Source organism: Arthrobacter sp. E70 (assembly GCF_058266945.1).
Genome location: NZ_JBYQFR010000002.1, coordinates 1 through 56,533, shown reverse-complemented (window position 1 = coordinate 56,533; position 56,533 = coordinate 1). Strand labels below are relative to the sequence as shown.

The following is a 56,533-nucleotide window of genomic DNA, read 5'->3' as shown; positions in this document are numbered from 1 at the left end:
CGCGGCAGCCTGTTCCACGTCCAAGTACAGGCTGCCCCGCCCCCCTGGCGCGTCTTCGTATACTTCGCGGAGGGCAGCAGTGCGGGATCCAAGGGATCCGTCGATGGTCAGGTCTCCGGCGAGGCCCCGGATTCCGAAGCCGAACTGGTCGACGAGGCCGCGGGCCTGTTCCTCGGAGGCCACCAGTTCCCCCCAATACGGCAAGACTTCGGGATACGGCTGTGACCCGGCACCGTCCGTATTCCAGCCGGCCGCCAGCCGCAGGTCGTCTGCGCCGCCGATGTGGGGCGCACCCATCTCGGCCAGGGCAACGTATCCGTTGGCGGACGCCTCGGCCAGGGCACGGGCCTGGTGACGCCGCAGCGTCTCCTGCGGCAACCGCCGCGTGGCCAGCCGCGCAGCCGTGTGGGCTGCCCGCGTCACCTGCCCGCCGCCGTCGTACCCGTCCTTGCCGCGCAGGTCAGCCGCCTGCGCCAGTGACGCCGAAACCAACGCCGAATGCACATCCGCCCGTGACAGATAGACCTGCCTGCCTCCCGAGGCCCGTTCCAGTTCCTCGGCGGTGGGCAGCGTGGCGTCATCCCACGTTGTTTCATCCCAGCCGTGGCCCAGGACGGGACCGTCGCCGGGTGCTGATGCCACGGCGTCGAGCAGCCCCCGTGCCGACCCCACCTCCCCCAGCTGCAGTGACTCCAGGGCGATCCCGGTTTCGGTCAGGTGCGTGTGGGAGTCCACAAAGCCCGGTGTGACCAAAGCGCCCCGCAAGTCGATGACCTCCATGGAGCCGTCCGCAATGGAGGACGCGGCCTGCTCGGATCCGACCCAGGCCACGGTGTCACCGTCGATGAGGACGGCGGTGGCGAAGGGGTCAGCGGCGGTATAAACGGACCCGTTGCGGTACAGCACGGGCTTGGGGCGGGACATGGGCAGGCCATCGGGAAGGGTCATGCTGGGCAGGCTCCTGGGGTGGAACGGGCCGGCCGGGGCCGGCATTGACGAATCAGAGGACGGAGGAATAGGCCACGACGCCGCGGCGGATCAAGGAGATGGCCTCGGCGCACAGCCGGGCCAGGCGCGGATCCAGTCCTGGGATCTTGGCCAACTGGTCAAGCAGGTCCACTACCTGCTTGACCCAGCGGACGAAGTCCCCGGCTGCGAGGTCTGTTCCGCTGAGGACATCCTGGAGGTGGCGCCCCCGCGCCCATTTGTAGATTGGCCAGACGAGGCCCAGCTCCGGTTCGCCCGTGAGCGGGAGCTTGTTCTCCTCCTCCACGTCCTCCAGGACGGACCACTCCCTGACCACGATGTCCACAGCGGTTTCGAGGGAGACACTGGGCATGCGTGGCCGGAGCCCCCGGTCTTCGCGTTTGGCCTGGTAGACCAGCGCGCTGGCCAGGGCAGCAACCTCGGCGGCGTCGAGGTCGTCGAAGGCACCCAGCCGCAAGGCCTGGGAGATCAACAGGTCCTTCTCACCGTAGATCCGGCGCAGCCGCTGCCCGTCGCGGCTGATGCGCAGACCGCCGTCGTCCGCGTCCTCGAGGTAGCCGTACGCGGACAGGACGTCGCACACCCGGTCAAAGGTCTTGGCGATGGTGTTGGTCCGTCCTTGGATCTGGCGGACCAGGCCATCGGTTTCCCGCCGCAGCTTCCACCACCGCTCGGACCAGCGCGCGTGGTCTTCGCGTTCGCTGCAGCCGTGGCAGGGATGGGAGCGCAGGGCCCGGCGAAGGTCCGCGATGCGCTTTTCCTGGTTGGGGAGCGCCGCGCCACGGCCGAAATCCTGGTTTCGGTTCTGGCCCGGTGCCGGCGGCCGGTTCTCACGCAAGGCATTACGCACCGAGGAGGCGAGGTCCCGCCGTGACTTGGGCACCTTGGCGTTGAAGGACTTGGGGATCCGGATCCGCGTCACGGGGGCGATGGGGCCCTCAAGATCGTCAATGCCGATCCTGCGGAGCTGGCTGTCGAGCGTGAGGACGGCGGGCCGCGGTTCACGGCTGCCATGGTCCGAACTTAGGACGACGGCGGGCCCCGGGGCGCGTCCGGCAGGGACATTCACCACGTCGCCGGGCAGCAGGCGCGCCAGGGAGTCATCGGAGAGGGACTTCTGCATGCGGGACTTGGTGCGCGATGTTGCGTTCTCGGCGTCGGAAAGCTCCCGGCGCAGTCGGGCGTACTCGGTGAAGTCGCCCAGGTGGCAGGTCATGGATTTTGCGTAACCGGCCAGCGACTCTTCCCTGCTCCGGACCTGCCGTGCCAGGCCTACCACGGAACGGTCGGCCTGAAATTGCGCGAAGGAGGATTCCAGGATCTCCCGTGCCCTGGCCCGGCCGAACTGGGCGAGCAGGTTAATGCTCATGTTGTAGGTGGGACGGAAGCTCGAGTTCAAGGGATAGGTACGCCGGGACGCCAGGCCGGCGACCGCCGTCGGGTCCGTGCCGGGCTGCCACAACACCACGGCATGGCCCTCGATATCGATGCCGCGCCGGCCGGCACGGCCGGTGAGCTGCGTGTACTCCCCCGCGGTGATGTCCACGTGGGCTTCGCCGTTGAACTTGTCCAGTTTCTCCAGCACCACTGAACGGGCGGGCATGTTGACGCCCAGTGCCAGCGTCTCCGTCGCGAAGACAGCCTTGACCAGGCCGTCGGCGAACAACTTTTCCACCACTTCCTTGAAGGTGGGCAGCATTCCGGCGTGGTGGGCGGCGAAGCCGCGCAAGAGACCGTCCCGCCAGGTCCAGAAACCCAGGACGTCGAGATCGTCCGGCGGAATGTCCTGTCCCGCTTCATCAACCCGTTGGGCGATGATGCGCTGCTCTTTCTCAGTGGTGAGCCACAGCCCGGATGACACGCACTGGGCCACGGCCGCCTCGCACCCGGCGCGGGAAAAAATAAAGGTGATGGCGGGCAGCAGGTCCATGCGGTCCAGGCTGGCGATCACCTGCGGACGGCTTGCCCGGCGGACACCCGTGGGTTCTGCCCCGCGGCCCGGACGGTCGTTTCCGCGCCGCCCCCGCTGGCCCCGGCCGGCCGGGCTGCTGCGATAACCTTGCTGGCTTTCGCTGCGAGCTACCGCGAGCAGGTCCGGGTTGACGTCGAAACCGCGGCCCTTGGAGGTTCCCCGCTGCGTGGTGGTGCGCTCGGAGTCGGAGTCACCGGGTTCCACCGGCGGGGCGATCTCGTCGAACGTGGTTTCGCCGGCGAAGAGATCCATGATCTGGCGGCCCACCATGACGTGCTGCCACAGCGGCACGGGCCGGTGCTCGGACACGATGATGTCCGTATCCCCGCGAACGGTGTCCAGCCAGGCGCCGAATTCCTCAGCGTTCGAAACAGTGGCGCTCAGCGAGGCCACCTGCACTTCGCTGGGCAGGTGGATGATGACCTCTTCCCAGACGGCGCCGCGGAAACGGTCGGCGAGGTAGTGCACCTCGTCCATGACCACGTAGCCCAGGTCATCCAGGGTGGCCGAGTCTGCGTAGAGCATGTTCCGCAGGACCTCGGTGGTCATGACCACCACCTGCGCGTCCCCGTTGATGCTGGTGTCCCCGGTCAGCAGGCCGACGTTGTCTGCCCCGTACTTGGCGGTGAGTTCAGTGAACTTCTGGTTGCTCAGTGCCTTGATGGGGGTGGTGTAGAAAGCCTTCAGGCCCCGCTGCAGGGCCAGGTAGATGGCGAACTCCCCCACGATGGTCTTGCCTGCGCCGGTGGGGGCAGCGACCAGGACTCCCCTGCCGTCCTGCAGCGAGCGGCATGCCTGCCGCTGGAAGTCGTCAAGTTCGAAATCGAGGGTCCGGGTGAACGACCCAAGATAGGTGGCTGCCTCGGCCCTGCGCTCGGCGCTGGCCCGGTACCGTTCAGCAGGTGACAGCTCTTCGGGATCGGTGGGCCCGGAGGAGGCCGGCCCGGAGGTGGAGGACATAGTCCTAGCCTAACGGCAGCCTAGAGGTTCTTTAGCTCACTGCTCGGGGTGGCGATATCGGCCGTGGCCTCGGTCTCCTCGGCCTGCCGGGACTGGCGGCGCGCGCGGCGTTTGTCGTTCATGATGCAGATGCCAATCGCAGCAAAGAACAGCACGAGGAGCGGACCGGCCAGCATGAACATGGAAATGGCGTCCGCGCCCGGCGCGGCGATGGCCGCCAGGACGAACACAAGGAAAACAGTGATGCGCCAGGCCTTGAGGATGGTGCGGCCGGAGACCAGTCCTGCCATGTTGACGCCCACCAGCACCACCGGGACCAGGAACGCGATGCCGAGGACGAGCACCATCCGGGTCACGAATTCAATGTACGTGCGCGCGTCGATGACGCTGGAGGAGCCCTCCGGCGTGAACTGGGTCAGTGCGTGAACTACCTGCGGTACCACTTGCCAGCCCACCCAGATTCCGGCCAGGAACAGCGGGATGGCCGCCGCCATGTAGCCCAGGGTGTAGCGCCGTTCCTTGGACGTCAGCCCCGGGGTGATAAACGCCCAGAGCTGGTAGATCCAGATGGGGCTGGAGATGACTGCCCCGATGAGCAGCGACATCTGGAGCTTGAAGTCGAACGGCGATGCGATGGTGCCGAAGTTGATGGCCGCGAGGCCTCCGGTCTCATCCGAGATCCGGTTGACCGGTTCGGCCAGTGCCTTCAGCAGCGGGTCGTAAAGAATCCAGCCCCCAATGCCGCCAATGACGACGCCGATTGCCGACTTGATAAGCCGGTTCTTCAGCTCCTTGAGGTGCTCCCAAAGGGACATCCGCCCCTCGGGATTGGCTTTACGGGACCGCGACAGTGCCACTGGAGGTCAGGCGCGGTTCGACGGCGGAACGTCGGTGCCGTCTGTCGGCTCACCTGGCTTCGCCTTGGGGTGGTTCACGATGGTGCCTTCCACCGGGCCGCTGGCATCGGTGGATTCGGTCTTGCCGTCGTTCTTCATTTCCTTGACCTCGGACTTGATGATCCGCATGGACTGTCCGAGGCTGCGGGCCATGGCCGGGAGCTTGGGCGCTGCAAAGAGAAGCAAAGCAACAACGATAATAATGACGATGGGCCAAGGGCCATCAAAGAGTCTTCCCACGGGAAATCCTTTCCTCTAAATACATCCTACTTCTATGTGAAGTCGAGATCTCCGAGTGCCTGTGGCTGGCCCCGGTCCTTTTTGCGCTGAACCCGCCGGCGGCGGCGTTCTTCGCGCCTCTTGGATCTGGATGCCTCGTAATCATGTCGCATGAGTGCGGGTGAGGCAAAAACAGCGGAGCCGGGCACGGCCTGTTTTCCGTCGTCGGGCTCCGGCTGCTGGTCCACGGGACCGAGCCTGCCGAGTTTGCTGCCGGCCTCGCCCAGGTCCTTGACGGTGGCCATGAACTGGCGGAACAGGCGGATGCCCAACAAGACATAGAACAGCAGCGACAGCGCAACAAGCGCCACCCATATCAGGATCCAGGACCACCAAGGCATGCTCGAAAGTCTATCCGCCGTACAGCGCCAGCGAGGCCGCGAGCCAGTCCTGCGCGGCCTGTGCCAGGTCGGCGGGTGCCAGGATCCTTGCCGCGCCGCCGTGCTGGGCCACGAACATTGGCAGCCAGGCGGTGTTGCCGAACCGAATGTCGGCTACCAGGCCGCCGTCGGGAAGTTCCGCGGTGCGCTCGGCGTAATAGTCGTCCGCAAGCCCGCGCCCCTGGCGGGTGAGCTGAAGCGTGACGGTCGTGTCGTCGTCGTTCGCGGTGAAAAGCTTGGCAGGCACGCCCCCGGCAGGCGGGTACACCGACGTGCTGGGCGCGCCGTTAGGGTGCACGTCCTGTATCCGGTCCAGGCGGAAGTTCCGCAGCCCGTCCACCCGGTGGCACCATGCTTCGAAATACCAGGTGTTGTCCAGCGAATAGAGCCGCAAGGGATCCACGTCGCGCTCGGTGACTGCGTCACGCTGGGGCGAGAGGTACGTGAGATGGAGCTGCGAACGTGATTCGATGGCCCGGCGTACGGTGGCATGGGTGGCGGCGTCGGCGGGTGCCACCTGGGGCCCTGCAAGGGAAGCGGCGCGGAGGCCCTCTTCGCCTGCCGCTGCCAGCAGTTTCAGCGTGACGGATTGCAAGGCGCCGCCGCCGGGAAGGTCCGGGAGGCCGTTGAGGGTTTCGAGTCCGGTCAGGAGGGCGCAGGCTTCCTCGACGGTGAACCGGACAGGCTTCTTTAGGTCCAGGTCCTGGGTGATGAAGACATGGTCGTCCTCCCACTGGATGTCCAGCAGGTCATCGGGATAGCCCTCAGGCAAGCCGGTGCAGATCAGGATGCGAAGGTCCGCTTCCAGCTGGTCCCTGCTGACACCGAAGTGCGTGGCCACCTCCTGGATGTGAAGGCCCTGGTTGTGCACCAGGAAGGGGACCAGTTGGAGCATGCGCCTGAGCTGGTCCTCGGAGGTGCCCTTGGCGGCCGTCCGCGGGCGGGTACCGGTAAACGCATAGTCGGGTACGGGTGACGCGCTGAAGTCGGCCGCAGAGCGCAGCCGGCGCCGGACCGCGCCGGTGAGTTCGGCAGGGGCGACGGCCACGGCGTCGGGCCCGTAGGACGCCAGTTCCTCCGCCAGCACCTCAGGATCGCGGTACTCCAGGCTGAGCCGGTCATAGCCCTCGGCGGGACCGCCAAGCGCCGCACCCGGCAGGGCATCCACTGCCCGGCCGCGAAGTGCCAGCAGGCGCCCTGCCTTGACGTCCACGACGGCGGTGCGGAGCGGCAATTCGGGAAGCCGGTCCAGTTCCTCGCGGATATTGAAGCCCGCTGGCGGCGAGTAGCGTTCCCTGGGCAGGGTGGTGACGGCGCTCGTCATCCGGGAAAGCCGGAAATAGCGGACCGCGTTCCGTCCGCGGTCGTGGCCCACCAGGTACCACTGTCCGAAGCGGCTGCCGAGCCCCCAGGGCTCGACGGTGCGCGGTTCTTCCTTCCCGGTACTGCCGGCAAGGTACGTGAAGGTGACCGGATGCCTGGCGTGCATGGCGGCGACGATGTCGTCGAAAGCCTGTCCGGCAGGCTTGATCCGGGGCTGCACACCGGCCGGTAGCTCGACGTCCGCGAGGCGGCTCGACGCCTGAAGTTTCCGCACTGCGCTGCGGGCTGCCGTTCCCAGCGCGGCCCGTTCCCAGAGCTGGGCGGCCAGCAGCAGTACGGTCCATTCCTCGGGTCCGAGCTGGACGTCCGGGAGCCGGTTGGATTCCTTGCCGATCCGGTAGCGGGTGGTGGCGGGATCGTCTTCGCTCCAACCGAGGTCCGTCAACGTTTCAACCTCGAATCCCATGTCCCGCAGGTCGTTCTTGTCCCGTTCGAACATGCGCCCGAAGGCCACATCGTTGCCCGAAGTGTCGTGGTAGACCTTTTCGCGCAGTTCACTGCGGCGGAGCCCGTAACGGGTGTTCAGCAACGCAATCAGCAAGTTCAGGAGTCGTTCAGTGCGGGGTACGGACACGTTGGCTACGTTACTAAACTCCCCGGGTGAACGTAGAAAGCGCGGCAGCACCGGGATGGTTCCCGGTGCTGCCGCGCCTGGTGCTGCTGATGGAAGTGGTCAGCGGATGCCGACGAGGTCCACAACGAAGATCAGGGCCTCGTTGGGGGCGATTGCCCCGCCGGCGCCACGGGAGCCGTAGGCCAGCTCGGAGGGGATCTCGAGGCGGCGGCGGCCGCCCACCTTCATGCCCAGCAGTCCCTGGTCCCAGCCCTGGATGACCTGCCCGACGCCGACGCGGAAGTCCAGCGGTGCACCGCGGCCCCAGGAAGCGTCAAACTCTTCGCCCGTGGACCAAGCGACGCCGACGTAGTGGGTGGAGACGGTGTCCCCCGCCTTGGCTTCGCGGCCTTCGCCCTCAATAAGGTCGGTGATGACCAGTTCCGTGGGGACGTCGCCTTCCGGAAAATCGATTTCGGGCTTCTGGCGGTCGAATTCCCGCTGTCCAAACGACATGCTTTCTCCTCTGTGTCTGTGCTGAAGGGTGCCGCGCGGTAATGCGGCATCTGTTGTAAGTCTTGCTACTTGACCCCGAGGATGTCCACTACGAACACCAGGTCGCCCTTGGCTTCGCCTTGGCCGGCGTCGCCGTAGGCCAGGTCCTTCGGGATGACCAGCAGGACGCGTGAGCCTACCGTCTTGCCGGCCAGGCCCTGCGTCCAGCCCTTGATGACACCGGTGAGGGGGAACGTTGCCGGCTGGCCCCGGTCAAAGCTCGAGTCGAACTTGGTGCCGCCGTCGAGGTTGACACCCACGTAGTTGACTGTCAGGGTATCGGACTCCTTCACCGTTGCACCGGTGCCCTTGATCAGGTCCTGGGATACCAGTGCGGTGGGGGCTGCGGCGCCCTGGACGTTGATTTCCGGGACACCGTCCTTTTCCGTCACGGCGGGAAGTCCCGCCGGCGGGGTGACCGTCTCGCCCTGCGGCTTGTCGAGGACAGGTGTGGCATCCGCGGCGGACAGTACCTTGATAATCAGCAGCTGGGAGGGCTCGGCTGCTGCGCTGGGACTCGGGGTGGCGGCATCGGACGGGGCAGCGCTGGCGGGCGCACTCTGCTGCCCGGGAACGGCCAGTGCCAGGCTGGACCCGACCTTCGCGCCCACGAAGGCGTTGTAGATGACCGCGCTGGAGGTCTTGAGCTCATCGTTCAGCTCAAGCGATTCGGGTTCGTTGGGGAAAGTGTCTTCGAGCTGGGAGCCGTCGGAACCGTTCAGGGCCAGGATCGAAATCTTGGCAACCTGGTTCGCCTTGACGGTGTCGCCGCTGCCTTGGGAAACCACCTTGATGGTCGGTTCGGTGACAGTCAAGGGCTTTTCGAATTCCACGCCCGGGGCCTTTTTGTCCCCATTGTCGGTCAGTTTGAGGGAGTCGAACTTTGCAGTCTCCCCGGCGGACTGGCTGGTGGGCTCCGGCTGGGAGCTCTGGCCTCCACAGGCGGTGAGCAGCAGCAGGCCGGGAAGAAGGATTGCTAGTAGTCGGCGCACGTAAGAAACTTTCGTTGGGGCAGGGTGGATACGACGTCCCGCCTGGCAGCGGACAGCATCGTGGCAGGTCCCCGGAAAAAGGACCTTATCCAGAATAGACCCTCAAGCTGGACGCCAGCCCGGAGCCGCTCAGCCCATGGAGTCGAGGAGCGCGTCGACGCGCTCATCGACACTGCGGAACGGGTCCTTGCAGAGGATGGTCTGGTGGGCCCGGTCGTTGAGCTTCAGGTGCACCCAGTCCACCGTGTAGTCACGCCCCAGTTCCTGGGCACGGCGGACAAAGTCACCGCGGAGCTTCGCCCGCGTTGTCTGCGGCGGGGCGTCCACCGCGCTCTTAATGACGGTGTCATCCACGATCCGGCGCACCGCGCCGCGGGACTGCAGCAGGTAGAAAAGGCCCCGGCTGCGGGAGATGTCGTGGTAGGTCAGATCGAGTTGGGCGACGCGTGGCGCATCAAGGTTCAGGTTGTGGCGCTCCCGGTAGTTGTCCATGAGCTTCTTTTTGATGGCCCAGTCGATCTCGGTATCGATGGCCTTGGTATCGCCGCTTTCGATTGCATGCAGCGTGCGTTCCCAGAGATCGAGGATCAGCGGGACGTGCGGGTTGTGGGCGCCGTGTTCCTTAATGAAGGCGGTGACCTTCGTGAGGTATTCCTGCTGGATTTCCAGCGCGGTCAGCTGGCGTCCGTTCGCCAGGCGGACCAGCGCCCGGCCGCTGAGGTCATGGGAGATTTCACGGATGCTGCGGATCGGGTTCTCCATCCGCATGTCGCGCATGATGACGCCGGCTTCGATCATGCGCAGGACCAGGTCCACGGTTCCGACCTTCATCAGGGCGGTCGCTTCGGACATGTTGGAGTCGCCCACGATGACATGCAGCCGCCGGTAGAACTCTGCGTCGGCGTGCGGCTCATCCCTGGTGTTGATAATGGGGCGGGACCGTGTGGTGGCTGAGGAAACACCCTCCCAGATGTGGTCGGCGCGCTGGGAGAAGGCGTAGGTGGCGCCGTGGGGAGTCTTCAGGATTTTCCCTGCCCCGGCGATGAGCTGGCGGGTCACCAGGAACGGGATGAGGATCTCGGCCAGCCGGGAAAACTCGCCGCGCCGCGGGATCAGGTAGTTCTCGTGGCTGCCGTACGAGTTGCCGGCCGAGTCGGTGTTGTTCTTGAAGAGGTACACGGTCCCGTTGAACCCCTCCGCGGCCAGCCGCGCCTGGGCCTCGTCCACCAGGTCATCGAGGATGAGTTCGCCGGCACGGTCATGGGCGATCAGCTGGGCGAGGTCGTCACATTCAGCGGTGGCGTACTCGGGATGGGACCCAACGTCCAGGTACAGCCGGGAGCCGTTGGTGAGGAAGACATTGGACGAACGTCCCCAGCTGACAACCTTGCGGAAGAGGTACCGGGCCACCTCCTCAGGAGCAAGAGGCCTGGAGTCGGGGCTCGAGTATGAGATCCCGAATTCGGTTTCGATGCCGAAGATTCTCTTGTCCATTGGTCCTCCTAGGCCAGCAGTGCTGTGATGTCCGCAGCGTTGAGCCTGCGGAAGGCCCGCCGGGAGCCGCGCGAGCTTTCGGAAAGCCGGTCCAGGACCGCCACCTCGAGAGCGCTGGGCGGCAACGTCGTGGCTGGCTGGTCTCCCTCCTGGACCGGAGTGAGACCCTTCAGCGCCAGCCGGACAGCGTCGGCGAAGCCGAGCGAGGCCTGCCACCCTGCCTCGATGGCCGATGACACCCTCTCCGCCTGCCCGCCCATCACGACGAAACTGTGTTCGTCGGCAATGGACCCGTCAAACGTCAGCCGGTACAAGTGGTCCTCAGCCTGGGAGGGGCCAACTTCGGCAACTGCAAGTTCCACCTCAAAGGGTTTCTGCTCCGCGGTGAAAACCGCGCCGAGGCTCTGCGCGTAGACGCTTGCCAGTCCCCGTGCAGTGACGTCCTCACGGTCGTAGGAGTATCCGCGGACATCCGCATAGCGCACGCCTGCCTGCCGCAGGCTTTCGAATTCGTTGTACTTACCCACGGCCGCGAAGGCAATCTTGTCGTAGATCTCCCCGATCTTGTGCAGCGACGGTGAGGGGTTCTCCGCCACGAGCGCGATGCCGTCCGCGCAGCTGATGACCACCACCGACCTGCCGCGGGCGATGCCCTTCCGCGCGAAATCCGCGCGGTCCTTCATTAATTGTTCGGGCGAAACATAGAACTGCTGGGTCATCTCAGGCCTCCCGTCCGGCGATGGTTCGGGCTTCGATGACATTTCTTGAAGCAGCTGCCAGTTCAACGTCGGGAACCCGCCGGGCGCCAGTGCTGTCAACAGTAAAGACAACCGGCCACAGCTGCCGCACGGTGTCAGGGCCGCCGGTGGCGGAATCGTCGTCGGCGGCGTCGTACAGGGCTTCCACCGCGACAGACAGTGCCTCCGCGGCACTAAGGTTTGGACGCCAGAGCTTCTTCAGGGCCCCTCTGGCGAAGACGGAGCCGGATCCGACGGTGTGGTGTTCGTGTTCCTCGTACCGGCCGCCGGTGACGTCGTAGGAAAACAGCCGGCCGACACCGGCGCTGGTGTCGAACCCCGCGAAGAGCGGGACCACCGCAAGGCCCTGCAGCGCCATGGGAAGGTTGCCACGGATCATGGCGCCCAGCCGGTTGGCCTTGCCTTCGAGACTGAGCTGGGTTCCTTCGATTTTTTCGTAGTGCTCGAGTTCAACCTGGAACAGCCGGGTCAGGTCGATGGCTATGCCGGCTGTTCCGGCGATGCCCAGCACCGAGAAGCGGTCAGCAGGAAAGACCTTCTCGATGTGCCTGCTGGCGATGACATTCCCCATGGTGGCCCGCCGGTCCCCCGCCATCAGGACACCGCCGTCGTAACCCATGGCGACGATGGTGGTGGCGTGCGGAACCTGCACCGGGGCGGCACCTGACGCGCCGCCCTGGAGGGACCGGGTGAAGGGCAAAAGCTCCGGCCGGTCCCGTTGCAGGTGTTCGGTAAAGGACGAGGTGGCGTTGGCGGCTACCTGGTTGGCGGTTGATTCCTGCACTCATGCACTCCTTGTACGTGGTACTTCAACGTCGGTACAGATTTCGGCCGTCCGCGGCTTCCGCCACCCTGCGGTCCCGGTTACTGGCCGCCCTTTTGAACGAATGCCCGGACGAACTCCTCGGCGTTGGATTCCAGAACGCCGTCGATCTCGTCGAGCAGGTCGTCCACGCCTTCTGTCGAGGCCGAGGCCTGCGCCTCGGGCGGTGCCGGGGGTGCCTCGGGAATGTCGTCGTCGACCTGGCTGTCGCGTGACTGCGGCTGCTGCTGCTCCTGGCCTGCCATTGGTATCCCTCCCTGTTACTTCCAGCGGATCCGGCGGATCCCCTGATATGCCCATCCTGCCACGGGACGGGCCGTCCGGCGCGGTTTACGCCGCAGGCGGAGCGGTGTTGTGTCCCAGCAGCTCACCGAGGAACGGGCCCGCTTCCCGGTAGCGCTCGAACAACGCTCCGGTCAGGGTTTTCGTTCCCCTGAGCGGCTCCCGGGTGGGCACGCGCTGGAGCCGTCCGTACCCCGGGACGTCGAAGATCACGGAGTCCCAGCTTGCGCCCACCACATCCTTGCCGAAGCTGCTGATGCACTTGCCGCGGAAGAACGCCCGGGTATCTGCCGGCGGTTCCGATACTGCCGCGGCGATGGCGGAGTCCGCCACCACCCTCTGCATCCGTTCCCGGGCCAGAAGCCTGTAATACAGGCCTTTCTCGGGCCTGATATCGGCCCATTGGAGGTCCACCAGCCCCAACCGGGCATCGCTCCATTCCAGTCCGTCGCGCTGCCGGTAGCCCTCCAGCAGGGACAGCTTGGCGAGCCACTCGACCGAGGAGGCTGCGGCCGCCCTGTCACTGTCGAGCTGGGTCAGGACGGTGGCCCACCGTTCCAGGACCTCGTGAGTGTGCCCGTCCCCGTCCACTGCGTCCCCCACCCCGGTGTCCTGGGCAAGCTTGGCGGCTGCCTCGTGGTACATCCATTGGAGGTCCAGGGCGGTCGCCCGCCTGCCGTCGACCAGCCGGAGCCTGGCTGTCAGCGAGGTATCGTGGCTCACCGTTTTGAGGGCCGTGACCGGTTCGTGGACTTCGATCCTGGGTGCCAGTCCCGCCTCGATGAGGCTGAGCACCAGGGCTGTGGTCCCGAACTTAAGGTAGTTGGAGACCTGGCTGAGGTTGGCGTCGCCGATGATCACGTGCAGCCGCCGGTATTTGTCCGCGGTGGAGTGGGGCTCGTCCCGGGTGTTGATGATGGGCCTGCGGATGGTGGTTTCCAGGCCCACTTCGGCTTCGAAGAAGTCAGCCCGTTGGCTGATCTGGAAACCCGGAATGCCACTGTCCTGCCCGATCCCCACCCGGCCGGCCCCGCAGATGACCTGGCGGCTGACAAAGAATGGAGTCAACCCGCGCACAATATCCCCGAACGGTACAGAGCGGGGCATGAGGTAGTTTTCGTGCGACCCGTAGGACACGGATTTGTTGTCAGTGTTGTTCTTGTACAGGTTCACGGGAGGCAGGGCAGGATCCGCTGCCAGCCTGCGCACGGCAGCCAACGCCACGAGGTCGCCGGCAGCGTCCCATGCCACAGCGTCCCGGGGATTGGTCACTTCCGGGCTGGAGTATTCAGGATGTGCATGATCGACATAGAGCCGTGCGCCGTTGCCCAGGACCATGTTCATCAGGAGGGTGCCTGATTCGTCCTGCCCGTCGAGTTCGAGTTCTTCGCGCCCGTACGCCAGGGCGACCGCCTCGGCGTCGAGCACCGGTGGCTGGTCGGTCAGCTGGCTGGGGTGGGCGGCACCGCGGTCCACCGTCCAGCCGCGGGCATCATGCAGGGGCTCTTCATCCGTGTAGTCCCACCGTGTTTCCGCGCCGCCGGCGGCTCGCTGCCGGGTGACCTGGGCGTACGCCTGCACTACCCGGGCGCTCATCATGGTGGCATTGGCGGAAGGTGCGGAGGGGGCATGGATCCCGTATTCGGTCTCGGCCCCCATGACCCGCATCGCCCCGCCGACGGGGAGTCTTTCCCCCGCGGCGGGTCCCTGTGCTCCGGTCATAGATATTGTCCCGTAGTGGGCATAGTCTCAATCGACTTGCCGGGCTCCTGCCCGGCCTTGCCCTGGACGATGGTGCGGATGTAGGTGATGCGCTCACCCTTCTTGCCCGAGATGCGTGCCCAGTCGTCGGGATTGGTGGTGTTGGGCATGTCCTCGTGCTCGCGGAACTCGTCAACCACCGCGCGCAGCAGGTGCTCGATTCGCAGCCCCTTTTGGCGGGTGGTCAACAGGTCCTTGATGGCGTACTTCTTGGCCCGGTCCACCACGTTCTGGACCACGGCACCGGAGTTGAAGTCCTTGAAGTAGAGCATCTCGGTGTCACCGTTGGCGTAGGTGACCTCAAGGAACTCGTTGGACTTGTCCGTGGAGTACATGGCCTCCACGGTGCGCTGCACCATGGCATCCACGGTGGCCTGGACGTCCCCGTTGTGTTCGGCCAGGTCCGATTCGTGGAAGGGCAGGTCCGGGGTGATGTATTTGTTGAAGATGTCGGCGGCGGCTTCGGCATCGGGCCGCTGGATCTTGACCTTCACGTCCAGGCGGCCGGGCCGCAGGATCGCGGGGTCGATCATGTCCTCACGGTTGGAGGCGCCGATGACGATGACGTTGTCGAGCCGCTCCACGCCGTCGATCTCACTCAGGAGCTGGGGCACGATCGTGGTTTCGACGTCGGACGAGATGCCCGTGCCGCGGGTGCGGAAGAGCGAATCCATTTCGTCAAAGAACACCACCACCGGGCTGCCATCGGACGCCTTTTCCCGCGCACGGGAGAAGATCAGGCGGATGTGCCGCTCCGTTTCGCCGACGTACTTGTCCAGGAGCTCCGGTCCTTTGATGTTCAGGAAGTAGCTCTTCAGGTCGACGTTTCCGGAGCGCTCGGCGGCCCGCGCGGCCAAGGAATTGGCCACGGCCTTGGCGATGAGCGTTTTGCCGCAGCCCGGAGGGCCGTACAGCAGGATGCCCTTGGGGGCCTTCAATCCGTGCTCCCGGTACAGGTCGGGGTGCAGGAACGGCAGCTCGACGGCGTCGCGGATCTGTTCGATCTGCGGGCCCAGGCCCCCGATGTCCTCGTAGGTGATGTCCGGAACTTCTTCGAGGACCAGGTTTTCCACTTCGGAGCGCGGCACTTTTTCCAGGGCGTAGCCGGTCCGCGAATCCACCGAGAGGGCGTCGCCCACCCGGAGCTTTTCCGCCAGGAGGGCGCCGGACAGCCGGACCACGCGCTCTTCGTCGGCCCGGCCAACCACCAGGGCACGGTCGCGTCCCAGCATCTCCTTCAGGGTGGCCAGCTCGCCGGCGCGTTCATACCCGAGACCGGCGACGATCAGCAGTGCCTCATTGAGGAGGACTTCCTGCCCCACTGCGAGCTGGTTGATGTTGACCAGCGGGCTGACGCCCACACGCATCTTCCGCCCCGCGTTGAAGATGTCCACAGATTCCTCGGTGGCAGCCTGGCCGCTGCTGCCCGGCGAGGGCTGCCGCTTCGGGTTGATCTGGAGGATGGTGCCGAAGCTGTAGGGCGGCTGCCCTTCCTGGTCGAGGGCGTTCTTCAGGCGGAGGATCTCTGCCTTCGCAGTCTCAAGCATGCTGACCAGCTTCGAGTTGTTCTGCGTTGCCGCTGCGAGCTGGCGGTCGATGTGCCTGAGCTTGTCCCGAAGTATGTTGACCTGGCGGTCAGCAACCGAGAGGTCGTTGGCGGCAGACTGCTCTGCCGGTGTACGTCCGGAGTCCTGGTTTGGTGTCTCCATGATGTATCAGCCCCTTCCTGCGCTTCTCTTAAGACATTAGTCCCAAGAAGGCGGGTAGGGATGGAGACTCTCGAAATCTGGACTAGTTCGTGACCTCGGGGGTGTCAACGACGTTCGTCCCCGCGATCGCGTCGCGGGCGGCACGGCGGAGCTTCTTGTCTGACACAGCCCGCTCCCCTACGGCGCCGGGAGTCCAGGCATTCACGTCGTCTTCGTTGAATTCGGTCTTGGAGGGGCGGCGCTTGACCGAAATGCCGGTGACGCCGTCGGCGAGCCGCCGGGTGACCAGCAGGAATCCTGTGTGGGCCACCATCCGGTGGTCGGGGCGGACGGCAAGGCCCTCGAGGTGCCAGCCGCGGACCAGCGATTCCCAGGCATCCGGTTCGGTGAAGCGGCCGTCGGCACGGATGGCTTCCGCGGTGCGGGAAAGCTGGGTCACCGTGGCCACATAGTTGATCCAGACACCGCCCGGTGCCAGGACTGTGGCGACGGCGTCCAGGCACTCCCAGGGTGCCAGCATGTCCAGGACCACACGGTCCACGGAGCCGGGCGCCTCGGCCTTGACCACTTCCTCCTGGAAGTCCCCGAGGGAAACCTGCCATGCCGGGTGCGGTCCGCCGAAGATGGTCTCGACGTTTCCACGGGCGATGTCCGCGAACTCCTCGCGGCGTTCAAACGAATGCAGGTAGCCGTTGTCGCCGACGGCGCGGAGCAGGGAAATGGACAGAGCGCCTGAGCCGACGCCCGCCTCCACTACGCGTGCCCCGGGGAAGATGTCAGCCATGGTGACGATCTGGCCGGCATCCTTGGGATAGACGACGGCGGCCCCGCGCGGCATGGAGAGGACGAAGTCGGAGAGCAGCGGGCGCAGGGTCTGGTACTGCTGGCCCACATTGTTCACGACCACGGAGCCGTCCACCTTGCCGATGATTTCGTCATGGTTCAGGAAGCCGCGGTGGGTGTGGAAGGCGCCGCCGCGTTCGAGGGTGATGGTGTTCATCCGTCCCCGCTCGTCGGTCAACTGGACGCGTTCGCCTTCCCGGAAGGGGCCGCGGCGACGGGCAGCACCCACCGGCTGCGAGCCGCTGGCGGCAGCATGGGTTGGTGCTGCTCCCTGGGCGTCGTTGACGGCGGTTTCGCTGCTCATGATGTCTTCCTCGCTCTTGTAAACCTGTGGTGCCGCGGCCACTGGGTCCTTGGACGTCGTGGTTCCCGGCGGCAATGCATGACCGGCAGGTAACTCTACCGGTTCTGGCCCTGCGGGTACCTATCGTTCGGCGGACGTTTTCCAGTCATGGCCGCAAGGACGGCCTCCTGGGTCAGCAAACCGGTCACCATGCCATTGTGGTCAACGACGGCGTAGTGGCGCCCTTCGAGCTGCGACAGGAACTGGATCAGCTCCTGGCCTTTGGACCATTCCGGCACGTAGGCTCCGGGGGCAAGCGGGAAGGAAACCGCCGTCACCGGGGTCGAGGCCGCGGCTGCTTCCGGGACCGAGGCCAGCGCAGCAGGGTCCACCACGCCCTGCGGCCGGCCGTCCGGCCCGCACACCACGACGGAGGTTCCTGCCGCGGCCCCCAGAGCGAGGGCGTCCTGGACCGTCGCCGTGGCAGGAAGCCCGGCGGCCGGCGTCGACAGCGCCGCGGCACTCACCAGCGGAAGCCGCGCCCGCAGGGTCCCCTGCTGGATGGCCGCTGACGCGCCCATCCACAGGAAACTGCCCACCAGTACCGTGATCATAAGGAGGCTGAGGTCCGGTTCGTCCCCGGCCACGAGCGGCCGGAGAATGAACCAGGCCGCGATGGCCAGGACAATGATGCGGCCACCCCAACCCGCGGCGACCGTGCCCTTCGCCTGGCTTCCGGTGGCTTTCCAGACAATGGACTCGACCAGGCGGCCGCCGTCGAGCGGCAGGCCGGGCAGCACATTGAAGATACCGATGAGGAAGTTGGCCCACATGAAAATGTTGGTCAGGATCTCGGCGATACTTCCCAAGCTGAACGTGGCAAGCACGAGCCAGGCGCCACCGGCAAGCACGAAGTTGGCGGCGGGCCCTGCCAGTGCCACCAGGACGGACCTGCCGGGGGACGCCGTGAAGCTTTCGAACTGGGTGTGTCCGCCCCAAAGGTTGAGGACGATCTTCTGGGTAGGCCAGCCGTAGATCTTTGCGGTCAGCGCGTGCGCCAGCTCGTGGACCAGGACGGAGATCAGGAGCAGCACGGCGTAGGCGAAGGCGACCAGGTAGGCACTGGCACCCAGTGCCGGGTTGTTCCGCGCCAGGACCGGACCGTAGGCAATAACCGTGAAGGCGGCTATAACGAACCAGGAGTAGGCGAGCACCACGGGAACGCCGGCGATGCGTCCCAGCGGGATGCCTTCGCGGCGGCCCGGCCCCGCAGGCTCAGCCACGGGGATAACCCGCAGCGGGGGCAGGTTCCAGCAGGGCCTCAAGCTCGGCAAGCGACCGGCCGGCGAGGGATTCCCAGAGCGCATAGCTGCCGTCGTCAGGCAACGGCACGATGTGCGGAACCGCCACGGTGGCTACGCCGGAAGCAACAGCCGCGGCCACCCCGGGCACGGAGTCTTCCAGTGCCACGCAGTGATGGATCCCGAGCTCCGGGTCCCGTTCCTGCAGCAACTCCACGGCGGTGAGGTACGCTTCCGGGTGCGGCTTGCCGCGGGCAACGGTGTCACCGGTAACCAGGATCTCGAAGTAGGGGCGTGGAAGGCTGTCCACCACCTGCCGTGCCAGTGGCCCCTCCGACATCGTGACGAGGGCGCACCGTACCCCTGCCTGATGCAGCTCCTCCAGGAGTTCCCGGGCACCGGGCCGCCACGGGACCTGCTGCCTGACGCTGCTGATCACCTCGGCAGTGAGCGAGTCGATGATCTCCCGGATTTCAAGCTTGACACCCGCCTGTTGCAGCAGGCCCGCTGAAAACGTCAATGACTGCCCCACCAGCTGCATGGCCTGCTCGTGGGACCAGGTTCCCCCGTGGGCCTCCACCAGAGCATGCTCTGCTGCGATCCAGTAGGGCTCGGTGTCCACAATCGTTCCGTCCATGTCCCAGAGGACGGCTTTGAGCGGGCTTTCGGGGGCTGGCAGTCGCATGCCTTCAGTCTACGGGGGCCGCCTGGGCGGGGGCTGCATGGTACGCCCTTGGCGAAGCCGGCCCCGGCAATGTGGCTCTTGCATCGTCTTCCGGGGATTTGCGGCGCTTCATTCCCTGCACGAGTGCGCTCCTTGGACGTAGGGTGAAGAAATGAATAGCTTCGAGGGAGACACCGCCGAACAGGGTGCCGGACCCGAGCGGGAACGGTTCCTGCAGCCAGTGGCTGACGGACAGCGCGTAACTGTGATGCTTGCCGCTTTTGAAGGGTGGAACGACGCCGGAGAAGCGGCCAGCGATTCGCTGCGTTACCTGAATAAGCTGTGGGGCGGCAAGAAGGTCGCGTCCATTGACGCCGATGAGTACTACGACTTCCAGTTCACGCGTCCCACGGTCCGGCGGAACGCTGCCGGGGAGCGCAAGATCAAATGGCCCTCCACCCGGATCTACAAGGCCAGTGCGCCAAACTCCAATGTGGACGTCATCTTCGTGCAGGGCACGGAGCCGTCCTATAAATGGCGCGCGTACACCGCGGAACTCCTGGTCCATGCCGAGGCGCTGAACGTCGATTACGTGGTGTTGGTGGGGGCCCTCCTTGCGGACGTTCCGCACAGCCGTCCCATTCCGGTAAGCACGTCCTCCGATGATGCCCAGCTGCGGGAGCGGATGAACCTGGAGGCCTCACAGTACGAAGGTCCTGTGGGGATCGTGGGCGTGCTTTCCGAAGTGGCGCTGCTGGCAGGGATTCCCACGGTCTCGCTGTGGGCGGCTGTTCCGCACTACGTTGCGCAGGCCCCCTCCCCCAAGGCCCAGCTGGCCCTCCTGCACCGGATTGAAGAGTTGCTGCAGGTGCCGCTGGATACGCATGAACTGGCAGAGGAAGCGGACGCGTGGGAGCGCGGTGTGGATGAACTGGCCACCGAGGATCCGGAGATCGCCGCGTACGTCCGGCAGCTGGAAGAGGCCAAGGACACCGCCGACCTGCCGGAAGCCAGCGGCGAGTCGATTGCCCGCGAATTCGAGCGGTACCTTAAGCGGCGGGGCCAGGACCGGCCCTGACGCTTAGAGTCGGATCCCCAGCAGGGCGTCCACTGCGTTCCGCACGAGTTCCTGGTCCGGTGGACTGGCCGGACCGCCGTCGGAATTTGCCTCGCGCGCCCAGCGCGAGATGGCGGCCACCGCAGCAGGGGCGTTAAGGTCTGCGGCAAGAGCCTCACGCATCCCGCCCAGCAAGGCGGCGCCGGACCCGGCCGGGGCGTGGCCAAGTGCCTGCCGCCAAGCCGCCAGGTCTGCCTTTGCTGCCGCGAAGCCTTCCTCCGTCCATGACCAGTCCAAGCGGTAGTGGTGGGCGAGGATGGCCAGGCGGATGGCCGCAGGGTCCTCCCCTGCCGCCCGCAGCTTTGAGACCAGCACCAGGTTTCCCTTGGACTTGCTCATCTTCTCGCCGTCCAGCCCCACCATGCCCGCGTGGGCGTAGTGCTTGGCCAGCGGCACCCCGGCCAGGGAGAAGGCATGCCCGGCTCCCATCTCGTGGTGCGGGAAGATGAGGTCGGAGCCGCCGCCCTGCACCGTGAACGGCGAGGGCAGGTACTTCTGGGCGATGACGGTGCATTCGATGTGCCAGCCTGGCCGGCCGGCACCCAGGCTTCCGCCGGGCCAGCTGGGTTCACCTTCGCGGGCAACCCGCCACAGCAGGGGGTCCAGTGCCTGCCGCTTGCCGGCGCGTCCGGGGTCGCCGCCGCGCTCGGCGAACAGCTCCAGCATCTGGGCCTCGGCGAGGTGGGAAATGGAGCCCAGGGTCCAGGCGCCGGGAGCGGTCGACTGCTTCCCGGCCGCCTCGACGTCGTAATAGACGTCTCCGTCGGGCTCGCCGTTGGCACCCGGTACCGTGTACGCCAAGCCCATGCTGACCAGCCGCTCGACCTCGGGAACGATCAGTCCGATTGATTCGACAGCACCCACGTAGTGGTCCGGTGCCAGGACGTTCAGCGCTTCCATGTCCGTCTGGAAAAGCTCCACCTGTTCCGCCGCGAGCTCACGCCAGTCGACGCCCGTGGCCGTGGCGCGCTCCAGGAGGGGATCGTCAACGTCGGTGACGTTCTGGACGTAGGACACCTCGCCGCCGGCGTCCCGCCACGCACGGTTAAGAAGGTCGAACGCCACGTAGCTGGCTGCGTGCCCCATGTGGGTGGCGTCGTAGGGAGTGATGCCGCAGACGTACATGGACGGCCTTGCTTCGGACTCCAGCGCCACCTCGCGGCCTGCGGCGGTATCGAACAGCCGAAGGGCGGGCATGTTTCCGGGCAGGTCAGGTACGGGGCGGGTCGTCCAGGATTTCACAGACCAAGCCTAGTCCTAGGCGCTGATGACGCCGAAACCGAGCAGGAGGTACAAGGCAAGGCCCAGGAAGATGCGGTACCAGACGAAGAGCCGGTAGCTCCTGGTGGACACGAACTTCAGGAACCAGCCGATGATGACGTAGCCCACCACCAGTGCGATCACGGTGGCCAGCGCCGTTTCCGGCAACCCGAACGGGCCGGTGATGCCTTCTTTGGTCACCACTTTGTAGAGCTGGTAGAGCCCGCTGCCGAAAACGGCGGGAATGGCCAGCAGGAAAGAGTACCGGGCGGCGGCCTCGCGTGTGTAGCCCATCAGCAGGCCCGCGGTGATGGTGCCGCCGGAGCGGGAAACGCCCGGAATCAGCGCCATGGCCTGCGCCAGGCCATAGAGGATGCCGTGCTTGTAGGTCAGCCGGCTGAGGTCACGCTCCTGCGAGCCCACCGCGTCTGCCACGGCGAGGACGAGGCCGAAAACGATCAGCATGGTGGCAACGAGCCACATGCTGCGGAGGACTGATTCGATCTGGTCCTGGAAAAGCAGCCCCAGGACGATGATGGGGAGGCTGCCGAGGATGACCAGCCACCCCATGCGGGCGTTGGGATCCTGCCGCGACACTTTCCCCGTCAGCGATCCGGCCCATGCCTTCACGATCCGGACGATGTCCCGCCAAAAGAAGATCAGCACTGCGGTCTCGGTGCCGAGCTGGGTGATGGCCGTGAATGCGGCTCCAGGGTCCTCGGCGTTGGGGAGGAACTCTCCCACGATCCGCAGGTGTGCGCTTGATGAAATAGGTAGAAATTCGGTCAGTCCCTGCACTAGGCCCAGCAGGGCCGCTTCAAACCAGTTCACGCTAAGACCCTACGGCATGGCAGCGGTCGTTCTGCCCGTAAGCTAGCTGCTATGCAGCAGCGCTACGTCGGCAACAGTGGATTGCGAGTCTCGGCCCTCTCCCTGGGCACCCGGTCCTGGGGCGGAGAAACCGACGAACAGGACGCCTCCGAACTGCTGCGTACCTTCCTTGATGCCGGCGGGCGCCACGTGGACACTTCCGCGTCCTATGCGGGCGGCGGTTCTGAGGCTGTCATCGGGTCTCTCCTGGGTGACGTGGTGTCCCGGACGGAGGTTTCCATCTCCACCAAGGCGGGAATGACGACGCCGGACGGCCGGCGGGCGGTGGACGCGTCGCGTAATGCGATGCTCACCGGCCTGGACGCGAGCCTGGCGCGGCTGGGCACGGACTATGTTGATGTGTGGTTCGCGGAGGCCTGGGACGCCAATGTGCCGCTGGAGGAAACGTTGTCCGCACTGGAGTTTGCCGTCCGGACCGGGCGCGCGCGCTACGCCGGCATCTCCAATTTCAGGGGCTGGCAGGCGGCCAAGGCAGCGGCCGTCAGCAGCCTGCCGCTGGTGGCAGCCCAGACGGAATACTCATTCCTTGAACGCCGTGCGGAGGCCGAACTGATTCCGGCCCTTGAGGACGCCGGCCTGGGCCTGATGGCCTGGGGCCCGCTTGGCCGCGGGGTCCTTACCGGGAAATACCGTGGCGGCATTCCCGCCGGCTCCCGCGGCGCTTCCGGAACTGAGGCAGCGTATGTTGAGGAATATCTTGGCGAGAAGCCTTCCCGCATTGTGGACGCCGTCTGCATGGCGGCCAACGGCCTGGGCCGCACCCCGCAGGACGTCGCGCTGGCCTGGCTGCTGTCGCAGCACAATGTCGCTACCGCGATTGTGGGCCCGCGCACGCCCGTGCAGTTGAAGGAACTGCTGGATGCGCAGCTGACGCCGCTGCCGCCCCAGATAGCCCGCGCCCTGGAGGATGTTTCGGCCCCCTGCTAGGCCTTCCGAGGCTGGCGCTTACCGCTATTCTTCGACGATCTCGAGGTCCTCGTCCTCGTCCACGTCGGCTTCCTCGTCCTCTTCGTCTTCGTCGTCAAAGACCTGCAACGGGGTCACTTCGTTGTAGGCCTCGTAGAGTGCGTCTTCGTAGACTTCAAAGGCGTCGGCGACGGCGAAAAAAGCCGACTCGACTGAGGGGTCACCGTCACCGCGGCGGTTCGATGCTGCTATAAGGTGTTCTTCCAAAGCGGTGGTCAGGGACGAAAGCGCGACACGCGGATCGATGCTCATGACTTCACGTTAGCCGGAAAAGGACGAAAATGGAGAGCAAATGAAGGAACAATTTCTCACCAGCTCGGTCCAGCGGGAACGGGACTACGCCAGGCAGTACGAGTACCTCGTACTGACCGTGAGCGCCGATGATTCCCTGCCTGAAGCGCGCCGCCGCCTGGTGGAACACTCCGAATACGGCAAGTGGGAGCTTGAACGCAGCAAGCTTTACGTTGGGGGCGGGCGGCGCTTCTGGCTCCGCCGCCGGGTGCTGCAGGTTCAGCGGACCGTCTAGGCACCAAGCATTTCAGCGGACCGCCTAGTCTTCCAGCGGCCCGAGCCAGGCGTTGGCCACAGTGTTGTGGGCTGATTCGTCGTCGGACGGGTGGAACATCCCGGCGAGCACGTCCCGGTACAGCCGCTCAAGTTCCGACCCCCGAAAGTAGCTCGAACCCCCGCTGACGCGGATGGCCAGGTCCACCACGCGACGAGCCGTCTCCGTCGCGTTCACCTTCAGGCCCACCAACTTCGGGAACCATTGCGCCCCGTGATCCGCCAGGGCGTCGACGTCGGCGGCCACGGTCTTCAGCTGCGGGTACAGGTTATCCATGGCCATGGCGGCCTCTGCCACCTTCCAGCGGATGTCCGGATCCTGCGCGTAGCTTCGTCCGCCGTTCTTGAAGGAGGTGCGGCGTTTTACCGTCTCCACTCCTACGGCCAGTGCGCGTTCGCCCAGGCCTGTGTAGACGGCGGCGAGCAGGGTTTCGAAGCAGGCGAAGATCGCGAAGACCAGCGGGTCCGGATGTGGCCCGACGGCGAGCTTGCGGAAAATCCTGTCAGCCGGCACGTGTACGCCGTCCAGGACGGTGGTGGCGGACTGGCTGGCGCGCATCCCCAGGGTGTCCCAGTCGTCGAGGATGCGGTACCCGGGGGTCTGGCGGGTGATGAAGCCGTGGACCAGTTCCCCGGCGCCGTTCCGCGCGTGCTGGTCCTTGCCGAAGATCCCCAGCCGTGTCCACGCCGGGGAAAGGCTGGTGAAGATCTTCGTCCCGGTGAACGTGTATCCGCCGTCCGCATCACGTTCGGCAAACGTCCGGGAGTCGAAGAGGACCGCGTCATTGCCCGCCTCGGAGTTGCCGAACGCGAACACCTCGCCCTGCGCGGCCTCCTGGAGGACGAAGTCCAGGGAGTCGTCGCCCCGGGCTGCCAGGACGTGCGCGACGCCGGTCCAGACGAGGTGCATGTTGACGGCCAGGGCGGTGGCCGGCGCCGCCGTTGCCAGCCTTCGCTGGCACTGCGCCGCCGCTTCAAGCCCGAAGCCCGGGCCGCCGTCGGACGCTGGAACGAAAAGCTTCAGGTACCCGGCGGCGGCAAGCTCCTGCAGGTCCTCGTGGAAGAACGCGTTGTCGCGGTCATAACCCGCGGCGCGGCTGCGGATCCGCTCCAGGAGGGTGTCGGGCAGGAGCTGCTCTGGGGTCGTCACCAGGGACTCAGTAGTTGGTCAGCAGGGTGTCGAGCACCCTGGCGCCGAACTTGAGGGAGTCGGCGGGGACCCGTTCGTCGACGCCGTGGAACATGCCGGTGAAGTCCAGCTCGTCCGGAAGCATTAGCGGCGCGAAGCCGTAGCCGGTGATTCCGAGGCGGCTCAGCGATTTGTTGTCCGTACCGCCGGAGAGGGTGTAGGGCAGGACCTTCGCACCGGGGTCCTCCTTGTGCAGGGCATCGATCATGGAGTCCACGAGGTTGCCGGCGAAGGGGACCTCAAGGGAGACGTCATTGTGGACGTAGCTGACGTCGACGCCGTTGCCTGCAAGCTCGCGGACGATTTCGAGGACCTGCTGTTCCTGGCCCGGCAGGGTCCGGCAGTCCACCAGCGCCTCCGCCGACTCCGGGATGACGTTGTGCTTGTAGCCGCCCTTGAGGAGTGTCGGATTGGTGGTGTTCTGCAAGGTGGCTCCGACGAAGCGCGCCACCGTCCCAAGCTGGTTGAGGAGGAGGTCCGGGTTGTCGGCGTCGAACTCCACCCCGGTGAGTTCGGTCACGCCATCCAGGAACTGGCGGGTGGTGGGCGTGAGTTCGATGGGCCACTTGTACTCGCCGATGCGTGTCACGGCGCCGGCGAGCCGGGTGACCGCGTTGTCGGTATTGATCTGGGACCCGTGGCCCGCCCGGCCGTGGGCCACGAGGCGGAGCCAGGAGATGCCCTTCTCGGCGGTCTGCAGGAGGTACGTGCGCTGGCCGCCGATGGTGGCGGAGAAGCCGCCCACTTCGGAGATGGCCTCGGTGGCGCCCTCGAACAGTTCGGGTCGGTTGTCCACGGCGTACCGCGCGCCGTAGACGCCGCCGGCTTCCTCGTCGGCGAAGAACGCGAAGATGATGTCGCGTTTAGGCTTCCTGCCTTCCCGTGCGAAGCCCCGCAGGACCGAGAGGATCATGGCATCCATGTCCTTCATGTCGACGGCGCCGCGGCCCCAGATGAGCCCGTCCTTCAGTTCGGCGCCGAACGGGTCGACCGACCACTGGTCGCGAAGGGCCGGAACGACGTCCAAGTGGCCGTGCACTACGAGGGCGCTGGCGGACGGGTCCTCGCCGGCCATGCGGGTAACCACGTTGGCCCGGCCGGGGGCGGACTCGAAGATCTCGGCGTCAAGGCCCACCTCTTCGATCAGCCCGGCGGCGTACTCGGCGGCAGCCCGCTCCCCCGGTCCGGATCCGTCACCGTAGTTGGAGGTGTCGATCCGGATGAGTTCCTGGCAGATCCGGACTACTTCATCCTCGGGCAGGACGTCAGGCATGTGAAGGCTCCTCGCTTGGGACCGGGTGGAAAACGGGCTGAACCGCTGCCCTCAGCCTACCGAGTTGGGCCGATTCGTTGTTCACGAAAAGTCGTGTTAGAGTTTTTCTCGCTGCTTCGGAGAGGCGCGAAACACTGAAAGGTGTGAACGGCTCCCGAATACCACCTGCGCGGGTGGCGGAATGGCAGACGCGCTAGCTTGAGGTGCTAGTCCTCGAAAGGGGGTGGGGGTTCAAGTCCCCCTCCGCGCACAAGAAAAAACCCCGGGAAACCGGGGTTTTTTTGTGTCTCCAACCACGCGTGAACGTTTTCCCACCACGCGAACCCGGACGGCCGGCAAAGAAGGGCGCGCTCAGCGAACGGGCAGCGCCTTTTTTGCGTACTGGTGCTGCGGAGTTGCTCCACCACCTTGCACCAGTATGGTCCTAGGCTTTCGCCATGCATCCCTTTATGGCGATCGGCCTGGTGCTCCTTGCCGGACTGGCCTGGCTGGGCACCATCCTGACTTTGCTGGTTGCCGTGGCCAAAGCCCGGCGCCGGACACCGGATGACATCGGTCGCACCGAGCCCAAAGGTGAAACGTTGGTGCGGTGACCCGGCAGAAGCGCGATGCTCCGTGTCCGGAGCGGGTGGTGATGTACGGCGAGCGGCAGGGCAATACGATGGGCCTCATCATTGGTACGGACCCGGTGGCGGTGAGGTAAGCACATGGGCATGCGCGAATACTCGATATGGATTAAGGCCCGGCCGGCGGTTGTCTGGAGCGTGTACTCGGGCCGATGGCACCCTGCTGCGCCTGTGGGCCGTGACGCACTGGCCCCGTGGGCTGGGCCTGCTTGGCAAGCTGGTCGAGCTCGCCATCCTCAGCAGATCAGAAGCAGGCAAAGAGCTCGCAAACCTGAAGGTCCTGGTCGAACGAGCGACCCGAAGCGGCTAAGACGGTTTGGTGTACTGGTCCGGCCACCTTGGTGGCACGCGGGCCAGGCTACTTTTTGTGCCGTGTGGATCGAGGAAGGGGTCGCCCCACAGCCATCGCGATTGTGTCTGCGGCGTTGCCACGGCCGGGGACAGCGATAGGTTGGTGCGGTACGCCAGGCCGAATCGGGACATTGGAGCAGAAGTGAAAGCGATCGTGTACGCAGAGACAGGTCCTTCGTCGGTACTGCAGTTGCAGGACAAGCCGCTCGCCAGCCCCGGGGACGGCGAAGTCCGGGTCCGGCTGGTGGTGTCCGGGGTGAATCCCACTGACTGGAAATCCCGGGCCGGAAGCGGGAGCAAAAAGCTTGACGCACCCAAGGTCCCCAACCAGGACGGGGCCGGCGTGATCGACGAAGTAGGCCCCGGAGTGAGTGGCTTCAGCGCCGGTGACCGCGTCTGGCTCTGGGATGTTGCGTGGGGCAGCCAGGAAGGCACAGCCCAGGAGTACGTCGTCGTCCCGGCCCATAAAGCCGTGGCACTTCCCGACACTGAGTCCTTCGACACCGGCGCCTCCCTGGGGATACCGGCGCTAACGGCGCACCGCGCACTGACGTCCAACGAGGACGGTCCGTCCAGGCTGTCCCCGGGAGCCCTGACAGGCCGGACGGTGCTGGTCACCGGAGGCGCAGGCGCCGTAGGGCACGCCGCCATCCAGCTCGCCCGCTGGGCCGGCGCAACAGTCATCACGACTGTCAGCGGTGACCGGAAGGGTGAACTCGCCCGCCGCGCCGGCGCGGCAATGGTGATCAACTACAGGACGGACGACGTCGTTGCCTCAGTCCGCGCGGAAGCTACGGAGGGTGTTGACATCATCGTGGACGTCAACGCCCCGGCGAACATCGCCGCCGACCTGCAGGTACTCAAACCCGGCGGGACCATCTCCATCTACGCCGCCAGTCCCGGGGAATCACTGAATGTGCCGATCCGCGAAAGCATGACAAAGAATGTCCGGTACCAGTTCATCCTGACCTACACCGTCACGGACGAGCAGAAACAGCACGCAGTGGCCGCCGTGGCGGACGCCCTGGCGGCGGGCGCGCTCCGCGCCGGGGAGGAACATGGACTGCCGGTGACCCGCTTTCCGCTGGAGTCGACCGCTGCGGCCCATGACGCCGTCGAACAGGGCACGATCGGAAAGGTGCTCATCGACATCGCAACCCCCTAAGGGGCGCCCGCCGACATGAGGGCGCTGTCCGGCGCATACTGGAGCGGTGACTGACTCCGATGATTTCCTGGCTTGGATACGGACTGCGTTGTACGACGCCGAACTGGCTCTCCACAACGGGGACGCCGGACCACGCCGTGCCCTCTGGTCCCGCAACGAACCCGTCAGTGTCCTGGGCGCGTGGCGAAATGCCTTCGGGCAAAGGGAACTGGACGCCTTGTTCACCAGCCTTGCGCAACAATTTTCGGATTGCACGTCATACGAGTTTGAACTGTTGGCTTACGACGTCCAAGGCGACATGGCCTACACCGCCGGTTTGGAACATACATCGGCTTCCGTCGACGGCGTGCCCCGCAATTACGTCCTGCGGGCCACGCAGGTCTATCGCCGGGAAGACGGCCGGTGGAAGGTGGCGCACCGCCACGGCGACACAGTCGGCGAGTGAGCGCGCCCTCCGGCCAGCGCCTTATCGGATTTACCGCGCCAGCCGGTCCCGTGCCGCATGCTCGACCAGGACAGGTACGAACGCTCGAACCCTCCCCGTGTCCAGCAGTCTGTGCTCCTGCTGGACGACGTCCTCGATCTGTTCCCTGGTTAAGCCGGGAAACTTGGCCGACAACCGGTCCACCACTTCCGCCAACGCCCGCAACTCTTCACTCACGCCCATCGAAAAAGTGTCAGCCCACGGGCGGACGCGGTCAAGACTTGACTGTGCAGTCGGGGCAGGTAAGAAGGGGTACGCCGTCAGTGAGGGTGCAGTCTTCGGGTCCGGGAGTGCCGGTTCCGACCCTGCGGGCGGGTCCCAGCGGCCACCGGCCGGTATTCGATCCGCCGCGCGTCCCGGATGTCCCGCCGTTCCTGCCGCCGCGCTTTTCGCTCCGGCCGGTCAATGGCGGACAAAATCGTCAACGTTACTGCCATCCACAGGAACGCCGTCACAAACACCAAGGCAATTGCCATCTCAGTGCCCATACCACATTCTAGGCCTCGGCGGCGCCCTGCAACCCCCGGCAGAACCACATTCAGGATGCGCTGGCCCACATTCCTAAAGGAGCCCCAGCCCGCTGACTGCTGCCATGACGTCCTGCACCTGGACACCCAGCAGGGCCGGATCTGGCTGGGCGGCGAACGTGTCACCACGCCGTAGTTCAGCCCGGGTGAGCACGATGTGGGGTCCCGGCGGCGGACCCCAGATTTCCGGTGGGGCGGGGCCAAAGAGCACCACAGACGGTGTGCCGTAGGCGGATGCCAGGTGAGCGGCGCCGGTATCAGCGGAGATCACCAAGCGGGCGGAGGCAATCGTGGCTGCGAATTCGCCCAGCCCCAGCACTCCGGCCAGTACCGCATCCGACGGCAGTCCAGCGAGGCGGCAGACCTCTTCAGCCCTGGCCTTCTCGGAATGGCCGCCAGTGAAGACCACCTGATGCCCTGCTTCTGCGAGCGCTGCGGCTACTGCGGCGAATCGCTCTGCGGGCCACAGCCTGCTGCCGTAGGCCGCGCCCACGTGGAGGACTGTCGCGCCGGGCACGGGACTTGAAACATGGGGCTTGTCCAAATGGACGTCCAGCGGATCGGCTTCCACCCCATGCCATTCCACGAGCCGGACCCACCGTTCGCGTTCATGCAGTTCCGGCCGCCACGGCGGCCCTTCACGATGCAGGCTTCGGTGTCCAATCACCTGGCGTGCCTTCAGCGCTTCGATACGCCCCTGGCTCTCCGGTCCGCTGCCATGAAGGTTGACGGCAACATCCACCACGCCCGGCTCCATCGCCAACGGTTCATCAAGGCCGTGGGTGGGCAGCAACTCGTAGCCGCCCACCAGCCCGAGTGCTTCGGACAGCCAGCCCTGCGCCGCGTACCGCAGCCGGTGCCCGGGAAAGGCGCGGCGGATACCCTTCAACGCCGGCACGGCAACCAACAGGTCTCCCAGCTTCAAGGCACGAAGCACCAGAAGCTCGGGCTTGCCGTCAGGCAGGAAGCCATCGGCAGCCTCCTGTGCAGTTCCCCCGCCGTTCATGCCTTCCCCGTTGCGGACCCGGTGGCCGTCAGGCTGCGCACGTCCTCATAAACGTCCTGAACCCCGATGGTTCCCACCACTGATTCATCGTGGGAGCAGCGCGGAGCTGTCCACCCGACCTGGGTCACGTCAATGCCGCACGTAGGGCAGGCCGTCACCCAGGAAGCGTGGATGCGGTGCAGACTCCTGCCGAGCGCTCCGGCATTAATGACGTTGCCCACCCAGAAGATTCCGACCGTGGGAACACCCAAGGCCTGTGCCAGGTGCCGGGGACCGCTGTCATTCGCCACGACGGCATCGGCCCTGGCAAGCAGCGCCACGAGGCCTGTCATGTCGAGGGCGCCGGCAACCGAGGACACCGCGGACGAGGACGCAAGTCCGCTGATCCGTTCGGCCAGTTCCTGTTCGCTGCCGTCCCCGACGATCACTACCCGTGAACCGTCCGCAGCGCATGCGCCCGCGAGCTCGGCGAACTTCTCTGCCGGCCACCGGCGCCGTGGGTCGGTGGCCCCTGAGTGAAGCACCACAAGGGGCCGCCCGTCGTCGTCCCCTCTGTCCTGCAAGGCTCCCCGGTACGCGGGGGCCAGCCGCGCTTCCAGGTCAACGGGGAAGGCGCCGGCGAAGCCGGCTACCTCAAGGGCCCTCAAGGGCTCGTGCTGGTAATAGAGGTATGGAATTGTCCGTTCCAGGCTTGCGGCATCGGCAGTCCGGGTGCCCACCGTATGGCGTGCGCCCAGCCGCGACAGGAACGGGTTTGAGTAGCGGCCGCCACCGTGCAGCTGGACCGCGAGGTCAAATTTGCGTCCCCGCATGTCGGCAAAGAACTCCTCGAGCTCCTCCGCGTCCTCCTCCCCCGGACGCACACCCTCGGCGAATGGCAACACCCGCACCTCATCCACCGGACTCGTGACGGCGTCCAGCAACGCCTGGTGGATGGGAGTGCCCAGAAGGGTGAGCTCCGCCCCGGGATAGGCCGCTTTAAGCGCCGCCATGGCCGGAATGGCGAAGATCAGGTCACCCAGCCCACCGCCGCGCAGAACGGCGATCCTGGACACGTCCGGAAATTTCTCCAGAACCGGACCAACGCCCATGCCAACCTGTGCGGCCCCACCGAACTCCGCCGTGAGTTGCTCCATGTACGGACCCCTCCCTAGTCGTTGGGAACGGCCTGCGCCGCCCCTTCGTTGCCCATGCAGCCGGAACGCGGTCTCAAACCTGTTGGCTGCTTGCTGATCCTTTACCCAACAGGCGGCGGATCTACGCCCCCTGTTGGGGAATATGGGGTTGATGCTGTACGTTTCATACCCGAAAGCGAACCAAAGAAAAGAGAAGCACCTAAAGTGGCAACCGATTACGATGAACTGCGCTCCGACGTCAAGGAATCGCAGGACAACTCCCTCGAGCAGCTCCAGTCAGCCAATGCTCCCGACGCACGCAGCGTTGTGTTGGAGCTTGACGAAGCTGACGGACTGGACAGCGCCGGGGTCCCTGGCGGTGAGTTCGTCGCCGAGGAACTCGTGGTCCAGGTCATTCCGCAGGCCGAAGACGAGTTCACCTGCTACTCCTGCTTCCTGGTGCGGCACCGGTCACAGATCGCCCGCCAGAAGGACGGCCACAGCTACTGCACCGAGTGCGAAGGCTAAGCAACACGCTTCCGCAATTCCATCCGTAGGCACGCCCTGGCGTGCCTTTCGGCTTTAAGGCCCCGCCCAGCGCGTACCTGGCGTGGGCAGGAAATTTACGACGACGAGCGGCCGCAGGGAGGCAGCGTTGACCAGCCCCGACAGATTCTGGGACACCTTCACGGGCGCTTTCCTGCAGGCACCCGTGCCGCACATCACGTGGACCGAGATGCTCCTGACACTTGCGGCAGCGATCGCGCTGTCCATCCCCCGGCGTTCATGGCGCTACTTCGGCCTCCTGGCCACGGCCACCCATGAGCTGGGACACGCCTTCGCCGCAGTGTCTACCGGCCAGCGGCTTTCAGGCATCCGGCTTCGGCTGGACCACTCCGGGACCACCACAACCTACAGCCGCAGCCGGCTGGCAACGGCCTGGTCCTGCTTTTGGGGATATCCGGTACCCGCGATCGTTGGCGCGGCCTTCGTTTGGGCGGGCACCAGTGGCTGGGGTCCGGCCGCCCTGGCGGCCAGCACGCTGGCGCTGGCTGCGTCACTGCTGTTCCTGCGTAATGCCGCCGCTTTCCTGATCACAGGTGCCGCCATCGCCGGAATTGCGGCCCTCATCGTCCTGGTGCCTGCCGCTTTCGCGGGCCATGTGGCGGTCTGCCTCGGCCTTGCGCTGCTCGTCGCCGCCGTCCGGGACCTCCTGAAGCTGGCGAACGTACATGTGCGTCGCCGTGAGCACCTGGGACGTTCCGATGCCTACCTGCTGTACCGCGCCACCGCCGTTCCGTCCGCAATGTGGATCGTTGTGTTCGCCGTCCTGGTGGCCGGCGCGTGGCTTGCGGCGTGGCAGCCTGTCTCAACCATCCTGCTCAAAGGCGCATAGTCTGGTGCCATGAGCCAGGAAACAGACAGCACCCAGACCGCAGCCCGGCACAGCACCCGCGGAGCCTACGTGACCGGCGGCGCGGAGTTCACCCGCGACACCAACTACATCGAGGACCGCATCACGAAGGATGGTGCTCCCGGCAGCAACGGCGAACCCGGCTGGCCGGTGGAACCCGGCCGCTACCGGCTGATCGCGGCCAGGGCATGCCCCTGGGCGAACAGGACGGTCATTGTCCGCAGGCTTTTGGGGCTGGAGGATGCCATTTCCCTGGGACAGCCCGGGCCCACCCACGACGCCCGCTCCTGGACCTTCGACCTCGACCCCGGCCGGGTGGATCCGGTCCTGGGGATCGAACGCCTGCAGGAGGCGTACTTCAAGAGGTTCCCCGGCTACCCCCGCGGCATCACGGTCCCGGCCATCGTCGAGATTTCCACGGGCCAGGTTGTGACCAACAACTTTCCCCAGATCACCCTGGACTTCTCGACCGAATGGACCGAATTCCACCGGCCGGGCGCACCGGAGCTCTACCCGGCCCACCTCCGCGGGGAAATCGACCAGGTCAATAAGCGCGTCTTCACCGAGGTCAACAACGGGGTGTACCGCTGTGGCTTCGCCGGGTCCCAGGAGGCGTACGACTCGGCGTACGACAGGCTGTGGACTGCGCTGGACTGGCTTGAGGACCGCCTCTCCCGCCAGCGGTACCTCGTTGGGGACACCATCACCGAGGCCGACGTCCGGCTGTTCACCACCCTGGCCAGGTTCGATCCCGTCTACCACGGACACTTCAAGTGCAACCGGCAGAAGCTGACAGAGATGCCGAATCTTTGGGGCTATGCGCGGGACCTGTTCCAGACGCCAGGTTTCGGGGACACCATCGACTTCGTGCAGATCAAGCAGCACTACTACATCGTGCACGAGGACATCAATCCCACCGGAATTGTTCCCGCCGGCCCGGACCTGGCCGGGTGGCTGGGGGACCATGGCCGGGATTCCCTTGGCGGACGGCCGTTTGGCGAGGGAACACCGCCGGGACCGGTCAAAGCGGGAGAGGAAGTCGCGGCCGGACACGGAGCGGCGCGCTAGACGGAAAACGCTTTCCTTCTAAACTGGGAGGATGCAGACTCCCCACGGCTTCGTTGCGCCCGGCTATGAGAACGTGCTGGCACTCTTCCAGTCCTTCCTGGCTTCCGACGCCCAGTACAGCGCCCAACTGTCCGCTTACCACAACGGCGCCGAGGTGGTCAGCCTGACCGGCGGCGCGGACATGCCGGCCGGTACCATTACCGGCGCATACTCCTGTTCCAAGGGCGTCGGCGCGATGGTCATCGCTTTGCTTGTCCAGGACGGTCTCCTCGACCTGGACAAGCGGGTGGCCTATTACTGGCCGGAATTCGCCGTCCACGGAAAGGACAGGCTGCTGGTCCGTGAGGCCCTGTCGCACCAGGCGGGCCTGATGGGTCCCGACGGCGGCTTCGCCCTTGAGGAGTTCACCACCCCCCGGGCGGCGGCCCGGCTTGCCGCTGCCGCCCCCTCCTGGGAACCTGGCAGGCAGTTCGGATACCACGCACTCACCATCGGCATCCTCATGGAGGAACTTTGCCGCCGCACGGCAGGCGAGGCACTGCAGGACCTCTACGACCAGCGAATCCGCCGGCCCGAGGGCGTGGACTTCTTCCTTGGCCTGCCGGAGGACCAGGAGCCGCGGTTCCTGGAGGTCCTGTACCAGGAAGAGCCGGAACAGCCGTGGGTGGACCCGCTGAGCCTTGAGGGTGTCAACAGCAACGCACCCGTCAGCACCATCATGGAGCTGCCCAATATCCGGGCGATCCGGGCGGCCGGCATGTCAGCTGCCGGCGGCGTGGGTTCGGCAGAGGGACTGGCCCGGCTTTATGCTGCAGCCGTGACAGGCGTTGGCGGGCGGCCGGCGTTCCTGTCGGCCTCGACCATTCAGGCGATGTCGCGCGAGCAGGTATGGGGCCTGGACCGGTCCTCGGGACTGGACAACGCGTTCGCCGTTGTCTTCATGAAACCCCATCCGTCGCGGAACTTCGGCAGCCACCGGGCGTTCGGCCACGAAGGAGCGAACGCCGCCCTCGGATTCGCCGACCCGGCCTACGGGATTGGCTTTGGGTACATACCGCGCAGGGCTGAAGAGGGCCGCACCCCAGGCAGGGCACACAGGCTGGCCGCCGAGGTGCGGCGGGCGGCCGCCGCCTTGTCCTAAGGCACCGCTGCCGCCTACTGTAATCCGGATGGGCGATACTCAAGCACGACCGGATGTACGGTGGGCTCGGGGGACCCAATTTCTCAAACAGGCAGTGGGAGGACTTTCAGCGGCCTTTGCGGCCCAACGGCTGCAGCTGGCAGGAAAAGCGGCCTTGGCTGCCGGGCTCGCGTTCATGATCGCACCGCTCATGCCGGGCGCGGCCTCGCATTATGCCTACTATGCGCCCCTGGGCGCACTCGTGGCGATGTACCACAACGTGGCGGGCTCTGTCCGCCAAGGCCTGCAGACCCTTGCCGGATTGGCGCTGGGCATTGGACTGGCCTTCATTTTGGTCAGCATCGCAGACCCCTCGCCCCTGACGGTGGCCATATTCATGGGTATTGGTGTACTGCTCGGCGGGCTGCCGCGCATAGGCTCAGGCAGTGATTGGATTCCGACGGCGGCCCTGCTGGTGTTGTTGGTTGGCGGCAAGAACCCGGACGACTTTTCCTTCGGGTACCTCGTGCAGATGGGGGCGGGCGTGGCCGTGGGCGTGGCGGTCAACTTCCTCATATTTCCCCCGCTGCATCTGAGCGCGGCGGCATCGAGCCTGGCCGAACTGCGCCTGGCCCTGGGGAAACAACTGACGGACATGGGCGCCGCACTCAAGGAAAACTGGCCCCCGGAGCACGAGGACTGGTCCCGCCGCTCCGATGAGCTGGCAGAGGCCGCCCGTTCCGTGCGGCACCTCGTCAAGGAGGCGGACGCCAGCCGCCGCGCCAATCCCCGCAGAAAGCTCCACCCCCGGGATGTGGACCAGGACTACCGCCACCTGCGGGAGCTGGAGCGGGTGACGTTCCACATCCAGGACATGACCGACGTGCTCTCCGATGTGATCTGGGTGGACGACGTCCCGTACGCCATCCCGCTGCAGGACAGCGAGCCACTGGCCGACGCCATCTCCGCCACCGGAGTACTGCTGTCTTCCTACCACGACACGGATGTGGACGTACCGAGGGACAGCTTCGACGCGGCAAAGGCGGCGGTGGAGGCCTGCATGGCCGCCACCGCCGACCGGGAGGCCGGCCAGGGGACGGTCCCCGCTTCCGAGTCGATACTCCTCAGCCTTCACCGGATCCTGCGGGCCCTGCAGCCGGCAACCTAGCTCACCGGCCGGCTGTGGGCCTCCTGGAGCGCTTCAACCGTCCCCTTGAAGTGGCGCCGCCCCGACCGCGGATTCCACGCAACGAAGGTGGAACGCCTCCAGGCACCCGATCCACCTTGCTCGGTGCTGATGTCCAGCGCAACGCGGCAGGGAAGGAACACGGGCGCTTCGAAATCCACTTCCCAGGCAAAGGAGTCCCCGCGGGCAGGGCCCACGTCTGCGAGCGCCCGGGAGGCCAGGTACATGCCATGAGCTATGGAACGTCGCATCCCCAGTGCCTTGGCGGAGAGCACGCTGAGGTGGATCGGGTTGAAGTCACCCGACACGGCGGCGTAGGCGCGGCCGGTATCCACGCCCAAATGCCACAGGGCGGTGGGATCAGGCGCGGTGAAGTCGGTTTTCGGTTCACCAGCGGCGGCTTTGTCGATTCCCGGCAGGAAAACTCCCTTGGCCAGGTAGGTGGAAACCCCCCGCCAGTGCACATGGCCGGTCCCTGCCGGGCCCACTTCCGCGACGACGTCCACCTGGGTGCCGGCCCGATGCCCGCGGAGGTTCTCCACCCAGGCACTGGCGTCCAGAAGATCCGTGAAGACCAGCGGCGAGCGCTGTTCGATGCTGTTCCGCAGGTGGATCATGCCCAGCAGGGGCAACGGAAAGTCGTCGCGGTTCAGCACGCTCATGGCCAGGGGAAAGGCGAGTGCGTGGATGAACCCGGCAGGCAGGACGTCACTGGCGGTCTCGCCGATCAGGTGCTGGTAGGCCGTGAGGTTTTCGACGTCGACCTTGACTCCCCTGACCTCGTGCCCCTCGGCCGGAAGGGTGGTGGTGTCGTGCGCGCCCAGAAGCCGCCGCCGTGCAGCCTGCGCGGCAGCATTGACATAGAGCTTGGACAAGGAGGGCATCTCGGGGAGGATCACCGTCTGCGGATGTGTCATGCCCCCACCAGGTTCTGCCCGCACACCCGCAGCACCTCTCCGTTGATCCCGCCGGCGGCGTCGCTGGCGAGGAACGCGATCGTTTCCGCAACGTCGGATGGCAGACCCCCCTGCTGCAGCGAGTTCAGGCGGCGGGCTACCTCCCGGACCGCAAAGGGAATGCGCGCTGTCATCTCGGTTTCAATGAAGCCTGGCGCGACTGCGTTGATGGTTCCGCCGCGGGCGGCCAGCAGCGGTGCGGTGGCGTGGACCATTCCCATCACTCCCCCTTTCGAGGCCGCGTAGTTGGTCTGTCCCCGGTTTCCGGCGATACCGCTGGTGGAAGCAACCGAGACGATGCGCGGGGAAGAGCGGAAGTAGTCAGATGCCAGGAGGGCCTCGTTGATCCGGAGCTGGGCCGCAATGTTGATGTTGATGACCGAACTCCATCGGGCCGGGTCCATATTTGCAAGCAGCTTATCCCGCGTAATCCCCGCATTGTGGACGACAATGTCCAGCCGGCCATGACGCTGCACTGCATGGTCGAGAATCCGCTGCCCGGCGTCGTCCGCACTGATGTCCAGCTGCAGGGCGGTGGCCCTCACCCCGTTGGCCACGGCCGCCAGCTGGTCACCCGCCGCGGGAATGTCCACGAGGATCAGAGTGGCGCCGTCACGGTACAGCGTGCGGGCAATCTGGGCGCCGATGCCGCGGGCCGCGCCGGTTACGACTGCCACTTTCCCGGCCAGTGGCTTTTCAGGGTCGGCGGGAAGTTCACCGTCGTCGCTGGAGACCGTGAGGAACTGTCCGTCCACAAATGCAGACCTGCCTGAGAGGAAGAACCTGATGGCACCCAGGGAGCTGGGACTGGTCGAGGGCAGGCCGTCCGCCAGGAGCACACCATTGCCCGTGGCTCCGGCGCGAAGCTCCTTTGCCAGGGACCGCAGGAAGCCGTCGACCCCCTGCCGTGCAGCAGCAGACGCAGGAGATGATGCTTCCGCCGCGGGGCGGGATACCGTGATGACGCGTCCGCCCGGCCGCAGGTCGCGCAGGGAGGCGGCCGCCGCCAGGACAGGCTTTTCGAGGTCTGCCGGGTGCTCCAGTTCGTCAAGCACCAGGATGATGGCTGCCAGCTTCTCGGCCGGGACGGGGTGCCGCCGGACGTCCAGGTTCCAGGACAGCAGTTCGGCCGCGAGCTTGTCCGCACCGGCCGTGTTTCCCTGTACCACGACCGGACCGGTGACCAACGGCTGGCTCGGCTCGTAGCGGCGAAGGGCCACGGGCTGCGGCAGCCCGAGCTTCTTTGCGATGCTCCGGCCGGGGCCGCGGCTGACCAGTTGGGTGTATGTATCCGTCATGGGAGCCCCCTACAGCGCTTCAAGGATTGCGACGACGCCCTGGCCGCCGGCCGCGCACACGGATACCAGCCCGCGGGCAGGCCGGCCGTTGGAGTGCCCCTTGGCGTGGAGCATCTTGGCGAGGGTGGCCACGATGCGTCCGCCGGTGGCCGCGAAGGGATGGCCGGCGGCAAGCGAGGAACCATTGACGTTCAGACGTGAGCGGTCGATGCTGCCGAAGGCGCCATCCAGGCCCAGGCGGGTGCGGCCAAACTCCTCGTCCTCCCAAGCGGCCAAGGTGCTCAGCACCGTCGCGGCGAAGGCTTCGTGGATTTCAAAGTAGTCGATGTCGGCCAGGGTGAGGTTCTGGCGGGCCAGCAGCCTGGGCACGGCAAACACCGGGGCCATGAGCAGCCCGTCCTTGCCGTGGACAAAGTCCACCGCTGCCGCCTCGGCGTCGACCACGGCGGCGAGCTTGGGCAGGTCGCGCGCATCGGCCCATTCCTCGGACGCCAGCAGGACGGTGGAGGCGCCGTCCGTCAACGGCGTGGAATTGCCGGCGGTCATGGTGGCATCGGCACCAAGGTTCCGGCCGAAGACCGGCTTCAATGAGGCCAGCTTCTCCATGGATGTATCCGCGCGCAGGTTGGCGTCCCGGGTCAATCCCCGATAGGGGGTCATCAGGTCGTCAAAGAAGCCGGAGTCGAACGCTGCCCCAAGATTCCGGTGGCTGTTCAGCGCCAGCTCATCCTGGGCCTCCCTGGTGATCTTCCACTGCGCCGTGGTGAGTGCCTGGTGTTCGCCCATGGACAAGCCGGTGCGGGGCTCAGAGGTGCCCGGTGCCAGCGGTGCCAGGTCCTTGGGCCGGAGCCGGCTGAGGATCTGCAGCCGCTGCGGAAGGGTCTTGGCCCGGTTGAGGTCCAGGATGACCTCGCGGAGGCCCTCACTGACCACCACGGGTGCGTCCGACGCCGAGTCGACACCCCCGGCGATGCCTGAGTCGATTTGGCCCAGCTTGATCTTGTTCGACAGGCCCACCACCGTTTCAAGGCCCGTGGCACAGGCCTGCTGAAGGTCGTATACGGGTGTCTCGGCGGACAGCGCGGAACCCAGCACGGCCTCCCGCGTCAGGTTGAAGTCCCTGGAGTGCTTGAGCACCGCACCGGCGGCCACCTGGCCGATCCGCTCATCCTGGAGGCCGAAGCGCGCGATCAGCCCGTCCAGCGCCGCGGTGAGCATGTCCTGATTGGAAGATTTGGCATAAGCCCCGCCGGCGCGGGCGAACGGGATCCGGTTTCCGCCGACAATCACCGCCCTGCGGGTGGCTGGAACGGTGGTTCCCTGGGCTGCTGCCCCGGGGCCGGGCACGGACTGTCCGTCAATGGACATGGATAGCTCCTCTGGTCACAAGCGGTTACCGATACCCAGCGTACCTGATACGCTCAGTATCGTGAACAACCCGGAGACCAGCACTGACCACCAGTCCGGCGCAAGCCCCGATGGCAGGTCCTCGCGCTGGCAGAGCCACCGGGAGGAACGCCGCCGGGAGCTCATCAAACAGGCGCGCAAGGCCGTGCATGCGCTTGGCAGCGATGCCTCAATGGAAGAGATCGCAACGGCGGCGGGAACGTCCAAATCCGTTTTCTACCGCTATTTCGGCGACAAGGCAGGACTGCAACAGGCTGTGGGCGAAGTGGTCCTGAGCCAGATGCAGCACCGCATGCGGGAAGCCGCCCAGGGCGCCCAGACACCGCGGGAAGGGTTGCTGGCGATGGTCTCGGCCTACCTCCAAATGGCCGACACCAGCCCCAGCGTCTATACCTTTGTCACCAGCCACGCGCCGGGCGATCCCGCAGGCACGCCGGCGTCCGCGATGGGCAGCGCCCTGGGCCACTTCTTCGAAGCGGTTGCGGACATGATCGCCACGCCCATGCGCTCCCACCTCGGTGGCGGCCGGGAAAACGTCATCGGCTACTGGCCCAAGGCCGCCATCGGCCTGGTGCGGAATGCCGGCGAACAGTGGCTCAGCACGCCCGACTCCCCCGCCAAGCCCGACCAGGAAACGATGGCACGCCAGATCACCGCGTGGCTGTGCGTAGGTATTGCCCCCGAGCTCACCACGGGCTCACAGACATCAAAGTTATCCGCCAACGAAGGACTGTGACATGACTGAAGTAGTGGCCCGATCCACCCGCAAGGGATTCCGCCCCGCGGCCAGCCCGGCCGCGGCACACAATTCCGCCGCCCCCCGGCCCGCCATCGACGTCGCGGCCCTGGGTGCACAGCTGCTGGGCCGGTGGTCCGCCGTTCGATTGCAGGCCAGGGAACTGGCCGCGCGGCCGGAACTGCACAAGATTGAGGGCCTGACGCACACCGAGCACCGCGCACGGGTGTTCGGCCAGTTGACGTACCTCGTTGACAACGACGCGGTGCACCGCGCCTTTCCCTCTGAGTTGGGCGGGTCCGACGACCACGGCGGCAACATTGCCGGTTTCGAGGAACTGGTGGTGGCGGACCCGTCCCTGCAGATCAAGGCCGGTGTCCAGTGGGGTCTGTTCGGCTCCGCAGTGATGCACCTGGGAACCGCCGGGCACCACGCCAAGTGGCTGCCAGGAATCATGAGCCTGGAAATCCCCGGCTGCTTCGCCATGACAGAGACCGGCCACGGGTCCGACGTCGCCAGCATCGCCACCACTGCCACCTTCGATCCTGCCACCGGGGAGTTCGAGCTCCACACCCCCTTCAGGGCTGCGTGGAAGGACTACATTGGCAACGCTGCCAATGACGGCCTGGCCGCCGTCGTCTTCGCCCAGCTGGTGACCCGGGGCGTGAACCACGGCGTGCACGCGTTCTATGTGGACCTTCGGGACCCGTCCACCAAGGAATTCCTGCCGGGCATCGGCGGCGAGGACGACGGCGTCAAGGGCGGCCTCAACGGCATCGACAACGGCCGGCTGCACTTCAACCATGTACGGATCCCGCGGACCAACCTCCTGAACCGCTACGGCAACGTCGACGCCGACGGAACCTACAGCTCACCCATCGCCAGCCCCGGCCGGCGCTTCTTCACCATGCTCGGAACCCTGGTGCAAGGCCGGGTTTCGCTGGACGGGGCGGCCGTCGCCGCCTCCAAGGTGGCCCTCAAGGCCGCCATCCAGTACGCCACCGAGCGCCGCCAGTTCAACGCTTCGTCCCATACGGACGAAGAAGTGCTGCTGGACTACCAGCGGCACCAGCGGCGGCTCTTCACCCGGCTGGCCACCACCTATGCGGCCAGCTTCGCCCACGAGCAACTGCTTGCAAAATTCGACGACGTCTTCTCCGGTGCCAACGACACCGACGCCGACCGCCAGGACCTGGAGACCCTGGCCGCGGCCCTGAAACCGCTGAGCACCTGGCACGCCCTGGACACCCTCCAGGAGTGCCGGGAAGCCTGCGGAGGAGCCGGATTCCTGATCGAGAACCGCTTCGCCTCGCTCCGGGCCGACCTGGACGTCTACGCCACCTTCGAAGGCGACAACACGGTGCTGCTCCAGCTCGTGGCAAAGCGCCTGCTCGCCGACTACGCAAAGGAATTCCGCAACGTCGACTTCGGTGTCCTGGCCCGTTATGTGGTGGGCCAGGCAGCCGGCGCCGCCGTCCACCGCACCGGCCTGCGGCAGGTGGCACAGTTCATGGCCGACACCGGGTCAGTCCAGAAGGCCGCCATTGCGCTCCGGGACGAGGAAAGCCAGCGCGCCCTGCTCACCGACAGGGTCCAGACCATGGTGGCCGAGGCGGCCACCGCGCTCAAAGGCAGCAGCCGGCTGCCGCAGGACAGGGGCGCGGCACTGTTCAACCGGCACCAGAACGAACTCATCGAGGCAGCCCAGGCCCATGCTGAACTGCTCCAGTGGGAAGCGTTCACCGACGCACTGCACGAAGTGGAGGATCCTGGAACCAAGCTGGTCATGACCTGGCTGCGTGACCTCTTTGGCCTGTCCCTGATCGAAAAGAACCTGTCCTGGTACCTGATGAACGGGCGCCTGTCGATGCAGCGGGCCCGCACCGTGGGCGGGTACATCAACAGGCTGCTGGAGAAAATCCGCCCGCACGCCCTGGACCTGGTGGACGCGTTCGGGTACGGCGACGACCATGTCCGGGCGGCCATCGCAACGGGCGCCGAGAAGGAACGGCAGGACGAGGCCCGCGCGCAGCTGCGCAGCGAGCGTGCCAGCGGGCAGTCGCCCGTGGATGAAAAGGTACTCCTGGCGCGGACGGCTGGCGGCCAGAAGCGCTGACCCTCCGGGGGTCCTGTTCACCAAGGTGCATGAATAACGACGGCGCCGCTCCCCTGCGCGGGGAGCGGCGCCGTCGTCGTACTGCTGAACTAACGGTCAGCCGGCTGCCGGCAGCACCGAGCGGTACACCTCGAGGGTGGTTTCCGTGATGGATTCCCAGGAGAAGTGCTTCTCCGCGCGCTCGCGGCCGGCCTGGCCCATGGCGCGGGCACGGTCAGGGTCCGACACCACTTCCGTGAGGGCGGCGGCGAACTCCGTGACGAACTTTTCCGGATCCAGCGGAGTGCCGGTGCCGTCGGTGACCTGCTCCAGGTCCACGAGCAGCCCCGTCCGGCTGTGCTCCACCACCTCGGGAATGCCGCCGGTCGCGCTGGCCACCACGGCCGCCCCGCAGGCCATGGCTTCGAGGTTGACGATGCCGAGCGGCTCATAGATGGAAGGGCAGGCGAACGCCGTGGCGTGGCTGAGCACCTGGATCAGTTCGTGGCGCGGCAGCATCCGTTCGATGAGCACCACGCCCGTGCGCTGCTTCTGCAGGTCCTCGATCAGGGCAGCCGTCTCGGCGGCAAGTTCAGGGGTGTCCGCCGCACCCAGGCACAGGACCAGCTGCACGTCGGCAGGAAGCTTGGCCGCCGCCCGCAGCAGGTAGGGAACGCCCTTCTGCCGTGTGTTTCTTCCCACAAAGACAACGCTGGGCTTGGCGGGATCAATGCCCAGGGCACGGACGGCGTCGTCGTTTTCGTCACGCTTCCACAGGTCGACGTCGATGCCGTTGTGCACCACGCGGACCTTTTCGGGGTCGACGTTGGGGTAGCTGCGCAGGATGTCCTGCCGCATGCCTTCCGACACGGCGATGATCGCGGCCGCCGCCTCGTAGGCTGTCTTCTCCACCCACGAGGACAGGGCGTAGCCACCGCCAAGCTGTTCGGCCTTCCACGGGCGCAGCGGCTCCAGGCTGTGGGCGCTCAAGACGTGCGGAATGCCGTGCAGCAGGGACGCAAGATGCCCTGCCATGTTGGCGTACCAGGTGTGCGAATGGACCAGGTCCGCGCCTTCGATGTCCGGGACGATCCGCAGGTCCACACCCAGGGTCTGGACCGCCGCGTTGGCCGAGCCGAGGTCCTCGGGGACCTGGTAGGAGCTCACGGTGGCTCCGTGGTAGTCAGTGTTGCGGGGAGCCCCGAACGCACGAACCTGCAGGTCAACGTGCTTACTAAGCACCCTGCTCAATTCGGCCACGTGCACCCCGGCGCCACCATAGATCTCGGGCGGGAACTCTTTAGTCACAATGTCTATTCGCACAAGACCCAAGGTAGTCCTTCGCGCATAACTGTTCTAGTGTGAAGGAGTCCGGGCGTACCGGACTGTCTTGGGGAGTTACGAAGGCGTACAGGAGCGACCACTATGCCGTTGAATAAAAAAGTCCTGGCCATTGTCCTCGCAGGCGGCGAGGGAAACAGACTCATGCCACTGACGGCGGACCGGGCCAAACCAGCCGTGCCCTTTGCGGGCAGCTACCGCCTCATCGACTTCGCGTTGTCCAACCTGGTCAATTCCCGCTACCTGCAGATCGTCGTCCTGACCCAGTACAAGTCGCACAGCCTTGACCGCCACATTTCCGAGACGTGGCGCATGTCCACCCAGCTGGGAAACTACATCGCTTCCGTTCCCGCCCAGCAGCGCGTGGGCAAAAGCTGGTTCCTTGGCAGCGCCAACGCCATCTACCAGTCCCTGAACCTCATCCACGACGCCAACCCCGACATCGTCGTCGTGGTCGGCGCCGACCACGTCTACCGCATGGACTTCGCCCAGATGGTGGCCCAGCACGTGCACAGCGGCGCCAAGGCGACGGTCGCGGCGGTTCGCCAGCCGCTGCACATGGCGGACCAGTTCGGCGTTATCGAAGTGGATCAGAACGACTCCCAGAAGATCGCCGCATTCGTGGAGAAGCCTGCGAGCACTCCCGGTCTCGCAGCGGATCCCTCCCAGTTCCTGGCCTCCATGGGCAACTACGTCTTCGACGCCGACGCCCTGGTGGCGGCGCTCCACGTGGACGCGGAACGGCTGGACACCAAGCACGACATGGGCGGCGACATCATCCCCTACTTCGTCAACCGCGGCGAGGCCGGTGTATATGACTTCACGCTTAACGACATCCCCGGCTCCACCGAGCGGGACCGCACCTACTGGCGCGACGTCGGTACCATCGACTCCTTCTATGACGCCCACATGGACCTCATCTCGCCACTGCCGGTCTTCAACCTGTACAACTCCGAGTGGCCCATCTACACGCGGCAGAGCATCTCCCCGCCCGCGAAGTTCGTCCGGGGCGACAACAACACCGTGGGAACGGCGCTGGACTCCATCGTCGCCAGCGGCGTGGTCATTTCCGGCGGCATCGTCGAGGGTTCGGTCCTGTCCAACGACGTCTATGTGGCCACGAGTGCCCGGGTGACGGACTCGGTGCTGATGGACAAGGTGCAGGTGGGCGAAGGCGCCGTGATCAAGCGGGCCATCCTGGACAAAAACGTCAAGGTCCCGGCCGGGGCGGCCATTGGCCTGGACCCGGACCTGGACCGCGCCCGCGGCTTCAAGGTCACCGAATCCGGCATCACGGTGCTGTCCAAGGGCCAGGAAGTTCCGGAACCGGGTGAAGCGGAAAGGCAGCTTGCCGCCCAGCACCTGGGGCTGGTGCCCAACGCCGTGAGGGCAGCGGCCGAACAGTTCCCCGAGGTCCGCGAGACCGTTGGCAAGGTGGCCGAAACGCATGCCGCAGCAGCGGCGAAAGCCTCACCGGACGGCGCACGGGTCTCCTGACCCGGCCTCACCGCCCGGACCATCCGACCCCGCGGGCCGGAGCACCACGGTGCTCCGGCCCGCGGCGTACGCTGTAAAATTGGGCTAATGAGCTCCCCCGACCTGACCCCTGAGGAAATCCAGGCCTGCCTCAAGGTCCTGAACACGATCCACGCGTACGACGAGGAGCACCCCGACTACATCTCGGTGCGCCGCGCCACCGGAAAGATGTTCAAAGCCGTCAAGCGGCACCGCCGGGTCACCAAGCGCGACCTGATTGCCGAAGCGGACAAGGCCGTCATCGCGCAGACCGCCACCGCCGCCCCGGACCGGATCGACGACGAAACCCGCGGCAACAAGCTGGCCCCCTCAGCTACCGGCAAGGTCGCCGGCCACCTCATCAGGTCCAGGCCCTGCTACATCTGCAAGCAGCACTACACCCAGGTGGACGCCTTCTACCACCAGCTGTGCCCTGAATGCGCGGCCTTCAGCCACAGCAAGCGCGATGCCCGGACCGACCTGACCGGCAGGCGCGCCCTGCTCACCGGCGGTCGCGCCAAGATCGGGATGTACATCGCCCTGCGGCTGCTGCGCGACGGCGCCCACACCACCATCACCACCCGGTTCCCCAAGGACGCCGCCCGCCGGTTCGCGGCGATGGAGGACAGTGGCGAGTGGCTGCACCGGCTCCGGATTGTCGGGATCGACCTCCGCGACCCGGCCCAGGTCATGGCCCTGACCGATTCCCTCAACGAGGCCGGTCCGCTGGACATCATCATCAACAACGCGGCCCAGACGGTCCGCCGGTCCGGCAATGCCTACAAGCCCCTGGTGGATGCCGAGGACGAACCGCTCCCCGCTGCGCTGGAGCGGGCCAACGGCGGCCCCGAACTGCTGACCTTCGGCCACGCCCACGACAAACACCCGCTGGCACTCGCGGGCAGCGTCACGGAACACCCCGTCCTGGCCGGCGACGCCATCACCTCGCTGGCGCTGTCCACAGGATCCGCCTCGCTCGAACGCATAGCGTCCGGGACGGCCATCGACGCCGGCGGACTGGTCCCCGACCTGGCCACCATCAACAGCTGGACGCAGGTGGTGGACGAAGTGGATCCGCTGGAGATGCTGGAGGTCCAGCTCTGCAACGTGACCGCACCGTTCCTGCTGGTGAGCCGCCTGCGGGGCGCCATGCAGCGCTCCACGGCGCGGCGCAAGTACATCGTGAACGTCTCCGCCATGGAAGGCCAGTTCTCGCGGGCCTACAAGGGGCCGGGGCACCCGCACACCAACATGGCCAAGGCCGCCCTGAACATGATGACCCGCACCAGCGCCCAGGAAATGCTGGAGACCGACGGCATCCTGATGACCGCCGTGGACACCGGCTGGATCACCGACGAACGACCGCACTTCACCAAGGTCCGGCTCATGGAGGAAGGCTTCCATGCACCCCTGGACCTGGTGGACGGCGCGGCCCGGGTGTACGACCCCATCGTCATGGGTGAACGCGGCGAGGACCAGTACGGCGTCTTCCTGAAGGATTACAAGCCCAGCCCTTGGTGATGGTTGTATGCTCACGGCATGAGCAACGAGTCATCCTCCCAAGTGCAGAACCTCGAACACCACGAATGCTGGGCCCTGCTGCGGACCGTGTCCGTGGGCAGGCTCGCGGTCCTCGTTGATGGCCGCCCGGATATCTTCCCGGTGAACTTCACGGTGGACGGCGGCACGCTGGTCTTCCGCACCAGCCAAGGCACCAAGTTGTCGGCTGCAACCGGTGACGCCCCGGTGGCTGTGGAGGCGGACGGTGTGGATGCTGACACCGGCCTGGCCTGGAGCGTAGTGATCAAGGGGACCGCCGACCTTGTCAAGAGCACCGAGGAAGTGCTCGAGACCTCCCGCCTGTACCTGTTCCCGTGGCAGGCCGGCCGGAAGGACGCGTTCGTCCGCATTACGCCGGACTCAGTCACCGGCCGCCGCTTCAAGGTGACGGATCCGATGACCTGGTGGACCCAGATCAGCAGTTCCGCGAAAACGTCGTTCGAGTAACAGGCTGCCGGGCCAGCCACGGCGCCGGAACTCCGTGCCCGGGTGGGCGGGCGGCCCTCAGGCCAGCTGGGTGATTTCCACGCTGACGTTGAGGGCCGACCCGCCGCCGCCGGACAGGATGCCTTTCAACGGCGACACGTCCCGGTAGTCCCGGCCCCGCGCAACGGTGACATGGAAGTCGCCGGCCGGCTTGTGGTTGGTGGGGTCCCAGCTCCGCCACTCGCCGTCCCACCACTCCAGCCACGCGTGCGACTGTCCGGCGACGGTCTCGCCGATGCCGGCGCTGGACCGAGGGTGGAGGTAGCCGGAGACGTAGCGGGCGGGGATACCGCAGCTGCGCAGCGCGCCGATGGCAAGGTGCGCCAGGTCCTGGCACACTCCCTTCCGCTGGCCCCAGGCTTCCTCCGCGTTGGTGGTGACCGCGGTGGAGCCGGACATGTAGGTCATCTCGCCGCGCATCCAGGCGAATACCGCCATGGCTGCCTCATGCGGGTTCTTGCCGGCCACGACCTCCGGGATGATGCCCAGGACCTCGTCCCCGGGGCCGCTGAGCCGCGACTGCGGCAGCCAGTCGCTGAAGGTGTTGAGGGTTTCCGGGCTGGCGAGCACGTCCCAGCCCACGATGTCCGCTTCGGAAGGGATTTTTTCTGCCCGGTGCACTTCCACCGTGATGTTGGACACCACTTCCAGGCGTTCGTGCGGCATCTGCATGTCGAAGGCCGTGACCCTCGTGCCCCAGTAATCACGGTAGGTGCTGACCGCCGCCTGCGACGGGGAGACCTTCACCACCGATTCCAGGACCACCTGCTGGGAGTCCGTCAGCGGGGTCATCCTGGCCTCGTTGTAGGACAAGGTGACGCGCTTGTTGTACTTGTAGGCCGTCCGGTGGACGATGCTCAGCCGGGTCATGAAACTTCTCCCACCCAGGCCAGTTCGTCCGCCTGATTGAAGTACTTACGGGAAATGGCGTCCGAGGCCTGGGACACGGCTTTCTGCACGCGCTCCATGTGCTCGGGCAGCTCGGACATGAGGTCGTCCGTGCGGTGGAACTCAAGGAACGTCCGGGCCTGTCCCACGATCCGGCGGGCGTCGTTGATGAACCCCACCCGCTGCGCTGACGGATCCAGCTTGGCCAGGCATTCGTCGGCATCCCGCAGGGCGTACACGATCGAACGCGGGAAGAGGCGGTCCAGGAGCAGGAACTCGGCGGCGTGCTGGTCACCGAAAGCAGCCCGCCGGGTCCGCAGGAAGGATTCGTAGGCGCCGGCGCAGCGGAGCATGTTCACCCACGACATGCCGGCGGAGAGGACATCGCGCGTGGACAGCATGCGCGCGGTCATGTCCGCGCGTTCCAGCGACCGGCCCAGGACCAGGAAGAGCCAGCTCTCGTCGTGGCTCACAGTGGTGTCCGCGAGGCCGCTGACCATGGCCGTGCGTTCCAGCGTCCAGTTGCAGAACCGGTAGGTGCCCACCACGTCCTTGCGGTGCTGGCTCAGCCCGTAGTACGTGGTGTTCAGGCTTTCCCACAGTCCGGAGGAAACAGTCTCCCGGGCGCGGCGGGCGTTCTCGCGGGCAGCGCCGAGGGAGCCGGCGATTGAGGTGGCGCTGGTCTTGTCATAGGCCAGGGCGTGGAGCAGCTCCGGCAGGCCGAAGTCCTCGTTCTGCGGGCGTGCACCCATCACGGCAAGGAGTTCCTGCGCCACGCTCCTGCGTTCCTCCATCGGGAGGTGGTTCAGCCGCTCCAGGTGCACGTCAAGGATGCGGGCGGTGCCGTCGGCGCGCTCCACGTAGCGGCCGATCCAAAACAAGGATTCGGCAATACGGCTAAGCATTCGCGGCTACCTCCTGCGTGCGCGGAATTGCTGGGGAAACTGGGGGCCGGGCGGCCGGGGTCACTGCTGCTGCTCCGACTGGCGGTCGCGCCAGTTGCTCTCCACCGGCCAGACCGAGACCCGTTCACGGACCGTGACCGACTGTCGGGGAACGGTCTCCACGGGCATCTGGGGCGAGTCCGCCAGGACCCAGGTGTCCTTGGACCCGCCGCCCTGGCTGGAGTTGACGATCAGGGACCCTTCTTTCAGCGCCACGCGGGTGAGGCCTCCGGGCAGCACCCAGACGTTCTCGCCGTCGTTCACCGCGAACGGCCGGAGGTCCACGTGCCGGGGGCCGAATTTGTCGCCGCCCAGCGTGGGGACGGTGGAGAGCTGCAGCACGGGCTGGGCGATCCAGCCGCGGGGGTCCGCAATGATCCGCTGGCGGAGGGCATCCAGTTCGTCGTTGGAAGCGTCGGGGCCGATGACCAGGCCCTTGCCGCCGGAGCCGTCAACCGGTTTGACCACGAGTTCGGCGAGGTTGTCCAGGGTGTATTCCCGGGCCTCCTTCTCCTCGAGCCGGTACGTGTCCACGTTCGCGATGATGGGCTCCTCGCCGAGGTAGTACCGGATCAGGTCAGGAACGTAACTGTAGACCAGTTTGTCGTCGGCCACGCCGTTGCCCACCGCGTTGGCAATGGTGACGCCGCCGGCGCGCGCAGCGTTGACCAGGCCCGGGCAGCCGAGCATGGAGTCCGCGCGGAACTGGAGCGGGTCAAGGAAATCGTCGTCGATCCGCTTGTAGATGACGTCCACGCGCTGTTCACCGGCGGTGGTGCGCATGTAGACGCGGTTTCCGCGGCAGATCAGGTCGCGGCCCTCCACCAGTTCCACGCCCATCAGCCCGGCCAGGAGGGTGTGCTCGAAGTAGGCGCTGTTGAACACCCCGGGGGTGAGGACGACGACGGTGGGGTCATCGACGCCGGCGGGCGCGGTTTTGCGCAAGGCCGAGAGCAGACGGCGCGGGTATTCCTCGACGGGACGGATGAGCTGCTGGCCGAAGGCCTCGGGCAGGCCCTTGGCCATGGCGCGCCGGTTTTCCAGGACGTAGCTCACGCCGGAGGGCACGCGGACGTTGTCCTCCAGGACGCGGAAGGTGCCGGCAGCGTCACGCACGACGTCGATGCCGGAGATGTGCACCCGGACCCCGCCGGCGGGTTCGAAGCCGTGGACCTGCCGGTGGAAGTGGGCGCTGGTGGTCACCAGCTGCCGGGGGATCACGCCGTCGGCCACGACTGTCATCTTGTCGTAGACGTCGTTCAGGAAGGCCTCCAGGGCGCGCACGCGCTGGGCCACGCCCCGTTCCAGGACGTCCCACTCGGCCGCCGGAATGACCCGGGGCACGATGTCGAGCGGAAAGGGCCGTTCCTCGCCGGCATAGTCAAAGGTCACACCGCGGTCCAGGAACGTGCGGGCCATCGAGTCCGCGCGGGCGCTGACGTCCGCCAGGGACAGCTTCCGAAGGGCGTCCGCCACCTCCGCGTAGGAGTCCCTCGCCTGCTGCCCGGGGGCGAACATCTCGTCGTAGGCTCCGGTCCGGCCCGCGGCCTCGGAGTAATCCTGGAATAGGTCTGACATGTCCAATAGCCAACCATCTTTTTGTTTCGAATTCATTACTGCCATCCATTCTCGCGTGTTGGCGGGGATGCTCCGGTTCGTGGATTGCGGGCCTCTTCGGGCACAGTAGGTGAGTGCCCCGCAGCAGAAGCCTCCCCACGCCCGCCCCGGGCGGCGACTCCGGCATCGGGCGCCTCCTTCCAGGGCTGGCGACGGCGGCACTTGCCGTGGCGTCGGCGATCCTGCTCCACGGCCTGTTCCCTCCTCTGCCCGCCATGACCCTGGCTGTGGTGCTTGGCGTCCTGGCCGCGAACCTGCCAGGAACGGGCGTGTGGTCCGCCGGCCGCGCCCGGCCCGGCCTGGACTTTGCCGGCAAGCACCTCATGCGGGCAGGGATCGTCCTGCTCGGCCTGAAGGTCAGCATCATGGACGTCCTGGGACTGGGCTGGCTGGCGCTGGTCCTGATCGCCGGCGTGGTGGCGGCCAGCTTTGGCGGGACCTACCTGATCTCGCGCCTGTTCCGCCTGCCGCCGGTGACGTCGCTCCTGGTGGCCACGGGGTTCTCCATCTGCGGCGCCTCCGCCATCGGCGCAGTGGCAGCCGTCCGCAGGATCCGGCACCCGGACACCGTCCTGCCCGTGGCACTGGTGACCCTTTGCGGCACCCTCGCCATCGGCGTCCTCCCCCTGCTCGTCCATCCCCTCGGCCTCACTCCAGCCGTCTTCGGCGCCTGGGCCGGCGCATCCGTGCACGACGTCGGACAGGTGGTGGCCACGGCGCAGACCGCCGGAACCGCGGCGCTGGCGATCGCCGTCGTCGTCAAACTCACCCGCGTGTTGCTGCTGGCACCCGTCGCTGCGCTGGCAGGTGCGCACCACCGCCGGAGCACCCGGCCGGACACAGCGGGTGCGAAACTGCCGCCCGTAGTGCCGCTGTTCGTGCTGGGCTTTGTGGCGATGGTGGGGCTGCGTTCCACGGGATGGCTCGGCGACGGCTGGCTGGAAGCCGGTGCCGTGCTCCAGGACATCGCGCTGGGCGCTGCGCTCTTCGGCCTGGGCTCCGCCGTGCGGATCCGGCACCTGCTGCACGCCGGGGGCCGCGCGGTGCTTGCTGCGCTTGCCTCCTGGCTGCTGATCGCCGTGCTGGGCCTGGCAGCGGCCCGCCTGATCACCGCGTAACTGTGACGGATCGGCGCCGTGATTAGATAGCCGGGTGCCACTTGAGAATCTGATGCGCAGCGAAGCCGCCGACCGTTCAGCCCTGATCAGCACCGCCAGTTACGACGTCTCGCTCGATGTCCGGCAGGCCGCGGACCCGGACGTGGCCGGCTACACCAGCCGCAGCGTCATTACCTTCTCTGCCTCGGAGCCGGGAAGTTCAACCTTCCTGGATTTCATCGGCGCCGGTGTCCACAGCGTCTTCCTCAATGGCAAGGGCCTGTCAGTGGAGGACGTGGTGGACGGTTCGCGGATCCGGCTGGACAACCTCCTGGCGGAGAACCAGGTGACGGTCACCGGAACCGCCCTCTACAGCCGCTCCGGCGAGGGCATGCACCGGTTCGTGGACCCTGCCGACGGCAAGACCTACCTCTACACGCAGTACGAACCTGCCGACGCCCGCCGCGTGTTCGCCAACTTCGAGCAGCCGGACCTCAAGGCCACCTACACCTTCCATGTCATGGCGCCTGCGCAGTGGGAGGTGGCGTCCAACGGCGCGGAAGTGAAGCGGACGCTCCTCACCAGCGATCCGGCCACGGCCTGCTGGGACTTCGCCACCACACTGCCCATGTCCACGTACATCACCACCATCCTGGCCGGCCCCTACTTCAAGGCGGCGGACCGCTGGCAGGCAACGCTCGACGACGGGACGCACCTGGACGTGCCCCTGGCCCTCTACTGCCGTGCGTCCATGGCGGAATCCTTTGACACGCAGCACCTCTTCAGCCTGACCAAAAAGGGCCTGGACTTCTTCAACAGGCTCTTCGACTTCCCATACCCCTGGGGCAAATACGACCAGGCCTTTGTCCCGGAGTACAACCTTGGCGCAATGGAAAACCCCGGGCTGGTCACCTTCACCGAGAGCTACGTGTTCACCTCCCGCGCCACCGACGCCCAGTACCAGGGGCGCGCCAACACCCTGATGCACGAGATGGCGCACATGTGGTTCGGCGACCTGGTGACCATGCAGTGGTGGGACGACCTGTGGCTGAAGGAATCCTTCGCCGACTACATGGGCACCCTGGGCGTGGACCGGGCGACGGACTGGGACACCGCCTGGGTGAACTTCGCCAACAAGCGCAAGGCGTGGGCCTACGTCCAGGACCAGCTGCCCACCACACACCCGATCGTGGCCGACGTCCCGGACCTGGAAGCGGCCAAGCAGAACTTCGACGGCATCACCTACGCCAAGGGCGCGTCAGTCCTGAAGCAACTGGTGGCCTACGTGGGCTTCGACGCGTTCATCGCCGGATCGCGCGCCTACTTCCGGAAGCACGCCTACGGCAACACCTCGCTGGGTGACCTCCTTGAGGCGCTGGGCGAGGCCTCCGGGCGGGACCTGGCAGGCTGGGCGCAGCACTGGCTGCAAACATCCGGCATCTCCACTTTGTCCCTGGACATCGTTCCGGGAGCAACGGACGACGACGGCGTGCCCGGCGAGGTGGCCATGGTCCAGGAAGCAACGGATCCCGTCACGGGACGGGAGGAACTGCGTCCGCACCGCCTGCGCGTCGGTTCCTACGACTTCGACGGGTCCGGTGCCCTGGTGCGGACCGGAAGCATCGAAACCGACGTGGTGGGCGCCCGGACGGAACTCCCCCAGCTCGCGGGACGCCCAAGGCCTGCGCTGCTGCTCGTCAACGACGATGACCTCACGTACGCCAAAGTGCGGCTGGATCCCGTGTCGGAGGCCACCGTCCGCGTTTCACTCGACCGGATCACCGATCCGATGGCTCGGGCACTGTGCTGGACGGCGCTCTGGAACTCCGCGCGCGACGCCGTGAGCCCCGCCGCGCACTATGTCGACGCGGTGGCCGCGTTCGCCCCTTCCGAATCCGGCATCGGCGTCCTGCTGAACATCCTCGACAACGCCGTGACCGCCGTCGAACGCTACACCGGCGTTGCCAGCCGCACGGCCGTGCGCGCGTCCTTCCTGGCCGCGGCCGCTGCCGAGCTGGACCGGGCCCGCCCGGGCTCCGACCAGCAACTGGCCTGGGCCCGCACCCTCGGCACGCTCAGCCGGCACGACGCAACACTGCTGCCGCGCCTGCGGGGACTGCTGGACGGGACGGACGCCGTGGAAGGCCTGGCCGTGGACGCTGAACTCAGGTGGCACTTCTGGCATGCGCTCGCCGCACACGGGCAGGCAACCGCGGCCGAACTGGATGCCGAGCTGAAGCGGGACACCACCGCGTCCGGACGTGCCGGCCACGCCACCGCAATGGCCTCCCGCCCCGACCCGGAGGTCAAGGCGGCGGCCTGGACCGCTGCCGTGGAGGGCAACGAACTCTCCAACCAGCTGCTGACCGCCACGATCAACGGATTTGCCACGGCGCCGGCGGAACTGCTCGACCCGTATATTGAGCCTTACTTCGATTGCCTCCGGAAGACGTGGGACACCCGCAGCATCGAGATCGCCGGGCGGATCGTCCGGGGCCTGTATCCGTCGGCGCAGGACCTGCCGGACGGAACCCGCCCCGGGGAGCAGAAAGTGCTGCGGCTGACGGACCGCTGGCTTGAGGCGAACCAGGATGCGCCGCATGCACTCCTCCGCATCGTGGTGGAACAGCGCAGCCACCTGCTGCGGGCACTGTGCGCGCAGGCCGTCGTCGTGGATTCCCCCACCCTCGCCCGGCCCGCGCACTGACAGCAGGGCTCGATGCGCCGGGACGGTCCGTGCGCAGCCAACCCGGGCCGCACTGCGCCCTGGCGCTCACATCGCAGCGTCAGGGAACCCGGTGCAGCCATTCCTCGGTGCCGAATTTCGCGGCCACCCGCTCCTCGGCCGTGGCCAGTTCCCGGCCCGTCAGCTCGGACGGCGTGGCACCGTAGCGTCCGGCGAAGACGTCCATCATTGCCTCGATAATGGCGGTCCGTGCCAGGCCCGTCTGCCGCCGGAGCGGGTCCACGCGCTTCTTGGCGCTGCGGGTGCCCTTGTCTGAGAGTTTCTCCTTGCCGATCCGCAGGACTTCCACCATTTTGTCCGCGTCGATGTCGTAGCTCATGGTTACGTGGTGCAGCATGCCGCCGTTGGCCAGCCGCTTCTGCGCGGCCCCGCCGATCTTGCCCTGGTCCGTGGCGATGTCATTCAGCGGGACGTAGAAGGCGTTGATGCCCAGTTTCTCCAGCGCGGCCATGACCCAGGCGTCAAGGAAGGGATAGGAGTCCGCGAAGCTGAGCCCGTCCACCAGTGTCTGGGGCAGGTAAAGCGAGTAGGTGATGCAGTTGCCGGCTTCCATGAACATCGCTCCCCCGCCGCTGATGCGCCGCACCACGTTGATGCCGTGCCGGGCAACGCCGTCGGGATCCACCTCGTTCCGCACCGACTGGAAACTGCCGATGACCACGGACGGCTCCTGCCAGTCCCAGAACCTCAGCGTCGGGGTGCGCAGCCCTGCCCCCACCGCCTCGGTGAGGACTTCGTCCAGGGCCACGTTGATTTCCGTGGGCAGGACGGTGGGAGCAATGACGTTCCACTCGTGGTCGGCCCAGGAGGTCGCCTTGGCCAGCGCCCGGCGGACGGTCACCGCGACAGCGTCCGCGGAGAACCCGAAAAGGACCGTACCGGCGGGCAGCGCTGCGGTGACGGCTGCGGCGAGGTCTGCCGCCGGGGTGGTGTCCGGCAGGCCGGTCAGCGCGCGGTTGATGTCCAGCAGCGCCTCATCCGGCTCCAGGAAGAAGTCGCCGCTGATGGATACCCGGGCGAGCGTGCCGTCCACCACGGCCAGGTCCGCCACCACGAGCTTGCCGCCGGGAACTTTGTATTCACCGTGGTAGTCACCGTGCGCGCCGCGGTAGTTGGATGCGGGAAAGGGCTGCGTCATGATTCCCATCCTGCCCCAGAAAGCAGGTGCGCGGTTAACGCGAAAAAGCCCGCACCGTTGCCGGTGCGGGCTTTTCGTTGAAGCTTGGGCGAAGGAATTACTTCTTGCCGCCGAAGCCCTTGAAGCGAGCGTTGAAGCGCTCGACGCGGCCTGCAGAGTCCATGATGCGCTGCTTGCCCGTGTAGAACGGGTGGGACTCGGAAGAGATTTCGACGTCGATGACCGGGTAGGTGTTGCCGTCTTCCCACTCGATGGTCTTCGAGGAAGACACGGTGGAGCGGGTCAGGAACTTGGTGCCGGAGGCCAGGTCGTTGAAGACAACAGCTTCGTACTTCGGGTGGGTATCAGACTTCATAATGGGACCTTTGTTCGCGCAGCTGGATTTTGCCAGTTGCCAGGTATGAATGGGATGGCTGGGATCTGCTGCAGCCGAAGCTGAAAACGCAGGACAACCAGCTATCAATCATAGCGGACGCCGGCGGGCCTGACGAACGCGTGCAGCCGACGCTAGG

The 56,533-nt window shown here is 66.3% G+C and carries 52 protein-coding genes and 1 tRNA gene (1 of these 53 cut by a window edge); 19 read left to right on the top strand and 34 right to left on the bottom strand.

Features of this window, described 5'->3' with window-relative positions:
• From AC3IMC_RS02250 to AC3IMC_RS02170, 17 genes are all read right to left on the bottom strand, one after another.
• Window positions 1-948 carry the 5' portion of an amidohydrolase gene (locus AC3IMC_RS02250; protein ID WP_490916829.1) on the bottom strand. It extends 708 nt beyond the left edge of the window, so 948 of the gene's 1,656 nt are visible here — the first part of the coding sequence; it begins with the start codon at window positions 946-948; its stop codon lies off the left edge, out of view.
• 52 nt (window positions 949-1,000) lie between these two features.
• Window positions 1,001-3,919: a DEAD/DEAH box helicase gene (locus AC3IMC_RS02245; protein ID WP_490916827.1), complete on the bottom strand. Its 2,919-nt coding sequence runs from the start codon at window positions 3,917-3,919 to the stop codon at window positions 1,001-1,003.
• 20 nt (window positions 3,920-3,939) lie between these two features.
• A complete protein-coding gene (gene tatC / locus AC3IMC_RS02240; RefSeq protein ID WP_473697175.1) occupies window positions 3,940-4,734 on the bottom strand; it encodes a twin-arginine translocase subunit TatC in 795 nt (264 codons plus the stop codon).
• A gap of 48 nt (window positions 4,735-4,782) precedes the next feature.
• Complete coding sequence (gene tatA / locus AC3IMC_RS02235; protein ID WP_045731378.1) at window positions 4,783-5,055, bottom strand: Sec-independent protein translocase subunit TatA; 273 nt, start codon at window positions 5,053-5,055, stop codon at window positions 4,783-4,785.
• A 32-nt stretch (window positions 5,056-5,087) separates the two neighbouring features.
• Window positions 5,088-5,435 (bottom strand): hypothetical protein, encoded by a 348-nt coding sequence (locus tag AC3IMC_RS02230; RefSeq protein WP_490916824.1) that lies wholly within the window; start codon window positions 5,433-5,435, stop codon window positions 5,088-5,090.
• A 10-nt stretch (window positions 5,436-5,445) separates the two neighbouring features.
• On the bottom strand, window positions 5,446-7,431 hold the full coding sequence (locus tag AC3IMC_RS02225; RefSeq protein ID WP_490916822.1) for a helix-turn-helix transcriptional regulator: 1,986 nt from the start codon (window positions 7,429-7,431) through the stop codon (window positions 5,446-5,448).
• Between the two features lie 99 nt (window positions 7,432-7,530).
• Window positions 7,531-7,926, bottom strand: coding sequence for an FKBP-type peptidyl-prolyl cis-trans isomerase (locus AC3IMC_RS02220; protein ID WP_454486290.1), 396 nt, complete (start codon window positions 7,924-7,926; stop codon window positions 7,531-7,533).
• A gap of 65 nt (window positions 7,927-7,991) precedes the next feature.
• Window positions 7,992-8,957, bottom strand: coding sequence for an FKBP-type peptidyl-prolyl cis-trans isomerase (locus tag AC3IMC_RS02215; protein ID WP_490916821.1), 966 nt, complete (start codon window positions 8,955-8,957; stop codon window positions 7,992-7,994).
• A 129-nt stretch (window positions 8,958-9,086) separates the two neighbouring features.
• Window positions 9,087-10,451 (bottom strand): Pup--protein ligase, encoded by a 1,365-nt coding sequence (gene pafA, locus AC3IMC_RS02210; protein ID WP_490916819.1) that lies wholly within the window; start codon window positions 10,449-10,451, stop codon window positions 9,087-9,089.
• An 8-nt stretch (window positions 10,452-10,459) separates the two neighbouring features.
• Window positions 10,460-11,170, bottom strand: a complete 711-nt coding sequence (gene prcA / locus AC3IMC_RS02205; RefSeq protein WP_490916818.1) for a proteasome subunit alpha — start codon at window positions 11,168-11,170, stop codon at window positions 10,460-10,462.
• Between the two features lies 1 nt (window position 11,171).
• Window positions 11,172-11,993, bottom strand: a complete 822-nt coding sequence (prcB, locus tag AC3IMC_RS02200; RefSeq protein WP_490916817.1) for a proteasome subunit beta — start codon at window positions 11,991-11,993, stop codon at window positions 11,172-11,174.
• Window positions 11,994-12,073: 80 nt separating this feature from the next.
• The gene (locus AC3IMC_RS02195) at window positions 12,074-12,277 is read right to left on the bottom strand and encodes a ubiquitin-like protein Pup (RefSeq protein WP_221385045.1); all 204 of its coding nucleotides are present in this window, start codon (window positions 12,275-12,277) and stop codon (window positions 12,074-12,076) included.
• 85 nt (window positions 12,278-12,362) lie between these two features.
• Entirely contained in the window at window positions 12,363-14,036 is a 1,674-nt protein-coding gene (dop, locus tag AC3IMC_RS02190) for a depupylase/deamidase Dop (protein WP_490916815.1), read from the bottom strand.
• Entirely contained in the window at window positions 14,033-15,784 is a 1,752-nt protein-coding gene (arc, locus tag AC3IMC_RS02185) for a proteasome ATPase (RefSeq protein ID WP_490916814.1), read from the bottom strand. Before arc ends, dop begins: the two co-directional genes overlap by 4 nt.
• Window positions 15,785-15,866: 82 nt before the next feature.
• Window positions 15,867-16,931, bottom strand: a complete 1,065-nt coding sequence (locus AC3IMC_RS02180; protein ID WP_260323380.1) for a tRNA (adenine-N1)-methyltransferase — start codon at window positions 16,929-16,931, stop codon at window positions 15,867-15,869.
• Between the two features lie 95 nt (window positions 16,932-17,026).
• A complete protein-coding gene (locus AC3IMC_RS02175) occupies window positions 17,027-18,193 on the bottom strand; it encodes a site-2 protease family protein (protein ID WP_490916812.1) in 1,167 nt (388 codons plus the stop codon).
• Complete coding sequence (locus AC3IMC_RS02170) at window positions 18,186-18,896, bottom strand: HAD family hydrolase (RefSeq protein WP_490916811.1); 711 nt, start codon at window positions 18,894-18,896, stop codon at window positions 18,186-18,188. Before AC3IMC_RS02170 ends, AC3IMC_RS02175 begins: the two co-directional genes overlap by 8 nt.
• A gap of 151 nt (window positions 18,897-19,047) precedes the next feature.
• Here AC3IMC_RS02170 and AC3IMC_RS02165 point away from each other — a divergent pair, with 151 nt between their 5' ends.
• Complete coding sequence (locus AC3IMC_RS02165) at window positions 19,048-19,953, top strand: PAC2 family protein (RefSeq protein ID WP_221385049.1); 906 nt, start codon at window positions 19,048-19,050, stop codon at window positions 19,951-19,953.
• 3 nt (window positions 19,954-19,956) lie between these two features.
• Here AC3IMC_RS02165 and mshC read toward each other — a convergent pair whose 3' ends face one another.
• Window positions 19,957-21,234, bottom strand: a complete 1,278-nt coding sequence (gene mshC / locus AC3IMC_RS02160; protein ID WP_490916810.1) for a cysteine--1-D-myo-inosityl 2-amino-2-deoxy-alpha-D-glucopyranoside ligase — start codon at window positions 21,232-21,234, stop codon at window positions 19,957-19,959.
• A gap of 15 nt (window positions 21,235-21,249) precedes the next feature.
• A complete protein-coding gene (locus tag AC3IMC_RS02155; protein WP_490916809.1) occupies window positions 21,250-22,083 on the bottom strand; it encodes an undecaprenyl-diphosphate phosphatase in 834 nt (277 codons plus the stop codon).
• 51 nt (window positions 22,084-22,134) lie between these two features.
• Here AC3IMC_RS02155 and AC3IMC_RS02150 point away from each other — a divergent pair, with 51 nt between their 5' ends.
• Entirely contained in the window at window positions 22,135-23,070 is a 936-nt protein-coding gene (locus AC3IMC_RS02150; protein WP_490916808.1) for an aldo/keto reductase, read from the top strand.
• A gap of 24 nt (window positions 23,071-23,094) precedes the next feature.
• On the opposite strand, the gene AC3IMC_RS02145 is transcribed toward AC3IMC_RS02150, so the two are convergent.
• On the bottom strand, window positions 23,095-23,361 hold the full coding sequence (locus AC3IMC_RS02145) for a hypothetical protein (RefSeq protein ID WP_056333876.1): 267 nt from the start codon (window positions 23,359-23,361) through the stop codon (window positions 23,095-23,097).
• Window positions 23,362-23,401: 40 nt separating this feature from the next.
• On the opposite strand from AC3IMC_RS02145, the gene AC3IMC_RS02140 reads away from it, so the two are divergent.
• Complete coding sequence (locus AC3IMC_RS02140; RefSeq protein WP_490916806.1) at window positions 23,402-23,635, top strand: DUF5703 family protein; 234 nt, start codon at window positions 23,402-23,404, stop codon at window positions 23,633-23,635.
• Window positions 23,636-23,659: 24 nt separating this feature from the next.
• Here AC3IMC_RS02140 and AC3IMC_RS02135 read toward each other — a convergent pair whose 3' ends face one another.
• Together AC3IMC_RS02135 and AC3IMC_RS02130 are read right to left on the bottom strand one after the other, a co-directional pair.
• Window positions 23,660-24,823, bottom strand: a complete 1,164-nt coding sequence (locus AC3IMC_RS02135; RefSeq protein WP_490916805.1) for an acyl-CoA dehydrogenase family protein — start codon at window positions 24,821-24,823, stop codon at window positions 23,660-23,662.
• 7 nt (window positions 24,824-24,830) lie between these two features.
• Window positions 24,831-26,135 carry a M20/M25/M40 family metallo-hydrolase gene (locus AC3IMC_RS02130; protein ID WP_490916804.1) on the bottom strand — a complete coding sequence of 435 codons (1,305 nt, stop codon included), beginning with the start codon at window positions 26,133-26,135 and terminating at the stop codon, window positions 24,831-24,833.
• Window positions 26,136-26,302: 167 nt separating this feature from the next.
• On the opposite strand from AC3IMC_RS02130, the gene AC3IMC_RS02125 reads away from it, so the two are divergent.
• From AC3IMC_RS02125 to AC3IMC_RS02110, 4 genes are all read left to right on the top strand, one after another.
• Window positions 26,303-26,385: transfer RNA gene (locus AC3IMC_RS02125), tRNA-Leu, on the top strand.
• 187 nt (window positions 26,386-26,572) lie between these two features.
• The gene (locus tag AC3IMC_RS02120; RefSeq protein ID WP_490916803.1) at window positions 26,573-26,728 is read left to right on the top strand and encodes a hypothetical protein; all 156 of its coding nucleotides are present in this window, start codon (window positions 26,573-26,575) and stop codon (window positions 26,726-26,728) included.
• A 526-nt stretch (window positions 26,729-27,254) separates the two neighbouring features.
• A complete protein-coding gene (locus AC3IMC_RS02115) occupies window positions 27,255-28,277 on the top strand; it encodes an NADPH:quinone reductase (RefSeq protein WP_490916802.1) in 1,023 nt (340 codons plus the stop codon).
• A 46-nt stretch (window positions 28,278-28,323) separates the two neighbouring features.
• On the top strand, window positions 28,324-28,722 hold the full coding sequence (locus tag AC3IMC_RS02110) for a DUF4440 domain-containing protein (protein ID WP_490916801.1): 399 nt from the start codon (window positions 28,324-28,326) through the stop codon (window positions 28,720-28,722).
• A 30-nt stretch (window positions 28,723-28,752) separates the two neighbouring features.
• On the opposite strand, the gene AC3IMC_RS02105 is transcribed toward AC3IMC_RS02110, so the two are convergent.
• The 3 genes from AC3IMC_RS02105 to AC3IMC_RS02095 all read right to left on the bottom strand — a co-directional run bounded on the left by AC3IMC_RS02105 (window position 28,753) and on the right by AC3IMC_RS02095 (window position 31,430).
• Window positions 28,753-28,944: a three-helix bundle dimerization domain-containing protein gene (locus tag AC3IMC_RS02105; RefSeq protein ID WP_490916800.1), complete on the bottom strand. Its 192-nt coding sequence runs from the start codon at window positions 28,942-28,944 to the stop codon at window positions 28,753-28,755.
• A 378-nt stretch (window positions 28,945-29,322) separates the two neighbouring features.
• Entirely contained in the window at window positions 29,323-30,294 is a 972-nt protein-coding gene (locus AC3IMC_RS02100) for a glycosyltransferase family 9 protein (RefSeq protein WP_490916799.1), read from the bottom strand.
• Window positions 30,291-31,430: a glycosyltransferase family 9 protein gene (locus AC3IMC_RS02095; RefSeq protein ID WP_490916798.1), complete on the bottom strand. Its 1,140-nt coding sequence runs from the start codon at window positions 31,428-31,430 to the stop codon at window positions 30,291-30,293. The genes AC3IMC_RS02100 and AC3IMC_RS02095 overlap by 4 nt, the downstream gene beginning before the upstream one ends.
• A 204-nt stretch (window positions 31,431-31,634) precedes the next feature.
• Here AC3IMC_RS02095 and AC3IMC_RS02090 point away from each other — a divergent pair, with 204 nt between their 5' ends.
• The 5 genes from AC3IMC_RS02090 to AC3IMC_RS02070 all read left to right on the top strand — a co-directional run bounded on the left by AC3IMC_RS02090 (window position 31,635) and on the right by AC3IMC_RS02070 (window position 36,179).
• Entirely contained in the window at window positions 31,635-31,937 is a 303-nt protein-coding gene (locus AC3IMC_RS02090; protein ID WP_221385062.1) for a DUF4193 domain-containing protein, read from the top strand.
• A 127-nt stretch (window positions 31,938-32,064) separates the two neighbouring features.
• On the top strand, window positions 32,065-32,805 hold the full coding sequence (locus tag AC3IMC_RS02085) for a M50 family metallopeptidase (protein ID WP_490916797.1): 741 nt from the start codon (window positions 32,065-32,067) through the stop codon (window positions 32,803-32,805).
• Window positions 32,806-32,814: 9 nt separating this feature from the next.
• The gene (locus AC3IMC_RS02080) at window positions 32,815-33,891 is read left to right on the top strand and encodes a glutathione S-transferase family protein (protein ID WP_490916796.1); all 1,077 of its coding nucleotides are present in this window, start codon (window positions 32,815-32,817) and stop codon (window positions 33,889-33,891) included.
• A 31-nt stretch (window positions 33,892-33,922) separates the two neighbouring features.
• Window positions 33,923-35,032, top strand: a complete 1,110-nt coding sequence (locus AC3IMC_RS02075; protein WP_490916794.1) for a serine hydrolase domain-containing protein — start codon at window positions 33,923-33,925, stop codon at window positions 35,030-35,032.
• Between the two features lie 94 nt (window positions 35,033-35,126).
• Entirely contained in the window at window positions 35,127-36,179 is a 1,053-nt protein-coding gene (locus AC3IMC_RS02070; protein WP_490916793.1) for an FUSC family protein, read from the top strand.
• On the opposite strand, the gene AC3IMC_RS02065 is transcribed toward AC3IMC_RS02070, so the two are convergent.
• Genes AC3IMC_RS02065 through AC3IMC_RS02055 form a run of 3 tightly spaced genes read right to left on the bottom strand, consistent with a single transcriptional unit; the run spans window position 36,176 to window position 39,819 of the window.
• Complete coding sequence (locus tag AC3IMC_RS02065) at window positions 36,176-37,114, bottom strand: MaoC family dehydratase (RefSeq protein ID WP_490916792.1); 939 nt, start codon at window positions 37,112-37,114, stop codon at window positions 36,176-36,178. The genes AC3IMC_RS02070 and AC3IMC_RS02065 overlap by 4 nt on opposite strands.
• Window positions 37,111-38,451 (bottom strand): 3-oxoacyl-ACP reductase, encoded by a 1,341-nt coding sequence (locus AC3IMC_RS02060; protein ID WP_490916791.1) that lies wholly within the window; start codon window positions 38,449-38,451, stop codon window positions 37,111-37,113. The genes AC3IMC_RS02065 and AC3IMC_RS02060 overlap by 4 nt, the downstream gene beginning before the upstream one ends.
• A gap of 9 nt (window positions 38,452-38,460) precedes the next feature.
• On the bottom strand, window positions 38,461-39,819 hold the full coding sequence (locus AC3IMC_RS02055; RefSeq protein ID WP_490916790.1) for an acetyl-CoA C-acetyltransferase: 1,359 nt from the start codon (window positions 39,817-39,819) through the stop codon (window positions 38,461-38,463).
• A gap of 61 nt (window positions 39,820-39,880) precedes the next feature.
• Between AC3IMC_RS02055 and AC3IMC_RS02050 the strand changes: the two genes are divergently transcribed.
• Window positions 39,881-40,594, top strand: a complete 714-nt coding sequence (locus AC3IMC_RS02050; RefSeq protein WP_490916789.1) for a TetR/AcrR family transcriptional regulator — start codon at window positions 39,881-39,883, stop codon at window positions 40,592-40,594.
• A gap of 1 nt (window position 40,595) precedes the next feature.
• On the top strand, window positions 40,596-42,710 hold the full coding sequence (locus tag AC3IMC_RS02045) for an acyl-CoA dehydrogenase family protein (protein WP_490916788.1): 2,115 nt from the start codon (window positions 40,596-40,598) through the stop codon (window positions 42,708-42,710).
• Window positions 42,711-42,806: 96 nt separating this feature from the next.
• Here AC3IMC_RS02045 and glgA read toward each other — a convergent pair whose 3' ends face one another.
• Entirely contained in the window at window positions 42,807-44,012 is a 1,206-nt protein-coding gene (gene glgA, locus AC3IMC_RS02040; RefSeq protein ID WP_490916786.1) for a glycogen synthase, read from the bottom strand.
• Window positions 44,013-44,114: 102 nt separating this feature from the next.
• Between glgA and glgC the strand changes: the two genes are divergently transcribed.
• From glgC to AC3IMC_RS02025, 3 genes are all read left to right on the top strand, one after another.
• Window positions 44,115-45,527 carry a glucose-1-phosphate adenylyltransferase gene (gene glgC, locus AC3IMC_RS02035; RefSeq protein ID WP_490916785.1) on the top strand — a complete coding sequence of 471 codons (1,413 nt, stop codon included), beginning with the start codon at window positions 44,115-44,117 and terminating at the stop codon, window positions 45,525-45,527.
• Between the two features lie 87 nt (window positions 45,528-45,614).
• Window positions 45,615-47,066, top strand: coding sequence for an SDR family NAD(P)-dependent oxidoreductase (locus AC3IMC_RS02030; protein WP_490916784.1), 1,452 nt, complete (start codon window positions 45,615-45,617; stop codon window positions 47,064-47,066).
• Window positions 47,067-47,084: 18 nt separating this feature from the next.
• A complete protein-coding gene (locus AC3IMC_RS02025) occupies window positions 47,085-47,552 on the top strand; it encodes a pyridoxamine 5'-phosphate oxidase family protein (RefSeq protein ID WP_490916783.1) in 468 nt (155 codons plus the stop codon).
• 57 nt (window positions 47,553-47,609) lie between these two features.
• Here AC3IMC_RS02025 and AC3IMC_RS02020 read toward each other — a convergent pair whose 3' ends face one another.
• The 3 genes from AC3IMC_RS02020 to AC3IMC_RS02010 are packed head-to-tail and all read right to left on the bottom strand — an operon-like array spanning window position 47,610 to window position 51,001.
• Window positions 47,610-48,461, bottom strand: a complete 852-nt coding sequence (locus AC3IMC_RS02020) for a transglutaminase family protein (RefSeq protein WP_490916782.1) — start codon at window positions 48,459-48,461, stop codon at window positions 47,610-47,612.
• On the bottom strand, window positions 48,458-49,384 hold the full coding sequence (locus AC3IMC_RS02015; protein ID WP_221385075.1) for an alpha-E domain-containing protein: 927 nt from the start codon (window positions 49,382-49,384) through the stop codon (window positions 48,458-48,460). Before AC3IMC_RS02015 ends, AC3IMC_RS02020 begins: the two co-directional genes overlap by 4 nt.
• A gap of 60 nt (window positions 49,385-49,444) precedes the next feature.
• A complete protein-coding gene (locus AC3IMC_RS02010) occupies window positions 49,445-51,001 on the bottom strand; it encodes a circularly permuted type 2 ATP-grasp protein (protein ID WP_221385076.1) in 1,557 nt (518 codons plus the stop codon).
• Window positions 51,002-51,114: 113 nt separating this feature from the next.
• Between AC3IMC_RS02010 and AC3IMC_RS02005 the strand changes: the two genes are divergently transcribed.
• Window positions 51,115-52,158, top strand: a complete 1,044-nt coding sequence (locus AC3IMC_RS02005; protein WP_490916781.1) for a YeiH family protein — start codon at window positions 51,115-51,117, stop codon at window positions 52,156-52,158.
• Window positions 52,159-52,210: 52 nt separating this feature from the next.
• Entirely contained in the window at window positions 52,211-54,844 is a 2,634-nt protein-coding gene (gene pepN, locus AC3IMC_RS02000) for an aminopeptidase N (RefSeq protein ID WP_490917104.1), read from the top strand.
• Window positions 54,845-54,923: 79 nt separating this feature from the next.
• On the opposite strand, the gene lplAB is transcribed toward pepN, so the two are convergent.
• Both lplAB and AC3IMC_RS01990 read right to left on the bottom strand, forming a co-directional pair.
• A complete protein-coding gene (gene lplAB / locus AC3IMC_RS01995) occupies window positions 54,924-56,021 on the bottom strand; it encodes a lipoate-protein ligase LplAB (RefSeq protein ID WP_490916780.1) in 1,098 nt (365 codons plus the stop codon).
• 97 nt (window positions 56,022-56,118) lie between these two features.
• Window positions 56,119-56,376, bottom strand: a complete 258-nt coding sequence (locus AC3IMC_RS01990; RefSeq protein ID WP_018761303.1) for a type B 50S ribosomal protein L31 — start codon at window positions 56,374-56,376, stop codon at window positions 56,119-56,121.
• Window positions 56,377-56,533: the final 157 nt, after the last annotated feature.

Excerpts from the sequence above, each read along its gene's own strand:
- AC3IMC_RS02245 (WP_490916827.1), bottom strand. The coding sequence starts at position 3,919 with ATGTCCTCCACCTCCGGGCCGGCCTCCTCCGGGCCCACCGATCCCGAA.
- tatC (WP_473697175.1), bottom strand. The coding sequence starts at position 4,734 with ATGTCCCTTTGGGAGCACCTCAAGGAGCTGAAGAACCGGCTTATCAAG.
- AC3IMC_RS02230 (WP_490916824.1), bottom strand. The coding sequence starts at position 5,435 with ATGCCTTGGTGGTCCTGGATCCTGATATGGGTGGCGCTTGTTGCGCTG.
- AC3IMC_RS02220 (WP_454486290.1), bottom strand. The coding sequence starts at position 7,926 with ATGTCGTTTGGACAGCGGGAATTCGACCGCCAGAAGCCCGAAATCGAT.
- pafA (WP_490916819.1), bottom strand. The coding sequence starts at position 10,451 with ATGGACAAGAGAATCTTCGGCATCGAAACCGAATTCGGGATCTCATAC.
- prcA (WP_490916818.1), bottom strand. The coding sequence starts at position 11,170 with ATGACCCAGCAGTTCTATGTTTCGCCCGAACAATTAATGAAGGACCGC.
- AC3IMC_RS02195 (WP_221385045.1), bottom strand. The coding sequence starts at position 12,277 with ATGGCAGGCCAGGAGCAGCAGCAGCCGCAGTCACGCGACAGCCAGGTC.
- dop (WP_490916815.1), bottom strand. The coding sequence starts at position 14,036 with ATGACCGGAGCACAGGGACCCGCCGCGGGGGAAAGACTCCCCGTCGGC.
- arc (WP_490916814.1), bottom strand. The coding sequence starts at position 15,784 with ATGGAGACACCAAACCAGGACTCCGGACGTACACCGGCAGAGCAGTCT.
- AC3IMC_RS02180 (WP_260323380.1), bottom strand. The coding sequence starts at position 16,931 with ATGAGCAGCGAAACCGCCGTCAACGACGCCCAGGGAGCAGCACCAACC.
- AC3IMC_RS02170 (WP_490916811.1), bottom strand. The coding sequence starts at position 18,896 with ATGCGACTGCCAGCCCCCGAAAGCCCGCTCAAAGCCGTCCTCTGGGAC.
- AC3IMC_RS02165 (WP_221385049.1), top strand. The coding sequence starts at position 19,048 with ATGAATAGCTTCGAGGGAGACACCGCCGAACAGGGTGCCGGACCCGAG.
- AC3IMC_RS02150 (WP_490916808.1), top strand. The coding sequence starts at position 22,135 with ATGCAGCAGCGCTACGTCGGCAACAGTGGATTGCGAGTCTCGGCCCTC.
- AC3IMC_RS02145 (WP_056333876.1), bottom strand. The coding sequence starts at position 23,361 with ATGAGCATCGATCCGCGTGTCGCGCTTTCGTCCCTGACCACCGCTTTG.
- AC3IMC_RS02140 (WP_490916806.1), top strand. The coding sequence starts at position 23,402 with ATGAAGGAACAATTTCTCACCAGCTCGGTCCAGCGGGAACGGGACTAC.
- AC3IMC_RS02130 (WP_490916804.1), bottom strand. The coding sequence starts at position 26,135 with ATGCCTGACGTCCTGCCCGAGGATGAAGTAGTCCGGATCTGCCAGGAA.
- AC3IMC_RS02120 (WP_490916803.1), top strand. The coding sequence starts at position 26,573 with ATGCATCCCTTTATGGCGATCGGCCTGGTGCTCCTTGCCGGACTGGCC.
- AC3IMC_RS02105 (WP_490916800.1), bottom strand. The coding sequence starts at position 28,944 with ATGGGCGTGAGTGAAGAGTTGCGGGCGTTGGCGGAAGTGGTGGACCGG.
- AC3IMC_RS02100 (WP_490916799.1), bottom strand. The coding sequence starts at position 30,294 with ATGAACGGCGGGGGAACTGCACAGGAGGCTGCCGATGGCTTCCTGCCT.
- AC3IMC_RS02095 (WP_490916798.1), bottom strand. The coding sequence starts at position 31,430 with ATGGAGCAACTCACGGCGGAGTTCGGTGGGGCCGCACAGGTTGGCATG.
- AC3IMC_RS02080 (WP_490916796.1), top strand. The coding sequence starts at position 32,815 with ATGAGCCAGGAAACAGACAGCACCCAGACCGCAGCCCGGCACAGCACC.
- AC3IMC_RS02075 (WP_490916794.1), top strand. The coding sequence starts at position 33,923 with ATGCAGACTCCCCACGGCTTCGTTGCGCCCGGCTATGAGAACGTGCTG.
- AC3IMC_RS02065 (WP_490916792.1), bottom strand. The coding sequence starts at position 37,114 with ATGACACATCCGCAGACGGTGATCCTCCCCGAGATGCCCTCCTTGTCC.
- AC3IMC_RS02060 (WP_490916791.1), bottom strand. The coding sequence starts at position 38,451 with ATGACGGATACATACACCCAACTGGTCAGCCGCGGCCCCGGCCGGAGC.
- AC3IMC_RS02055 (WP_490916790.1), bottom strand. The coding sequence starts at position 39,819 with ATGTCCATTGACGGACAGTCCGTGCCCGGCCCCGGGGCAGCAGCCCAG.
- AC3IMC_RS02045 (WP_490916788.1), top strand. The coding sequence starts at position 40,596 with ATGACTGAAGTAGTGGCCCGATCCACCCGCAAGGGATTCCGCCCCGCG.
- glgC (WP_490916785.1), top strand. The coding sequence starts at position 44,115 with ATGCCGTTGAATAAAAAAGTCCTGGCCATTGTCCTCGCAGGCGGCGAG.
- AC3IMC_RS02030 (WP_490916784.1), top strand. The coding sequence starts at position 45,615 with ATGAGCTCCCCCGACCTGACCCCTGAGGAAATCCAGGCCTGCCTCAAG.
- AC3IMC_RS02025 (WP_490916783.1), top strand. The coding sequence starts at position 47,085 with ATGAGCAACGAGTCATCCTCCCAAGTGCAGAACCTCGAACACCACGAA.
- AC3IMC_RS02020 (WP_490916782.1), bottom strand. The coding sequence starts at position 48,461 with ATGACCCGGCTGAGCATCGTCCACCGGACGGCCTACAAGTACAACAAG.
- AC3IMC_RS02015 (WP_221385075.1), bottom strand. The coding sequence starts at position 49,384 with ATGCTTAGCCGTATTGCCGAATCCTTGTTTTGGATCGGCCGCTACGTG.
- AC3IMC_RS02010 (WP_221385076.1), bottom strand. The coding sequence starts at position 51,001 with ATGTCAGACCTATTCCAGGATTACTCCGAGGCCGCGGGCCGGACCGGA.
- pepN (WP_490917104.1), top strand. The coding sequence starts at position 52,211 with ATGCGCAGCGAAGCCGCCGACCGTTCAGCCCTGATCAGCACCGCCAGT.
- lplAB (WP_490916780.1), bottom strand. The coding sequence starts at position 56,021 with ATGACGCAGCCCTTTCCCGCATCCAACTACCGCGGCGCGCACGGTGAC.
- AC3IMC_RS01990 (WP_018761303.1), bottom strand. The coding sequence starts at position 56,376 with ATGAAGTCTGATACCCACCCGAAGTACGAAGCTGTTGTCTTCAACGAC.